Source organism: Thermus neutrinimicus (assembly GCF_022760955.1).
Taxonomy (GTDB): Bacteria; Deinococcota; Deinococci; order Deinococcales; family Thermaceae; genus Thermus; species Thermus neutrinimicus.
On record NZ_JAKTNU010000006.1, the window covers coordinates 1 to 55184 of the forward strand.

At 66.1% G+C, this 55184-nt stretch carries 51 protein-coding genes, 1 tRNA gene and 3 pseudogenes (1 of these 55 running past the window's edge); 23 read left to right on the top strand and 32 right to left on the bottom strand.

Annotation, left to right across the window (positions count from 1 at the left end; all coding sequences use genetic code 11):
* Positions 1-55: 55 nt before the first annotated feature.
* Together L0C59_RS05230 and L0C59_RS05235 are read left to right on the top strand one after the other, a co-directional pair.
* Positions 56-706 (top strand): annotated as a pseudogene (locus tag L0C59_RS05230) (extracellular solute-binding protein); the annotation flags it as partial.
* Positions 707-757: 51 nt separating this feature from the next.
* Entirely contained in the window at positions 758-2620 is a 1863-nt protein-coding gene (locus tag L0C59_RS05235; protein WP_243090149.1) for an aldehyde ferredoxin oxidoreductase family protein, read from the top strand.
* On the opposite strand, the gene L0C59_RS05240 is transcribed toward L0C59_RS05235, so the two are convergent.
* From L0C59_RS05240 to hisF, 5 genes are read right to left on the bottom strand one after another with little or no spacing between them, the layout of a single operon-like run.
* Entirely contained in the window at positions 2617-3291 is a 675-nt protein-coding gene (locus L0C59_RS05240; RefSeq protein WP_243090150.1) for a DUF58 domain-containing protein, read from the bottom strand. The two genes, L0C59_RS05235 and L0C59_RS05240, sit on opposite strands and share 4 nt — an antisense overlap.
* A complete protein-coding gene (locus L0C59_RS05245; protein WP_243090151.1) occupies positions 3288-5048 on the bottom strand; it encodes an adenosylcobalamin-dependent ribonucleoside-diphosphate reductase in 1761 nt (586 codons plus the stop codon). The genes L0C59_RS05240 and L0C59_RS05245 overlap by 4 nt, the downstream gene beginning before the upstream one ends.
* A gap of 9 nt (positions 5049-5057) precedes the next feature.
* The gene (gene glpX, locus L0C59_RS05250; RefSeq protein ID WP_279232538.1) at positions 5058-6026 is read right to left on the bottom strand and encodes a class II fructose-bisphosphatase; all 969 of its coding nucleotides are present in this window, start codon (positions 6024-6026) and stop codon (positions 5058-5060) included.
* A 17-nt stretch (positions 6027-6043) separates the two neighbouring features.
* Positions 6044-6679, bottom strand: a complete 636-nt coding sequence (hisIE, locus tag L0C59_RS05255) for a bifunctional phosphoribosyl-AMP cyclohydrolase/phosphoribosyl-ATP diphosphatase HisIE (RefSeq protein ID WP_243090152.1) — start codon at positions 6677-6679, stop codon at positions 6044-6046.
* Entirely contained in the window at positions 6654-7433 is a 780-nt protein-coding gene (gene hisF / locus L0C59_RS05260; RefSeq protein ID WP_243090153.1) for an imidazole glycerol phosphate synthase subunit HisF, read from the bottom strand. Before hisF ends, hisIE begins: the two co-directional genes overlap by 26 nt.
* A gap of 90 nt (positions 7434-7523) precedes the next feature.
* Between hisF and trmFO the strand changes: the two genes are divergently transcribed.
* On the top strand, positions 7524-8837 hold the full coding sequence (gene trmFO / locus L0C59_RS05265) for a methylenetetrahydrofolate--tRNA-(uracil(54)-C(5))-methyltransferase (FADH(2)-oxidizing) TrmFO (RefSeq protein WP_243090154.1): 1314 nt from the start codon (positions 7524-7526) through the stop codon (positions 8835-8837).
* Here trmFO and L0C59_RS05270 read toward each other — a convergent pair.
* Genes L0C59_RS05270 through L0C59_RS05290 form a run of 5 tightly spaced genes read right to left on the bottom strand, consistent with a single transcriptional unit; the run spans position 8814 to position 14352 of the window.
* Positions 8814-10274, bottom strand: a complete 1461-nt coding sequence (locus L0C59_RS05270) for a Mur ligase family protein (RefSeq protein WP_243090155.1) — start codon at positions 10272-10274, stop codon at positions 8814-8816. The two genes, trmFO and L0C59_RS05270, sit on opposite strands and share 24 nt — an antisense overlap.
* Complete coding sequence (locus L0C59_RS05275; RefSeq protein WP_243090156.1) at positions 10271-10879, bottom strand: deoxynucleoside kinase; 609 nt, start codon at positions 10877-10879, stop codon at positions 10271-10273. Before L0C59_RS05275 ends, L0C59_RS05270 begins: the two co-directional genes overlap by 4 nt.
* An 11-nt stretch (positions 10880-10890) precedes the next feature.
* Complete coding sequence (locus tag L0C59_RS05280; RefSeq protein WP_243090157.1) at positions 10891-11499, bottom strand: deoxynucleoside kinase; 609 nt, start codon at positions 11497-11499, stop codon at positions 10891-10893.
* A gap of 20 nt (positions 11500-11519) precedes the next feature.
* Positions 11520-12569 (bottom strand): S1C family serine protease, encoded by a 1050-nt coding sequence (locus L0C59_RS05285; protein ID WP_243090158.1) that lies wholly within the window; start codon positions 12567-12569, stop codon positions 11520-11522.
* A 4-nt stretch (positions 12570-12573) separates the two neighbouring features.
* Entirely contained in the window at positions 12574-14352 is a 1779-nt protein-coding gene (locus L0C59_RS05290) for an arginine--tRNA ligase (protein WP_243090159.1), read from the bottom strand.
* A gap of 125 nt (positions 14353-14477) precedes the next feature.
* Between L0C59_RS05290 and L0C59_RS05295 the strand changes: the two genes are divergently transcribed.
* Positions 14478-15488 (top strand): RCC1 domain-containing protein, encoded by a 1011-nt coding sequence (locus L0C59_RS05295; protein WP_279232542.1) that lies wholly within the window; start codon positions 14478-14480, stop codon positions 15486-15488.
* Here the strand turns inward: L0C59_RS05295 and uvrC are convergent.
* A complete protein-coding gene (gene uvrC, locus L0C59_RS05300; RefSeq protein ID WP_243090161.1) occupies positions 15460-17259 on the bottom strand; it encodes an excinuclease ABC subunit UvrC in 1800 nt (599 codons plus the stop codon). The genes L0C59_RS05295 and uvrC overlap by 29 nt on opposite strands.
* Before the next feature lie 14 nt (positions 17260-17273).
* Here uvrC and L0C59_RS05305 point away from each other — a divergent pair, with 14 nt between their 5' ends.
* Positions 17274-18236, top strand: coding sequence for a dipeptidase (locus tag L0C59_RS05305; protein ID WP_243090162.1), 963 nt, complete (start codon positions 17274-17276; stop codon positions 18234-18236).
* Here L0C59_RS05305 and L0C59_RS05310 read toward each other — a convergent pair.
* Positions 18219-18623, bottom strand: coding sequence for a PaaI family thioesterase (locus L0C59_RS05310; RefSeq protein WP_243090163.1), 405 nt, complete (start codon positions 18621-18623; stop codon positions 18219-18221). The two genes, L0C59_RS05305 and L0C59_RS05310, sit on opposite strands and share 18 nt — an antisense overlap.
* Positions 18624-18644: 21 nt before the next feature.
* Between L0C59_RS05310 and L0C59_RS05315 the strand changes: the two genes are divergently transcribed.
* From L0C59_RS05315 to L0C59_RS05325, 3 genes are read left to right on the top strand one after another with little or no spacing between them, the layout of a single operon-like run.
* The gene (locus L0C59_RS05315; protein WP_243090164.1) at positions 18645-19277 is read left to right on the top strand and encodes an alpha/beta hydrolase; all 633 of its coding nucleotides are present in this window, start codon (positions 18645-18647) and stop codon (positions 19275-19277) included.
* Positions 19274-19639 (top strand): alpha/beta fold hydrolase, encoded by a 366-nt coding sequence (locus tag L0C59_RS05320; protein WP_243090165.1) that lies wholly within the window; start codon positions 19274-19276, stop codon positions 19637-19639. The genes L0C59_RS05315 and L0C59_RS05320 overlap by 4 nt, the downstream gene beginning before the upstream one ends.
* A gap of 22 nt (positions 19640-19661) precedes the next feature.
* Positions 19662-20102 carry a hypothetical protein gene (locus L0C59_RS05325; protein WP_243090166.1) on the top strand — a complete coding sequence of 147 codons (441 nt, stop codon included), beginning with the start codon at positions 19662-19664 and terminating at the stop codon, positions 20100-20102.
* A 25-nt stretch (positions 20103-20127) separates the two neighbouring features.
* On the opposite strand, the gene truD is transcribed toward L0C59_RS05325, so the two are convergent.
* Entirely contained in the window at positions 20128-21183 is a 1056-nt protein-coding gene (gene truD / locus L0C59_RS05330; RefSeq protein ID WP_243090167.1) for a tRNA pseudouridine(13) synthase TruD, read from the bottom strand.
* A gap of 14 nt (positions 21184-21197) precedes the next feature.
* On the bottom strand, positions 21198-22913 hold the full coding sequence (locus L0C59_RS05335) for a M3 family oligoendopeptidase (RefSeq protein WP_243090168.1): 1716 nt from the start codon (positions 22911-22913) through the stop codon (positions 21198-21200).
* 282 nt (positions 22914-23195) lie between these two features.
* Here L0C59_RS05335 and L0C59_RS05340 point away from each other — a divergent pair, with 282 nt between their 5' ends.
* From L0C59_RS05340 to L0C59_RS05370, 7 genes are all read left to right on the top strand, one after another.
* Positions 23196-24377, top strand: coding sequence for a hypothetical protein (locus tag L0C59_RS05340; RefSeq protein WP_243090169.1), 1182 nt, complete (start codon positions 23196-23198; stop codon positions 24375-24377).
* A 21-nt stretch (positions 24378-24398) separates the two neighbouring features.
* Positions 24399-25259: a hypothetical protein gene (locus tag L0C59_RS05345; protein ID WP_243090170.1), complete on the top strand. Its 861-nt coding sequence runs from the start codon at positions 24399-24401 to the stop codon at positions 25257-25259.
* A gap of 4 nt (positions 25260-25263) precedes the next feature.
* Positions 25264-26055: a hypothetical protein gene (locus L0C59_RS05350; RefSeq protein ID WP_243090171.1), complete on the top strand. Its 792-nt coding sequence runs from the start codon at positions 25264-25266 to the stop codon at positions 26053-26055.
* Positions 26056-26057: 2 nt separating this feature from the next.
* Positions 26058-26669, top strand: a complete 612-nt coding sequence (locus L0C59_RS05355; protein WP_243090172.1) for a hypothetical protein — start codon at positions 26058-26060, stop codon at positions 26667-26669.
* 147 nt (positions 26670-26816) lie between these two features.
* The gene (locus tag L0C59_RS05360; protein ID WP_243090173.1) at positions 26817-27026 is read left to right on the top strand and encodes a hypothetical protein; all 210 of its coding nucleotides are present in this window, start codon (positions 26817-26819) and stop codon (positions 27024-27026) included.
* A gap of 15 nt (positions 27027-27041) precedes the next feature.
* A complete protein-coding gene (locus L0C59_RS05365; protein ID WP_243090174.1) occupies positions 27042-27485 on the top strand; it encodes a YbjN domain-containing protein in 444 nt (147 codons plus the stop codon).
* 15 nt (positions 27486-27500) lie between these two features.
* Positions 27501-29288 carry a ribonuclease catalytic domain-containing protein gene (locus tag L0C59_RS05370; RefSeq protein ID WP_243090175.1) on the top strand — a complete coding sequence of 596 codons (1788 nt, stop codon included), beginning with the start codon at positions 27501-27503 and terminating at the stop codon, positions 29286-29288.
* 144 nt (positions 29289-29432) lie between these two features.
* Here the strand turns inward: L0C59_RS05370 and icd are convergent, their stop codons facing one another.
* Positions 29433-30710 carry an NADP-dependent isocitrate dehydrogenase gene (icd, locus tag L0C59_RS05375; protein ID WP_243090266.1) on the bottom strand — a complete coding sequence of 426 codons (1278 nt, stop codon included), beginning with the start codon at positions 30708-30710 and terminating at the stop codon, positions 29433-29435.
* A gap of 61 nt (positions 30711-30771) precedes the next feature.
* Between icd and L0C59_RS05380 the strand changes: the two genes are divergently transcribed.
* From L0C59_RS05380 to L0C59_RS05405, 6 genes are all read left to right on the top strand, one after another.
* Positions 30772-31884, top strand: coding sequence for an NAD(P)/FAD-dependent oxidoreductase (locus L0C59_RS05380; protein WP_243090176.1), 1113 nt, complete (start codon positions 30772-30774; stop codon positions 31882-31884).
* A 133-nt stretch (positions 31885-32017) separates the two neighbouring features.
* Positions 32018-32094 (top strand) — tRNA-Met (locus L0C59_RS05385).
* 160 nt (positions 32095-32254) lie between these two features.
* The gene (gene miaB, locus L0C59_RS05390; protein WP_243090177.1) at positions 32255-33577 is read left to right on the top strand and encodes a tRNA (N6-isopentenyl adenosine(37)-C2)-methylthiotransferase MiaB; all 1323 of its coding nucleotides are present in this window, start codon (positions 32255-32257) and stop codon (positions 33575-33577) included.
* A 10-nt stretch (positions 33578-33587) separates the two neighbouring features.
* Positions 33588-33923, top strand: a complete 336-nt coding sequence (locus tag L0C59_RS05395) for a hypothetical protein (RefSeq protein WP_243090178.1) — start codon at positions 33588-33590, stop codon at positions 33921-33923.
* A gap of 12 nt (positions 33924-33935) precedes the next feature.
* Positions 33936-34847, top strand: a complete 912-nt coding sequence (locus L0C59_RS05400) for an NAD(P)/FAD-dependent oxidoreductase (protein ID WP_243090179.1) — start codon at positions 33936-33938, stop codon at positions 34845-34847.
* A gap of 2 nt (positions 34848-34849) precedes the next feature.
* Positions 34850-35407, top strand: coding sequence for a molybdenum cofactor guanylyltransferase (locus L0C59_RS05405; RefSeq protein WP_243090267.1), 558 nt, complete (start codon positions 34850-34852; stop codon positions 35405-35407).
* Here the strand turns inward: L0C59_RS05405 and L0C59_RS05410 are convergent.
* The 6 genes from L0C59_RS05410 to L0C59_RS05435 are packed head-to-tail and all read right to left on the bottom strand — an operon-like array spanning position 35404 to position 41857.
* On the bottom strand, positions 35404-38262 hold the full coding sequence (locus L0C59_RS05410) for a hypothetical protein (RefSeq protein ID WP_243090180.1): 2859 nt from the start codon (positions 38260-38262) through the stop codon (positions 35404-35406). The genes L0C59_RS05405 and L0C59_RS05410 overlap by 4 nt on opposite strands.
* A 3-nt stretch (positions 38263-38265) precedes the next feature.
* On the bottom strand, positions 38266-38736 hold the full coding sequence (locus L0C59_RS05415) for a hypothetical protein (protein ID WP_243090181.1): 471 nt from the start codon (positions 38734-38736) through the stop codon (positions 38266-38268).
* Positions 38736-39518, bottom strand: a complete 783-nt coding sequence (locus tag L0C59_RS05420) for a fimbrial biogenesis chaperone (protein ID WP_243090182.1) — start codon at positions 39516-39518, stop codon at positions 38736-38738. Before L0C59_RS05420 ends, L0C59_RS05415 begins: the two co-directional genes overlap by 1 nt.
* A gap of 58 nt (positions 39519-39576) precedes the next feature.
* Entirely contained in the window at positions 39577-40254 is a 678-nt protein-coding gene (locus L0C59_RS05425; RefSeq protein WP_243090183.1) for a hypothetical protein, read from the bottom strand.
* Positions 40255-40266: 12 nt separating this feature from the next.
* On the bottom strand, positions 40267-41004 hold the full coding sequence (locus L0C59_RS05430) for a hypothetical protein (RefSeq protein WP_243090184.1): 738 nt from the start codon (positions 41002-41004) through the stop codon (positions 40267-40269).
* 52 nt (positions 41005-41056) lie between these two features.
* A complete protein-coding gene (locus L0C59_RS05435; RefSeq protein ID WP_243090185.1) occupies positions 41057-41857 on the bottom strand; it encodes an NUDIX hydrolase in 801 nt (266 codons plus the stop codon).
* A gap of 167 nt (positions 41858-42024) precedes the next feature.
* On the opposite strand from L0C59_RS05435, the gene L0C59_RS05440 reads away from it, so the two are divergent.
* Complete coding sequence (locus L0C59_RS05440; RefSeq protein ID WP_243090186.1) at positions 42025-43710, top strand: hypothetical protein; 1686 nt, start codon at positions 42025-42027, stop codon at positions 43708-43710.
* On the opposite strand, the gene lon is transcribed toward L0C59_RS05440, so the two are convergent.
* Both lon and L0C59_RS05450 read right to left on the bottom strand, forming a co-directional pair.
* Positions 43707-46094, bottom strand: coding sequence for an endopeptidase La (gene lon / locus L0C59_RS05445; RefSeq protein ID WP_243090187.1), 2388 nt, complete (start codon positions 46092-46094; stop codon positions 43707-43709). The two genes, L0C59_RS05440 and lon, sit on opposite strands and share 4 nt — an antisense overlap.
* Positions 46095-46174: 80 nt before the next feature.
* Positions 46175-46591, bottom strand: a complete 417-nt coding sequence (locus L0C59_RS05450; RefSeq protein ID WP_243090188.1) for a hypothetical protein — start codon at positions 46589-46591, stop codon at positions 46175-46177.
* 52 nt (positions 46592-46643) lie between these two features.
* Between L0C59_RS05450 and L0C59_RS05455 the strand changes: the two genes are divergently transcribed.
* Positions 46644-47687 (top strand): quinone-dependent dihydroorotate dehydrogenase, encoded by a 1044-nt coding sequence (locus tag L0C59_RS05455; protein WP_243090189.1) that lies wholly within the window; start codon positions 46644-46646, stop codon positions 47685-47687.
* Here L0C59_RS05455 and L0C59_RS11200 read toward each other — a convergent pair.
* The 9 genes and pseudogenes from L0C59_RS11200 to L0C59_RS05500 all read right to left on the bottom strand — a co-directional run.
* Positions 47677-48157, bottom strand: a pseudogene (locus L0C59_RS11200) (Uma2 family endonuclease). The gene L0C59_RS05455 and the pseudogene L0C59_RS11200 overlap by 11 nt on opposite strands.
* 4 nt (positions 48158-48161) lie before the next feature.
* Entirely contained in the window at positions 48162-49442 is a 1281-nt protein-coding gene (locus L0C59_RS05465) for a dihydroorotase (RefSeq protein WP_243090190.1), read from the bottom strand.
* Positions 49443-49470: 28 nt separating this feature from the next.
* A complete protein-coding gene (locus L0C59_RS05470; RefSeq protein ID WP_243090191.1) occupies positions 49471-50376 on the bottom strand; it encodes an aspartate carbamoyltransferase catalytic subunit in 906 nt (301 codons plus the stop codon).
* On the bottom strand, positions 50373-50918 hold the full coding sequence (gene pyrR, locus L0C59_RS05475) for a bifunctional pyr operon transcriptional regulator/uracil phosphoribosyltransferase PyrR (protein ID WP_243090192.1): 546 nt from the start codon (positions 50916-50918) through the stop codon (positions 50373-50375). The genes L0C59_RS05470 and pyrR overlap by 4 nt, the downstream gene beginning before the upstream one ends.
* Before the next feature lie 199 nt (positions 50919-51117).
* Positions 51118-51251, bottom strand: a pseudogene (locus tag L0C59_RS05480) (SPW repeat protein); the annotation flags it as partial.
* Between the two features lie 71 nt (positions 51252-51322).
* Positions 51323-52069 (bottom strand): sulfite exporter TauE/SafE family protein, encoded by a 747-nt coding sequence (locus tag L0C59_RS05485; RefSeq protein WP_243090269.1) that lies wholly within the window; start codon positions 52067-52069, stop codon positions 51323-51325.
* Between the two features lie 5 nt (positions 52070-52074).
* Entirely contained in the window at positions 52075-53022 is a 948-nt protein-coding gene (locus L0C59_RS05490) for a 2-hydroxyacid dehydrogenase (RefSeq protein WP_423247923.1), read from the bottom strand.
* Positions 53015-54325, bottom strand: a complete 1311-nt coding sequence (locus L0C59_RS05495; protein WP_243090195.1) for a TldD/PmbA family protein — start codon at positions 54323-54325, stop codon at positions 53015-53017. Before L0C59_RS05495 ends, L0C59_RS05490 begins: the two co-directional genes overlap by 8 nt.
* Positions 54322-55184 carry the 3' portion of a TldD/PmbA family protein gene (locus L0C59_RS05500; protein WP_243090196.1) on the bottom strand. The gene runs 532 nt beyond the window's last position, so the window shows 863 of its 1395 coding nt (coding positions 533-1395); the start codon falls outside the window, past its right edge — the gene reads right to left on this strand; the stop codon is at positions 54322-54324. Before L0C59_RS05500 ends, L0C59_RS05495 begins: the two co-directional genes overlap by 4 nt.

Sequence of the window (55184 nt, forward strand, 5' to 3'; positions counted from 1 at the left end):
GGAAGGCGCGGAAGTCCCTTGGGGTTATGCCCTATGGAGGTTTTGACGTGTACATAGCCTGGGGGGAAGCTACCTGAAAAACGGCAAGCTGGTCCTGAACTCCAAGGAGGCGGTGGAGGCCCTCACCCTTCTGCAAAACGGGGTGAAGGAGGGGTGGGCCAAGGCCATCACCTCCGGATACATCAACCAGAACCTGGGCTCCGGCCCTTACGCCTTCAGCGTGGATACCTCCGCCGGCTACACCTACTACCGCCAGGGGGCCAAGTTTGACCTGGGGGTGGCCACCCTGCCGGGCCGCACCCCCGGGCAGCCGGGTTTCGGCCTGGTCCAGGGCACCAACCTGGTGGTCTTCCGCCAGGCCAGCAAGGAGGAGCAGGCGGTGGCCAAGGACTTCCTGCAGTTTGTCCTTTCCCCCAGGGCCCAGGCGGTCTTTGCCACCGCCACCGGGTACGTGCCGGTCACCGAGGGAGCCCTTAAGGACGCGGTCTACCAGACCTACGCCGCCGAGAACCCCGACTTCGCCACCATCGTGCGCCAAGGCCGTTACGCCAGGTTTGAGCCGGCCTTGGCGGAGTGGGAACAGATCCGTTTTGATATCCTGGGCCAGGCCATCAAGGAGGCCATCTTGAACAAGGCGGATCCCAAGTCCGTCCTGGACAAGGCCCAGAAGCTGGCCGAGGATCTTTTGGCGGGGAAGACCCGCTAGCGGAGGCGGCTTAACCCCTGGGGTCAAGGCCCCAGGGGTTAAACTTTGCTTATGCCCAAGGGCTATCACGACCGCGTGGCCTTCGTGGATCTCTCCACGGGACGGACCTGGTATGAGAGCTACGGCGAGGCGTTTTGGAGGAAGTTCCTGGGGGGCAGGGCCCTTTCCGCTTACCTCCTCCTGAAGCACGTGCCCCAGGGAAGAGACCCCCTGGGCCCGGAAAACGCCCTTATCTTTGCCCCCGGCATCCTCACGGGTACGCCCATCTCTGGCTCGGGCCGCAACACCGTGGCCGCCAAAAGCCCCCTCACCGGAGGGTACGGGGATGCGGAGGCCGGGGGGTTCTTCGGGGCCGAGATGAAGAACGCCGGCCTGGACGCCCTGGTGGTCCTGGGGCAGGCGGAGGAGCCCGTATACCTTCACCTCGAGGGGGGCCAGGTGGCCCTTTACCCGGCTTCCCACCTCTGGGGTAAGGACCCCTTGGAGGTGGAGACCCTCCTCAAGGCGGCGCACGGGCCCAGCACCCGCGTGGCCCAGATCGGCATCGCCGGGGAAAACCGGGTTCTCACCGCCAACGTGATCCACGACCTGGCCCACTTCGCCGGGCGGGGGGGGCTGGGGGCGGTGATGGGGGCCAAGCGCCTGAAGGCGGTCTCCGCCCGGGCCAGGAAGGACACGCGTCCCGCTTACCACGATCCCGCCCTCCTTTCCACCCTGGCCCGGCGCATGGCAGGGGAGCGCATGGAAAGGGCTGCAGGCCTGGTCACCATGGGCACCGTGGGCACGGTGAAGCCCTTCAACCTCCGGGGGGTTCTTCCCAGCCACAATTTTCTGGATGGTTTCCTGGAAGGGGCCGAGGCCTTGGACGGCACCAGCCTGGATGCCCTGGGCATCCGCATTGGCCGGGATACCTGTTACGCCTGCGCCATCCGCTGCAAGCAGGTGGTGCGGATTGAGGGCACCGGCAGGTACGACGTGCGCCCCGAGTACGGGGGGCCGGAGTACGAGGGGCTTGGGGCCTTGGGTTCCACCTGCGGGGTAACGGATCCCTATGCGGTCACCAAGGCCAACACCCTTTGCAACCAGTACGGCCTGGACGTGATCGGGGTGGGGGTGACCATAGCCTCGGCCATGGAGGCGGTGGAGAAGGGCTATCTGGACGACGAGGGCCTGGGGCTTCGCTTCGGCAACGGGGATGCCTTGATCGCCGCCATAGAGAAGCTGGCCCGCAAGGAGGGGCGGCTTGGGGAGCTCTTGGCCTTGGGGTCCAGGCGGTTTTCCGAGGCCATTGGGCATCCGGAGCTGGCCATGCAGGTAAAGGGCCAGGAGGTGCCCATGCACGACCCCCGGTACAAGCGGGCCCTGGGGGTGGGGTATGCGGTGAGCCCCACGGGGGCCGACCACAACCACAACCTGCACGACACCGCCTTCGCCAAGGAGGGGAAGGCCCTAAAGGAGCTTCGCTTCTACGGGGAAGACTTCGCACCCCTCCCCCCGGAGGACCTTTCCGAGGCCAAGATCCGCATGCTCTGGACCAAGACCCGGGAGCGGGGCTTCGTGAATAGCCTGGTGCTGTGCGACTTCGTGCCCTGGACCCCGGAGGAGTGGCAGGAGGCGGTCTACGCCACCACGGGGTGGCGGCTTTCCTCCCAGGAGATGCTGGAGGTGGGGGAGAGGACCTTGCAGCTCACCCGGCTTTTCAACCTGCGACACGGGATCGGCCCGGAGGAGGACCGCCTGCCTGAGCGGTTCTTCCAGCCCTTCCGGAAGGGCAACCCCGAGGCCCATCTGGACCCCCATGCCTTCCGGGAGGGGGTGCGCACCTACTGGCGGCTTGCGGGGTGGGAGGAAGGGGGCGTGGATCCTGAAAGGCTAAGGGCCCTAGGGCTCGAGGAGTTTGCCGGGGCGGACTAGAGGGGCTCCACCACCCCCTGCCGGAGGAGGGCGGGAAGGGGAGGCTCGCCCACCTTCAGGAGGGCGTAGTGTCCCCGGAGAAGGGCCAGGAGGCGCAGGGCTTTTAGGTGCTCCTCGAGGGCCTTTTGGTAGTCCTTCACCTCCTCCGGCCCCACGGGGAGGGATTCCCCGGTTTCCACATCCCTGAGGAGGGCCGCCTCGAGGGGTGGGGACAGCTCCACGGGCGCCAGGACCTGGACCAGGACCACCCGCCTCGGAAGGACCCTGGGCCAAGGCAAAGGGTCTAGCCCGTCGGTGATGAGGACCAGGGTGCCCCGGCCCGGACGAAGGGCCTCCGGCCTGCCCCGTTCCAGCCGGGCCAGGGCGTCCTCCTGGCGGGCGATTCCTAAGAGGAGCCTCGCCACCTCCTCCCCATAGGCCAGCTTGCCGAAGAGGCGCATGCTTTCGCTTTCGTCCAGGTGGATGCGAAAGCGGCTTCGCTCGGGTGCGGTTTCCAGGCGGGTGTAGAGCCTTCCCGTCTTGGCGTAAGCCCGCCAGTGGACCCGCCTTACCTCGTCCCCAGGGGCATAGGGGCGGAGCTCATAAAACTCCCCCCCCAGGCCCTTCCTGCGGGCCAGCCGCTCCCCGGGGTAGGGAAAGTAGGGCTTGGTGGCGATGCGGTAGCGGGTCATGCCGTTTGGCAGAAGGTGCAGACCCCCACCGGGGGTAGGGGTTCGATGACCTCCTCCCGGCTTCCCTCCCGGAAGACGGTGAGGCCCTTGCACCCCTCCTTCCAGGCGGTGAGGAAGAGGTTTTCCACCACCTCCTTGGGGGTTTCCCGGGGGAGGTTCACCGTGGAGGAGATGCTTTGGTCCACATGGCGTTGCAAGATGGCCTGGAGGCGCACCCTCCCGAAAGGATCCACGGTGTGGGCCGTGGGCCAGTCCGGCACCTTGCCTCCCCGCTCCCTGCGGTACCGCTTCAAGAGGGGATGTTCAGCTAAGAACACCTGCCCCCCGGCGTGGCGCAGGTAGGTGAGGGCGAAGATGGGCTCTATCCCGCTTGTCACCCCAGCCAGGATGGAGATGGAACCGGTGGGGGCGATGGAAAGGAGGGCGGCGTTCCTCAGGCCCCTTTCCACCGCCTGGATGAGGGCTTCGGGTAGGGCCTGGATGAAGGGGCTTTTGAGGTGCTCCTTGGGGTCAAAGGCGGGGAAGGATCCTTTGTGCCTTGCCAGGCGGGTGCTCTCCCAGTAGGCGGCTTCCTTGATGCGGCGCATGGCCTCTTGCGCGAAGGCTAGGCTTTCCTCCGCCCCATAGGGCAGGCCCAGCATGGCCAGGGTGTCCGCCAGGCCCATGATCCCAAGGCCGATGCGCCGGCTTCTTAAGGAAGCCTCCCGCTGGGCCCTTAGGGGGTGGCGGTTTTTCCCCAGGTCCACCACCGCATCCAAAAACCGCACGGCTAGACGGGTGGCCTCCTCGAGGCCAGCCCAGTCCAGCCGGGCCCTTTCCCTGAAGGGTTCCTGCACGAAAGCGGCAAGGTTCAGGCTTCCCAGGTTGCAGGCCCCATAGGGTTCCATGGGCACCTCCCCGCAGACGTTGACCCCCTCCACCTCCATCCCCCCGTACTGGGCCGTGGCCCAGGTGCGCACCCGATCCCAAAAGAGGAGGCCGGGTTCGGCGCTTTGCCAGGCAGCCTCCACCAAAAGATCCCAAGCTTCCTTGGCCCGGATGGTGCGGGTTAGGCGCTCCCGGGGTGTGGTAAAGGAAAGCGTCCAGGGTTCGTCGGCCAAGGCGGCCTGTAAAAAGGCGTCCGTGGCCCTTAGGGAGATGTTGGCGTGGCGCACCCGGCTGCGCTCGGGGTCGGTTTTGGCCTGGAGGAACTCCAGGAGATCGGGATGCCGGTCGGAGAAGGTGAGCATCAAGGCTCCCCGCCGGCCTCCGCTGGCACCCATGACCCCCGCCAGGGTGGAGAAGAGCTCCATGAAGCTCACCGCCCCCGAGCTCTCCACGCCCGCGTTGCCCACCTTGGCCCCCTTGGGCCTTAGGACATCGGCGTTGGTGCCCACCCCGCCCCCGTAGGCGAAGGTGCGGGCGGCCTCGTCCAGGAAGCGGGTGATGCCCTTTACCGAGTCCTCCCGGATGGGGATGTAGTAGCAGTTAAAGAGGGTGGACCGGCGCCAGTTCCCCAGGCCAAAGAGGATCCGTCCCCCGGGGACGAAGCGAAAGTCGGAGAAGAGCCAGGAGAACTCCCTTGTGGCGCCCTTTTCCGCTCGGGCGGCCTCCCGGACCAGCCGCCGCCACATCTCCTCTGGGGTGGCTTCCAGGAGCCGGCCTTCCGTGTCCTTGAGGGCGTAGCGGTGGAGGAATACGGAGGCCCTGAGCTCATCGCCCTGGAAGAAATCCAGGGCAAGCCTTAGGGCTTCTTCCTCGGCGTACCTGCGGGGCACGCCCTTAGTCTAAACCCGAATGGTGACCCGGGCCCCGGTTTCATAGAGGTGGATGGAATCTATGAACCGCACGGTGCGGGTGGCGTGGCCCAGGACGATGGAATGGGTCCTGGCCCCGCCCCCGAAGAAACGCACCCCCTGGAGGATATCCCCGTCGGTGATGCCGGTGGCGGCGAAGACGATCTCCCTCCCCGGGGCCAGGTCCTCGGTGCGGTAGATGCGGTTCTCATCCCCGCCCATGGCCTTGAGCCGGGCCCGCTCCTCCTCGTTTTGTGGGGTGAAGCGGGCCTGGATCTCCCCGCCCAGGCACTTTAAGGCGGCGGCGGCCAGCACGCCCTCGGGGGCCCCGCCGATCCCCATCACCGCGTGCACCCCCGTGCCCCGGATGGCGGCGGCCAAGGCGGCGATCACGTCCCCATCGGAGATCAGCTTCACCCTTGCCCCCGCCTCCCGGATCTCCCGGATGAGGCGTTCGTGGCGGGGTCGGTCTAGGACCACCACCACCAGGTCCTCCACGGAGCGCTGCAGGGCCAGGGCCAAGGCCTTCAAGTTGGCGGAAACCGGCCAGGAAAGGTCCACAAGCCCTGCGGCCGGGGGAGGGACGATGAGCTTTTCCATGTACATGTCGGGGGCGTGGAAGAGGCCCCCCTTCTCGCTGATGGCGATCACGGTCACGGCATTGGGCAGGCCCTTGGCGGCGGTGGTGGTGCCCTCCACGGGGTCCACGGCGATGTCCACCTCCACACCGCCCTGCCCCAAAACCTCCCCGATGTAGAGCATGGGGGCCTCGTCCATCTCCCCTTCGCCAATCACCACCGTGCCCTTAATGGGAAGCTCGTTCAGGACCCGGCGCATGGCTTGGGTGCCCGCCTCGTCCACGGCCTCCTTATCCCCCTTGCCCGCCAGGCGGCTTGCCGCCAGGGCAGCCTGTTCGGTTACCCGCACCACCTCGAGGACCAGCCGGCGTTCGATTTCCATGTTTCCATCATAAGGGCTTAGTTGGCAGCATGGCCGCCTTGGGGCCGGTGCCGCTCCCAGAGGGTCCTGGCCAGGTCCTCGAGGCTGACCCCCGTTTCCGCCAGCACCAGGAGGAGGTGGAAGAGGAGATCCGCAGCCTCCCAGCGCACCTCCTCAGGGTTTTGGTTCTTGGCGGCGATGATGAGCTCCCCGGCCTCCTCCCCGATCTTCTTCAGGATGCGGTCCAGGCCCGCCTGGTGGAGCCTGGCCACGTAGCTTCCCTCGGGGAGGGTTCTAAGGCGCTCCTGGATGGTGGCGTAGACCTGGGAAAGGACCAAGCCCAGGCTGGGTTCGCCGGAAAGGAGGGGGCGGTGGAAACAGCTTCGCTCCCCCGTGTGGCAGGCGGGGCCATGGGGGAGGACCCGGTAGACCACGGCATCCCCGTCGCAGTCCAGGAGGACCTCCACCACCTCCTGGATGTTCCCCGAGGTCTCCCCCTTGCGCCACAAGGCCTTTCGGCTGCGGCTAAAGAAGGTGCTCCGCCTCGTCCTTAGGGTTTCCTCCAGGGCTTCCCGGTTGGCATAGGCCAGGGTCAGGACCTCACCCGTTTGGGCATCCTGCACCACCACGGGCACCAGGCCCTCTGGGTCAAACTTCACTTGGGATAGATCCATCTAGGCGCACCTCCAAGCCCCTTTCGGCCAGGAACCGCTTGAGTTCGGGTATGGGGATCTCGCCGAAGTGGAAGACGCTGGCGGCCAAGGCGGCGTCGGCTCCGGCCAGGAAGGCCTCGAGGAAATGCTCCTCTCTCCCCGCCCCCCCGCTTGCGATCACCGGCACGCTCACCGCCTCGGCCACCATGCGGGTAAGCCTCAGGTCATAGCCTTCCTTGGTGCCGTCCTTATCCATGCTGGTGAGGAGGATTTCCCCGGCGCCGAGTTCCGTTCCCCTCACGGCCCATTCCACCGCGTGAAGCCCCGTGGGGATGCGTCCCCCGGCGATATAGACCTCGGGGAAGTCCCCGTTCCAGCGGGCGTCTATGGCCAGGACCACCGCCTGGGAGCCAAAGTGGTGGGAAAGCTCCTGGATCAGCTCCGGGCGCTTCACCGCGGCCGAGTTCACGCTCACCTTGTCGGCCCCGGCCAAAAGGAGCCTGCGGGCGTCCTCCAAGGAGCGGACCCCTCCCCCCACGGTCAAGGGGATGAAGACCCTTTCCGCCACCTGGGCCACCACCTCCAGGAGGATGGCCCGCTCCTCATGGGTGGCGGAGATGTCCAGGAAGACCAGCTCATCGGCGCCGGCCTCGTCGTAGGCCTGGGCGGCCTCCACGGGGTCGCCCGCGTCCCGGAGGTTGACGAAGTTCACCCCTTTCACCACGCGGCCCCCGTGGACGTCCAGGCAGGGAATGATGCGCTTGGCCAGGCTCATAGGGGATACACCTTCAGCCGGTGCCGCACCGCCATAGGGTCATTTTACCCGCCCTTTTTCCGGATCCGGCCCGGGTGGTAGCATAGGGGGATGGAACGGGTAACGGTGGTGGGCGGAGGCCTGGCGGGAAGCGAGGCCGCCTGGACCCTGGCGCGGCTTGGGGTTCCCGTGCGCCTTTACGAGATGCGCCCCAAGCGCATGACCCCAGCCCACGCCACGGGACACCTGGCGGAGATCGTCTGCTCCAACTCCTTGGGGGGCGAGGGGCCCACCAACGCCAAGGGGCTGTTGCAGGCGGAGATGCGCCGGGCAGGAAGCCTGGTCATGGAGGCAGCCTTTAGGGCCAGGGTGCCTGCGGGAGGGGCCTTGGCCGTGGACCGGGAGGAGTTTAGCCAGTACGTCACGGAGAGGCTTTCGCGGCATCCCCTTGTGGAGGTGGTGCGGGAGGAGGTGGCGGAGATCCCCGAGGGCCTGGCCATCCTGGCCACGGGTCCCCTCACCTCCGATGCCCTTTCCGAGGCCATACGGCGCCGGTTTGGCGACCCCTTCCTGAGCTACTTTGATGCGGCGAGCCCCATCGTCCTCTACGAGAGCATTGACCTGGAAAAGTGCTTCCGGGCCGGGCGCTACGGGCAGGAGGCGGACTACCTCAACTGCCCCTTGACCGAGGAGGAGTACCGGCGGTTCTACCAGGCCCTCCTCGAGGCGGAGGCCCACACCCCCCATGAATGGGAGAAGCGCGAGTTCTTTGAGGCCTGCGTGCCCGTGGAGGAGCTGGCCCGAAGGGGCTTCCAAACCCTCCTCTTTGGCCCCATGAAGCCCGTGGGGCTTAAGGACCCAAGGACGGGTAAGGAGCCCTTTGCCGTGGTACAGCTTCGCCAGGAGGACAAGGGGGGGCGGATGTGGAGCCTGGTGGGGTTCCAGACGGGTCTTAAGTGGCCCGAGCAGAAGCGGCTCATCCAGATGATCCCGGGCTTGGAAAACGCCGAGATCGTGCGCTACGGGGTCATGCACCGGAACACCTACCTAAACGCCCCTCTTCTTTTGCGGGAGACCCTGGAGTTCAAGGAGGAGGAAGGCCTCTTCGCCGCCGGGGTGCTGGCGGGGGTGGAGGGCTACCTGGAAAGCGCCGCCACAGGGTTCCTGGCAGGCCTCAACGCTGCCCGGCGCTACCAGGGGCTAAAACCCGTGGCCCCGCCGGAGGAGAGCATGCTGGGGGGGTTGGTGCGCTTCCTGGCCAGCGCCAATCCCCAGGGCTTCCAGCCCATGTACGCCAACTGGGGGTTGGTGCCCCCGGTGGAGGGAAGGATGGCCAAGAGGGAGAAGCGGGAAGCCATGTACCAGAGAGGCCTTAGGGCCTTTGAGGACTGGTTGGCTTCCCTAGGGATGCTCGCCCCCACCTAGACCCAAGGCCTTGAGCCCCTCGAGGGCCACCGCCCTTTCGTCCCAGGGCAGGGCCAGGGTGCCCCTTTCCAGGGTGCGTTCGTGCCCCTTGCCGGCCAGGAGCACGGTATCCCCTTCCCGGGCCTCGGCGAGGGCGCGAAGGATGGCCTCCTGGCGGTCGGGGATCAGTTCAAAAAGCCCCCCCTCCTCCATGGCGGCCCGGGCCAGGGCCTTCAGGATGGCCCAAAGGTCCTCCGAGCGGTGGTCCTCCTCGGTGAAAAAGGTCTTGTCGGCCAGCCTCGCCGCCACCCGTCCGATATCCTCCCGCCTCCTGGGGTCCCGTTCCCCGGCAGCCCCCACCACCAGGAGAAGCCTACCCCGGGTGGTGGCCCGCAAGGTCCTTAGGGCTTCCTCCAGGCTTTTCCCCGTGTGGGCGAAGTCGATCACCACCCGGAAGGGCTTTGCCTGCACCACCTCCATCCGCCCCGGCACCCCCCTAAAGGTGGCGAGGCCCTCAAGAACCCTGTCCAGGGAAAGCCCATGGGCCAAGGCGGCGGCGCTTGCGGCCAGGGCGTTATCCAGGTTGTACCTCCCCAGCATGGGCAAAAGGGCTTCTCCCGAGCCCCAGGGGGTGTGCAGGGTAAAGCGGAGGCCTTCCTCCCCTTCCCGCAGCCCCTCCCCCCAGACCTCCCCACCCGGCCCGAAGAGGAGGTGGGGCCTGGAAAGGAGGCGCTTCAGGTGGGGCAGGCGGGTGTTTAAGACGGCGAGGTGGGAGCGCTCCAGCAAAAGGGCCTTGGCGGCAAAGTAGGCCTCTGCGGTGCCGTGCAGGTCCAGGTGGTCGTCGGGGTAGAAGCTCACGAAGACCCCGATGCGGTAGGTGAGCCCTTCCACCCGCTTCAGGGCCAGGGCGTGGCTGGAGACCTCCAGCACCGCGGCCTCTAGCCCCCTGTCCACGGCTTCCCGCAAAAACCCGTACACCTCGGGGGCCTCGGGGGTGGTGAAGTGGCCCATGTTGGGACGGGCCTCCTCCCCCAGGCGTAGCCCCACGGTGGAGAGGAGGGCAGCCGGTTTCCCACCCCATTGCAGGAGGTGGTGAAGGAGGTTTGCCGTGGTGCTCTTCCCCTTGGAACCGGTGACGCCCAAAAGGGCCAGCTTCCGATCGGGCTCGCGGAAGAAGCGGCGGGCCAGGTGGGCCAGGGCCTCCCGGGCATCCCCCACCCGCAGGTAGGGCACGGGAAGGCTCAGCTCCCTTTCCCCCACCACGGCGATGGCCCCCTTGGCCAAGGCCTCGGGGATGAAGTCGTGCCCGTCCAAGGGCTTGCGGTGGGGAAGGGGCACCCCGGGCACGGCCACGAAGACGTACCCGGGTTCCACCCGCCTCGAGTCCAGGGTGAGGCCCAAAACCCGAAGGGGCGGGGCCTGGAGGCCAAAGGGAGCGAGGAGTTCCTGGAGGGTCATAGCCCAATCCGGGAGCGCAGGGCGGCGAGGAGGGCATCGCGGTCCTCCGCCTTTTCCACGAAGTCTACCCGGTCCGCCTCCACCACGTACACGGGGGAGAGGTCCCAGGAGGCGATGAGCTCCTCGTAGAGGGCGTTGAGGCCGAGGAGGTAGCGGTCGGGGAGGTTCTGCTCAAAGGGCCTTCCCCGCTTTCGTATCCGCTCCCTTAAGGTGGGGAGGCTTGCCCGCAGGTAGATGAGTAGGTCGGGCCTCCTGAGGGCTGGGGATACGCTGTGGAATAGATCCATATAGGTCCGCCAGTCCCGCTCCTTCAGGTGGCCTTCCCGGTAAAGGTTCTGGGCGAAGACCAGGGCGTCCTCGTAGACCGTGCGGTCCTGCACCACGGCCCCTGCCCCGTTCACCTCCAGGAGATGCTGGCGCACCCTTCTCGCCAGGAAGAAGACCTGGGAGTGGAAGGCATAGGCCCCCATATCCCGGTAGAAATCCTCCAGGTAGGGGTTTTCGCTCACCGCCTCGTACACCGGCTTTAGCCCCAGGGCCTGGGAGAGCAAGGCGGTGAGGGAGCTCTTGCCGCTACCGATGTTGCCGGCGATGGCCAGGTACATGTTGGGCCCTTTCAGGCGGTCCTGCCGTCCAGGGAAAGGTGGGCCTTCACCAGGGCCACCACCTCCTCCTGGTCGGGACCGGGTTGGCTGTAATCCAGCTGGTCCGCCTCGAGGACCAAAAGGGGGTGGACGTAGCGGGCAAAGTGGCGCTCGTAGGCTTGGGAGAGGGCCTCGAGGTAGGCGGGGTCCATCCCCTCCTCAAAGGGCCGGCCCCGTTTCCCTATGCGTTCCAATAGCACGGGCACCGGGGCCCTCAGGTAGACCGTGAGGTCGGGCGGGGGAAGCCTGGGGGAAAGCTCCCGGTAAAGGTCCAGATAAAGGTCCCACTCGGGGCCTTCCAGGTTGAGGCTGGCGAAGATGGCGTCCTTGTCGAACAGGTAGTCGGCCACCACCCCGCCAAAAAGGGGCCTTTCCCTGAGGCGGGAAAGCTGCCGGTAGCGGGAAAGGAGGAAGAAGACCTGGGTCTTGAAGGCGTAGCGCCTGGGGTCCTGGTAGAAAAGGGGCAGGAAGGGGTTCTCCTCCACCACCTCCAGAAGGGGTTCGGCCCCAAGCCTTTGGGCAAGAAGCCGGGCCAGGGTGGTCTTGCCTGCGCCGATGGGGCCTTCTATGGCGATGTACACGCTTACCTCCGCAAGGTAGCCTAAGGGCTCCTGGGCCTCGCCACCATGGTGAGGGTGACCTCGAGCCTCCGCCCTTCCCGCCATAGGGTAAGCTTTACCCGGTCCCCAGGGCGGTAGCGGGCGATGAGGCGCACCACCTCCGCCTTGCCCTTCACCGCCTTACCGTTCACCGCCAGGATCACGTCCCCCAGGGCGAGAAGCCTCCCCTGGGCGTCCCGCTGGGCCCCCCTTAGGCCGGCGCGGGCTGCGGGACTTCCCGGTTCCACCCGGTCCACCATGGCCCCTTGGGTGGTGGTGAGGCCCACCGCCTTTAGGAGCACCGGCGGGAGCTCCTCCAGGCTGACCAGGCTGGCCCCCAGCCAGCCCCGCTGGGGGATGCCGAACCGCTCCAGGTCCTGGACGCTTTGGGCCACCAGGTCTGCCGGGATGGCCACCCCGATCCCCCCCACCCCCGAGGGCCCTCCCACCACGTCCGCCACCACCCCCACCACCTCCCCTTGCAGGTTCAGGAGGGGGCTTCCCGAGTTGCCCACGGTGAGGGGGGCATCGGTGAAGAGGTATTCCCCCACCTCGGCACCCACGCTGGGGTCGGGGGAGGGAACCTCGAGGGGACCTACGCCGGAGAGGATCCCGTAGGAGGCCAAAGGACCTTGACCGAAGGGAAACCCCACCAACACCACCCCCATGCCCAAAGGAAGGCTCTTGGCGGGGGTTTTGCTAAAGCTTAACGTGCCTAGGGCTTGGAGTCCCCGCACCGTAAGCAGGGCGATGTCAATCCCGGGGTCCACGGCGAAGCGCTCTGCTGGGAAGGCGCGCCCGTCCGCAAGGCGTACGGTGAGGTCGGCTAGGTCCTGGACCACGTGGTAGTTGGTGACCACCCGGAAGGGGCTCACGAAGAACCCCGTGCCCACCACCTGGTTCTCCCCGGGAACGGTGGGGGAGCCCTGTACCCGGACCACCGCGGGCAGGGCCTTTTGGATCACCTGGCTTCGGGCCACCTCCTCGGGGGAGACCAGGCGCTGGCCCAGGGCCAAGAGGGAAAGGAGAAGGGCGAGGAGGACGAGGCGCATGCCCTTACATTACCTCAGGGGCGGGGATGCCCAGGAGGGAAAGCCCCGTCTTCAGGGTTTCCTGCAGGCTCTTCACCAGGCCAAGGCGGAGTTCCCTTAGGCCCGAAGGTGCCGTGAGCACCGGGGTGGCGGGCCTTCCGTTCTCCTTGGCGTTGTAGTAGGCGTTCCAGCTGGCGGAGAGGTCCAGCAGGTACTGGGCGAGAACATGGGGGGTCTTCTCCTCGGCGGCTTCCAGCACCGCCTCCTCAAAGTCCAAAAGGGCCAGGGCCAGTTCCCGCTCGTACGGGGTGGCCTGGGCAGGGTCTGCTTCTGCCCACTCCCCGGCCTTGCGCAGGATGCTGTGGGCCCGGGCGTGGGCATACTGGACGTAGGGCCCCGTATCCCCTTCAAAGGAAAGGGCTTCCGCGTAGCGGAAATCGATCTGCTTCCTGGGCTCCGTCTTCACCATGGCAAACCGGATGGCCCCCAAGGCCACCATCCGGGCCGCTTCCCCCTTGGCGGGGTGGTCGGGGTTTTTCTCCTCTATGACGGCATGAGCCCGCCTTTCCGCCTCCTCCAGGACCTCGTCCACGCTCACCGCCAGGCCCTTGCGCCCGGACATCTGCTTGCCCTCCAGCAGTACGGTTTCATAGGCCAGGTGGAAGGCGCCCTCCGAGAGCTCCGGATGCCCCGCCAGGGCCAAGGCCGCCCGCACCAGGGCCTGGGGGTGGCTTTGGCGCACGTCGATGACGTTGACCGTTTCCCGGGCCCTGGGGGTGTAGGGTTCCCCCTCGGGGGCGCTGGTCCTCAGGGCCGGGTAGTAGGGGTTCTCGTAGGGTTGGAAGTACAACCCCTCCAAAAGGCCCATCTTCCAGAACTGGAAGGCGATGTCCTTGGCGTAGTAGGTGGCGGCCCCCCCGGAGCGCACCAGGACGAAGTAGGGGTCTTCCAGTCCGGGGATGAAGGGGCTTGCGTCCATGACCAGGGCCCCCGCATACTTGCCCTCCGTGGGGCGGAAGACGTGGGGACTCCCTTCCAGGATCCTCAGGGCCTTATGCAAAAGCCCCGCCCGGACGATGTCGGATTCCCACACCAGAAGGTCGTAGTGGGCGTTTAGGGCCTTCATGGTGGCCATTTGGGCCAGGAGGATGCGGTTCACCTCCTCCCTGAGCTCTCCCCGCTCCAGGGCGTGGAGGATTTCCTCTATGTCCCCTTGAAGGCTCGGGTACTCGGGGTCCTGGTGAAGGCGCACGTAGGCCCTGCCGGCGAAGTGGTCGTACTTCTCCTTTCCGTCCCAGAGGAGGCCGTAGTGCCGTAGGGCGAAGAGGGTTTCCGCTGCTTGGCGGCCCGTGTCGTCAATGTAGTTCAGGACCAATACCCTTCGCCCGGCATAGTCCAGGATGCGGGCCAGGCTGTCCCCCAGGGCGATGTTCCGCAAGTGGCCCACGTGGAGCTCCTTGTTGGGGTTAACCGAGGTGTGCTCGATGAGCACCAGGCCTTCCCTCTTAGGGAAAGGCCCCTTGGGCCTCAGGGCCTCCTCTAGGAGATCCTCCGTGCGGATGCGGAAGTTCAAATATCCCCCCACGGGGATGACTTCCTCCACGAATGGGGGAAGGTCCAGGCGGGCCCTGAGCTCCTCGGCGATGGCCTGAGGAGGCTTCCTTAGCTCCTTGGCCAAGGCGAAGAGGGGAACCCCGTAGTCCCCTGGCTTGTCCTTGGGGGCCTTGGCCACCTTCAGGCGGAGGTCCAGGCCCATCTCCTTTAGGGCGTGGCGAATGGCCTCTTCCAGGGCGCGGCGCACCATCAGGGGGTTATCTTACCCCAGGGTTTAAGCCTGTTTTAGACGGCTGGGGTTAACCTGAGGCTATGGGATGGCGACGGTGGGGTGGGTTAACCCTTTGGCTCTTGGGGATGGCTCTTTCCCAAGGGATGCTGTGGGCGGGTTCTGGGCATAGCCTTTTCCTCAAACAAGGCGTGGTTAAACTGGGCGCCCTATGGGGCTGGGGCTGGAACTACCACGGCCAGCTGGGGGACGGCACCTTCTTAAACCGCAGCCGGCCGGTCCTCTTGTTGCAGGGGGTGGTGAGCGTGGCCGCGGGCAGCGCCCACACCCTGGCCTTGGACCCCATGGGACAGGTGCTGGCCTTTGGCCGCAACGAGGAGGGCCAGCTGGGCCTGGGTTCCTGGGCCAGCCAGGGCCGGCCGGTGCGCGTGGAAGGATTGCCCAGGATCGTGGGGGTGGCGGGAGGGTATCAGCACAGCCTTTTCCTGGCGGAGGGCGGGGCCGTGTATGCCTCCGGGGCTAACGAGGAAGGCCAACTGGGGGATGGCACCCACGAGCGCCGGAAGTCCCCTGTGCGGGTTCAGGGGCTTCCCCCGGTGGTGGCGGTGGCGGCAGGATACTTCCACTCCTTGGCCATAACCCGCGAGGGGCGGCTTTACACCTGGGGAGCTAACCTTTCGGGGCAGCTGGGGGATGGCACGGTGGAGTCCCGCTCCAAGCCCTTGCCGGTGGAGGGTCTATCCCGCGTGGTCCAGGCTGTGGGAGGGGGTAGCTTTAGCGCGGCCCTTACGGAGGATGGTTCGGTGTACGTCTTCGGCTTGGATTCGGCCACCCCGAGGCGGCTCGAGGGCGTGCCGCCAACAGTGGCCTTGGCGGCGGGCCGGGAGCATCTTCTCTGCCTGACCCGGGAGGGGGAGGTGTGGGCCTTGGGCGCCAATGAGGCTGGCCAGCTGGGGGACGGCACCGAGGAATCCCGCCTCGAGGCCCGTCGGATCGAGGGTTTAAGGGGGGTTGTGGCCTTGGCCGCAGGGGACGCCCATAGCCTGGCCCTGACCGGGGAGGGGATCCTTTACGCCTGGGGCAGGAACGAGTACGGGCAACTGGGGGACGGGACCCGGGAAAATCGCTTCAGACCCGTGGTGGTGAGGTTTCCCTAGGGAGGTTTTCCAGAGCAGCTTTTAAAGCCTCAGCGGCTTTGCGGTTCATGCCAGGCAGGCGGGCAAGCTCCTCCAAAGGGGCTTCCCTCAGGGCCCTAAGCCCCCCATAGTGCTTCAGGAGAAGGCGCCTTCTTGCCTCCCCAATCCCGGGGATGCCCTTTAGCACCTGGAATAGCTCCTGGCTCCTTCGCTTCTGGTGGTAACGGAGCCCGTTTTGGTGGGCCTCGTCCCGGAGGTGGATGAGGAGCTGGAGGGCGGGGTGGGTCAGGGGCAGGCGGATTTCCCGGCCCTCTTGGGTGAGGAGGACCTCCTCCCTCTTGGCCAGGCCCACCAAGGGTAGGTTTAGCCCAGCCCTTTCCAAAGCCTTGGCCGCAGCCCGCACCTGGCCGAGCCCGCCATCGATCAGGAGGAGGTCGGGAAGGGGCAGGTCCTTAAGGCTTCCCGTGAAGCGCCGGTATACTCCCTCCTCCATGGCAGCGTAGTCGTCGTTTCCCGCCTTAAGCCGCATCCTGCGGTACTCCGCCCGCTTAGGCCTTCCCCCTTCCAGGACCGCCATGGAAAAGACCCGGGCCTGGCCCTGGAGGTGGCTTACGTCGTACCCCTCGAGGCGGTAAGGCCTTTGGGATAGCCCCAGGATCTCCTGGAGGGCCTTTAGGGCAGGGTGGTCCCCCCGCCTTTCCCGCAGCTTAAGCTCGGTTTCCAGGGCCAATAGGGCGTTCCTCTTCGCCAGCTCCAAAAGCCTTACCTTTTCCCCCTTTTTGGGCACCCTAAGCTCCACCTTCCGCCCGGCTCGGCGGTGAAGGAGGGCCGCCAGGCTTTCCAGGTCCTCCATAGGGAAGGGGAGCAGGACCAAGGGGGGCAGGGGAGAGGCCTCCAGGTAGTGGGCCCTGAGGAAGGCCCAGAGGATTTCCTCAGGGCTGGTCTCCTCCTTTTCCACCACCCGGCTGATCCGGCCCAGGATGCGGCCCGAGCGCACCTGGTAAAGTTGCACCACCGCCAAGGGCCCCGCCTGGGCTAGGCCCAGGAAGTCCAGGTCCCCCATCTCTGGGTCAACGGCCTGCTGGGCGGTGGAGAAGAAGGCCCTGAGGGCCTCCATTTGATCCCGGATCTCCGCTGCCCGCTCAAACTCCATCCTCTGGGCAGCCTGGCGCATCTTGGCTTCCAGCTCCTTTAGGAGACCATCCACCTTCCCTTCCAGCACCGCCTCCACCTGGCGCACCACCTCCTGGTAGGCCCTGGGGTCGGCCAGGCCCGCACAAGGGGCCAGGCAGCGGCCCATGCTGTGGTTCAGGCAGGGGTAACGCCTCCTTTTCATGGGGTAGCCCGAGTTCTTGCGCAAGGGGAAGAGGCGGTCGATGAGGGTCTTGATGCGCCTGAGGGCGCTGGCCTCGGGGAAGGGGCCGTAGTACTTGGCGCCATCCTCCTCCACCCGCCGCACCACCAAGAGGGTGGGGAAGTCCTCGCGGGTCAGCTTCAGGAAGGGGTAGTGCTTGTCGTCCTTGAGGAGGACGTTGTAGGGGGGGCGGTGGGCCTTGATGAGGTTGGCCTCGAGGAGGAGGGCTTCCACCTCGTCCCGGGTGGCGATGAAGTCCAAGGCGGTGGCCTCCTGGGCGATGCGGGCCGCCTTGCCCTCCGCGTGGAAGTAGCTCCGCACCCGGGCCCTGAGGTTCTTGGCCTTGCCCACGTAGAGGACCTCTTCCCCTTGCTTCCACAGGTAGACCCCGGGGGCCTCGGGAAGGGGGGGAAGCTCGGAAGGCCGCACGATCCCCATTGTAGAGTTTGCCCATGGACCCCGTCATGGTGGATGCCCACCTGGATCTGGCCTACAACGCCCGAATCCTGGGGCGGGACCTCTCCCTTCCCCTAGAGCGGCTTAAGGAGGTGGACCCCCATCCCGAAACCCCCTTGGTAACCCTGGAAAGCCTCCGGGAGGCCAGGGTGGGGGTGGCCTTCGCCACCTTGTTCGTGGACCCCAGGGAAGGGGGGCCAGAGGACTGGCAGGAGGAGGTGTACGCCCAGCTGGCCCTGTACGAGGCCTGGGAGGCGAAGGGATGGGTGCGGATCCTCCGCCAGGGCAGGGATCTGGAGCTTCACCTGGCCCGCTACCCGGAGGACCGCATCCTGGGCCTGGTGCTTCTCCTGGAAGGCGCCCATGCCCTCCCCGCCCCTGAGGCGTTGGCTCCCTTGCGGCAAAGGGGCCTCAGGCTTCTTTCCCTTACCTGGGCCACCCGGAATGCCTATGCCGGGGGCAACGCCGAGGAGGCCCCCTTGACCGGGTGGGGAAGGGCCCTCTTGCGGGAAATGGAGGACCTGGGAATGGCCCTGGACCTCTCCCACCTGGCGGAGGAGGCGGCCTTCCAGGCCCTGGAGGTCTTCTCGGGGCCGGTGTGTGCCACCCACGCCAACGCCAGGGCCCTGGTGCCTTCCCCTCGCCACCTTTCCGACCGGCTCCTCGAGGCCCTGGCGAAACGGGATGGGGTTTTGGGCCTGGTACCCTATAACGCCTTTCTGGACCCCAGCTGGAAGCGGGGCGATCCCAGGCTTCCCCTTGAGGCCTTTTTCCGCCACAAGGCCCATGCGGAGGCCATCCTGGGCCCCAGGGGGGTGGGCCTGGGCACGGACTGGGATGGGGGGTTTGGCCTCGAGGCGGTTCCGTTGGGTCTGGAGCGCCACCGGGACCTCTGGGTTCTGGGGGATGCCGCCTTCCTGGGGGAGAACTGGCTTCGCTGGCTACGCTCCTGGTTCTAGGGGCACCACCGCCAGGGTACAGCGGCTGGCCGCCACCAGCCTTTCCTCCTCGTCGTACACCTTGACTTCCCACACCTGGGTGGTGCGGCCCACGTGTAGGGGCCTGCCCACGGCCCGGACGGTCCCTTGGCGTTTCCTGCGGATGTGGTTGCAGTTGATCTCCAAGCCGAAGGCGGCATGCCCTGGCGGGCAGTTGAGGAAGCCTCCCACGCTGGCCACGCTTTCCGCCAGGGCCACCGTGGCTCCCCCGTGCAGGAAGCCGAAGGGTTGGTGCACCCTGGGGGTCACCTCCAGCTCGGCTATCACCTCGTCCTTTTCCAGCTTCAGGTAGCGCACCCCTAGGGTGGCGTCCAGGGTCTCCCCTCCGGGAATGCCCTTTCCTTCCATGCCCTGGAGTATAAAGGGGAGGTGGGTGAGATCCGCCTTTTTCCCGGGCTCCTTTCCCCTCCGGCGGGGTTGGAGTTTTTTTCCCACCTTCCCTCCGAGGAGGGGCTTCACCTGGTGGCCTTTGCCGAAGGGGCCCTTTCCGCCCTAAAGGTGGCCTTTGGGGAAGAGGTGAGGAGCCTTGTGCTCCTTTCCCCCATCCTGCGCAAGGATCCCCTTCTCTCCGCCAAGGTGGCGGCCTTGCGCTTTGGCCTGGAAAAGGGGGGGCTTGAGGGGTTCGCCCGGGTGGGCCGGGCCTTTTTCTTCGGCCCCCAGAGCGTGGGCAGCGAGGAGATATTCACCCTCTGGAGGGAAGGGCTGTCCGAGGAGGGGGTAAGGGCTTGGCTGGCCTTGCTGGAGGGACTTTCCGACGAGCGCCGCTGGCTTCGGGGCACGGAGGCCCGGACCCTGGTGATCCAGGGCGCCTGGGACGTCTTTACCCCGCCCCAGTATGGCAAGGAGGTGGTGGATTTCGCCAAGGGGGAGGCCTTGCGCTTCGCCCTGGAAGGGGCTGGCCACCTGGTCCCCTGGGAGGCGAGGGAGGAGGTGGTGGACCTGGTGGCGGACTTCCTTACGGGGGAGGCCTTCCGCCCCCTGCCCGGAGGCCTCGCCCTATGAGGCGGACCGGGTACCTTCACCTCTATGGGCTACCCCTGGTCTTTGACCGGGTGGGAAGGGGGCCTGTGGTGATCCTCTTGGCCGAGGAGGCCCGGGCTTGGCCCGAGATGCTTCCCGCAGGGTTTACCTTTTACCTCTTGGACCTTCCGGGCCACGGCCGCACGGGTGGGCCCAGGATGGCCCCGGAGGAGCTGGCCGAGTACGTGGTGGGCTTTCTCGTCATGCTCAACCTGGGTTCCCCTCCCATCCTGGTCCGGGGGCTGGGAAAGGCGGTGGGGGAGGTGCTTAGGGAGAGGGGGTATCGGGTATTCCCTGGAGATCCCCTGGCGGAAAGCTTGCAAAGCGCCATGGATATGGGGTAGCATGCACCTGGGAGGTGTGCTTATGCGGAGGATTTTGGGAGTTTTGGCGGTGGTGTTCGGCTTCAGCTTGGCGCAGTTTTCCTTGGAGAACCTGAAGCCCTCCCTGGCGGTGGTGGGGGGTACCCAGGGCTTTGGCCTCGAGGCCTCCTGGCACTGCCTCCTCTTCCAGCCCCCGGTGGGGGAGGTGCGGCCGGCCTTGGACATCGCCTATGACGTGAACGGCAACTGGAATGGGGCCTTCCTCTTCCGCTACCTCTACCCCCTGGCCGAGGGCCTGAAGGCAGGGGTGGGTCTGGGCGTGGTCATCCCCGGGTTCCAGTTTGCGAGCACCAGCCTCTACTTCCGGGCCGATGCGGAGTACGATCTGAAGGCTGCCTTGGGGGCGCCGCTTTTCCTGGGTGGGGATCTAGGTGTCGCTACCGGTAAGCTGGCGGCCCAGCTCAAGGTGGGCTACCGCTTCTAAGGGCTATCCGGGCCTGGGGGAGGGTTTAGCCCTCCCCCAGGCTTTCCTCCTCCTCCGGGGCATCCACCTCCACCTTCATCACCTCCCTTAGGAGGCTGGTGGCGTAGCTGCCCTTGGGCAGAAAGAAGCTGAGCCATAGGCCTTCGGGGGTTTCCTCCAGGGTCCAGCCCGTGAGGGGGATGCGGATGGGCCTCCTTGCCCCCCGGCGGGCGCGAAACTCCTCCCGCCCAAGCTGGTAGCGGGCCAGGATCTCGTCCTCCAGGGCCCTGGCCTCCCCTTGGGCCTCGGGGTATTTCTTGCCGAAGAGGGGTCCCGTGGCGCTGATTTCCAGCCTCAAGGCCCTTTCCGCCTCCTCTTCCCGTTCCACCAAAAACTCTCCCCCGGTGGCGTGCTTCTTGGCCCAGTCCCCGGGGATGACCCGGTCGTAGAGCCCCCTTTCCATCCTTAGGGCCACCCAGTCGTTGAAGAGAAGGCTCTGCAGGCTGCCGATCAGGAAGCGCTTAAGCCAGGGATTTCCCCTTCCCTTACCCTTCTTCACCAGCTCGTAGCCCTTCACCGGGTTCTTCCCCTCGAGGCCGAAGCGCTGGGGGCCGTAGTAGTTGGGAATGCCCTTGGCCTCGAGGGTCTTAAGTATGGCCCGGGCCTTCTCCCCATCGTGAGCCCCGCGGATGAGGATGCGGAAGCGGTTTCCCTTCAGGTGGCCTGTGCGCAGCTTGTGGGTGTGGAAGCTGGCCTCCAAAAGCCGGGTTCCCCTTAGGTTTTCCAGCAGGCAAAGGGCGTCCTCGTGCCTACGGGGGATGGAGAACCACTGCCGGGTTTTGGCGTGCTTGTCCTTTAGCCCCGCCACCCCGATCTCCTTTTCCGTAACCCCCACCTCGTCCCGAAGAAACTCCACCACCTGGCGGGTGGTGAGGCCCTCCTTCTCCAGGAGGAAGTAGAGGTGTTCCCCTTCCCCGCTGGGCAGGTAGGCGGGCACCTCCTCCACCTGGAAGTCCTGGGGGAGGAGGCGGATCCTGCCCCCCACGCCGGGAAGGTCCTGGGTGAGGTAGGGGTAGCGCCTTGGGCGAAAGACGAGGTCCATCCCTCCATTTTGCCTTACGGAAGGGCCTTAAGCCAAGATTCCAGGACCCCGAACCCGTACCGGAAGAAGGCCTCGGAGGCCAGGTCCACCCCGGCCTGGGCCAGGATCTCCTTGGGGCTTTGGCTTTCCCCCGCCTCCAGGATCCCCAGGTACTTGGGCACGAAGGCCTCCCCCTCCTCCTGGTACTTGCCGTAGAGGGCCAGCACCACCAGGTACCCCAGGGCGTAGCTATAGGTGTAGAAGCGGTAGTGGACGAAGTGGGGGATGCCCGCCCAGGCCGCCTGGTCCAGCTCCGTCCACTCCACGGCCTCCCCGTAAAGCTTCCCTTGCTCCTCCTGCCAGATCCCGTGGAAGGCCTCGGGGGAGAGGGCGGCTTCCCGGCGGGCCTCGAGGCTCCTTCGCTCAAAGAAGGTGTACATGACCTGGCGGAAGAGGGTGTTGATGGCATCCTCCACCCTCTCGGCCAAGAGCAGGGTGCGCTCCTCCCCGGAAAGCTTTTCCAAGAGGAGGTCGTCCAGGAGGATCTCGGCAAAGACGCTGGCGGTTTCCGCCAGGGGGGTGGAGGCCCCGAAGTTCAGGAGGCGTTGCTTCCTGGCCAGGTGGAAGTGCACTCCATGCCCAAGCTCATGGGCCAGGGTGTGGGCGGCGTCCAGGTCGTCGGTGTGGTTGAGGAGGATGTAGGGGTGGGTGGAGGGAAGCCCGCCGGAGCAGAAGGCCCCTCCCCGCTTGCCGGGCCTGGGGTACACGTCGATCCAGCGTTTCTCAAAGAACTCCCGGGCGATCCCTTCCAGCTTCGGGGAAAAGCGGCGGAAGGCGGTGAGGACCAGGTCCTTGGCCTCCTCAAAGGGCACCCGGGGCTTCTCCTTGGCCAAAGGGGCCAGGAGGTCGGGGCTTGGGGTTTTCTCCAGGCCCAACCTTCTGGCCTTCCAGCGGTAGTAGGCCTCCACCAGGGGGTAGTGGGCCTGGGTGGCCTCGAGGAGGGCCTCTATGTCCTTCACCTCCACCTCGTCCCTGAGGGCCACGGGCTCTAGGGGATGCTGGAAGTTCTTGAGGCGGAGGTCCTGGAGATAGTCCAGGTAGACCGCGTTGAACACCGCGCTTAGGGTGGGCGCCTCGGCCATGAGCTTCCCGTAAAGCTCCCGGTGGGCTTCCCGCCGTACCCCGGGGTCGGGGTCCCGTCTAAGGGCCCGGACCTCCATCTCGGTGAGCTCCCTTTCCCCCAGCCGGAAGCGGAAGCGCCCGGTGTATTCCGTGTAGAACTGGCTCCAGGCGCTTCGTCCCACCAGGCCCTTGAGGTTTAAAAGCTCCTCTTCCCGCTCGGAAAGGGTGTGGGGGGCGTAGGCCCTTTGCCTTTGCAGGAAGTGGCGCAGATCAGCAAGGCCAGGGTGCTCCAGGAGGGCCTGGAAGGCTCCCTCGGGAATCTTGCGCAGGGCCACCTCGAGGGGCACCAGGCGGTTTCGCACCTCGGTGTAGCGGTTCCTTACCCGGTCCAGAAGGGCCTTGGCCACGGGGTCCTGGGTGCGGGTGGCAAAGTACAAGGAGGCGTAGTTCAAAGGCTTATAGGCCTTCTCCAAGGCCTCCTCGTAGCGCCGGAAAAGGTCTTCTGCCCGGATGGGGTCCAGGAGGTCCTTGGGGTCCAGGCTGTGGGCAAGGTGTAGGGCCTCGGCCAGGTCTCGTTCAAGGCCTGGGTCCTCAGGGCCCCGGTACAGGTCGCTAAGGTCCCACTCCATGCCGCCCACTATACCGCCCTGGCCGTTTAAGGAGCGTGTAAGGCCCCCGGCCTAAGGTGGGAAGTGGATAGGAGGTGGGAGCTTGCGGAAGCCACGGCGTTTGCCCTGGGGTTTTTGGGCAGAGAGGGTCCAGTGGAAAAGGGCCTTGAGCGACCTTGATTCCTCTTACCAAGGCCCTCAGGATGGGCAGCAGGCAGGGATGGCGGTTACCCGGGAAGGGGAAGAGTCCCTCGCGCTGGAGGCAAGGGGGTGGCCCGTCCCCTGTCCGAAGAAGGAGGGGGCATGAAGAAGGGGATTTTCCTTGGGTGGTTTCTTTGGGGTGCCTTCACCTGGGCCCAGGTGGGTCTTCCCGGTCTGCCGCAGGCCCCGGGTGCGGGCGGGCAGGTTTACCAGAATCCGGCTTTGGGGATGGCTTTCCCCATCCCTCAGGGTTTCCAGCTGGCGCAGGAGGTTCCCCTTGAAGGGGGTTTAACGGCGGTCTTCTACCACCCCATGGGTGCCGAGCTCTATGCCACATCCATGGCCCTTGCCCAGCCCATGGACTTGCAAGGCTTTCACCAGGCCAACCTGCAACGCCTGGCCCAGGGGGACCAGGCCCTACGCCAGCAGGGAGTCCAGGTGCAGCGCCAACCCCTTTCGGGCCTGACCTTAGGGGGCAGGCCGGCTATGGGGGTGTTAAGCCAGGTGGTTTTCCAAGGGCAAAACTACATAGACCTCTCGGTCTACACCGTGGAGGGCGGGCGGGCCTACGGCCTGCAGCTCACCGCTTTTGCCCAGGTGTTTTCCCAGGTGCAACCCCTTTTCCAGCAACTGCTGGCCCAGGTGCAGCTGACGGGGGTGGGTGGGGGCTTTTCCCCAGTCCCTGGGGGGATGCCGGGGTATCCGCCCTCCAGTCCCAGCGTGCCCGGACTTCCCGGCTCCCCTGGTGACCTGCCGGGGCCTGTCCCCCCGTACCCGGGTCTACCTTCCCAGCCCCCGCCTCCTAGCGGGGCGGCCCAGGCTCCCTCCCCTACCCAGGGGCAACCCGCCTTTACCCCCCCCAGCAACCGGGCAGTGGAACTCCGCTACGGCAAGGAGGTGGGGGACGGCAAGCAGTTCGCCGTGGTCCTGGGCGGTCTCTACTACCGCATAGAGCCCGCGGGGGCTGGCCGCTGGCGGGTGACGGAGGTGGTGGAGGATGCGGAGGGTAGGACCGAGGACACCTTCCTCCTGGATGGGTTGGGGTTGCAGAACGGGAAGGAGGTACTCCTGCCTCCCGTCTGGCACACGGGTAGAACGGAGATAGGCGGCACCAGGTTCACCCGGAGCTCGCAGGGCAACCTAATCCTTTACCAGTTCCAGGATAGCCGGTCGCGGATAGAGGTGGCTTACCGCAGGGATGGTTGGCTGGCCCATTTCCTGTACTGCGACCTCAGTAAAGAACGCAATCCCTGTAGCCGCTATACCCTGAAGGAGGTCCGCTGAGGGGTGAAGGGGGGTGAACGCATGGGAGGCCTTTTACGGGTAGGTCTCAGGTGGGGGTTGGGCATCCTCCTGATGGGGGCCCTGGCCCAGCAGGTGCTCTATCCCCCTAGCTTCGGTCCCTACGAGGACCTCCGCCTCCAGGCCCATGCCCAGTGCCAGGGGCATTTGGCCCAGGGGGCCCAGGCCTACATCTCGTGCTTGCAATATCTCGCCGTGAGCATGTGCATGGGGCCTTATGCGCCGCATACGGATCCCATGTCAGGCATGGCCTGCACCGCTGCGGTTTCCGCCGGCTACCCTGCCCCCGGGAAGCCCGTCCTCACCCGGCCTCACTACCGGGTGGAAGTAGCGGGGGGAGTGGAACGGGAGCGGGATGTGCGCACGGGCCAGGTAATCCGGCAGAAGTCCATCCCCCCTCACCTTATCGACACCCTGGAACGCACCCCACAAGGGACCTACCGGGGCACCCGTTACGATCCCCAAGGCCAGCCCCTGTTTGTCTACCCGGTAAGCCCGGCCTGCGAACTCTTAGACCAAGGTGGGCGGCCTGCGATGGACGGCTTGGGGTGCCCGGTGTACCCGGGTAAGCCTTATCTCCATCATCTCATCCCCTCCCCCCTAGCCGGTATGCCCCCCAACGCCCAGTTTTACACCCCAGGTCGCCTCGCCGACGACTTTGACGGGGACGGGGTGGTGGAGATGGGATACATGGCCACGGGAGGCACGGGGGGGCGCACCTACACTTCGGGCTGGGCTCGCGCGGTGGGTTACGATCCCAAAACCCATCTGCTGAAGTTCCAGTACGAGATGGCCGCCCGAGAGTCGGAAAGCGCCTACACCAGTTATGCCATTGAGCGGTTGGTCCTTTTCCGGGTGAGGTGAGGCCATGGAGGTTCTTGCCTATGCACCTTGGCAGAAGCGGGCTGCTTTGGGCCGTCTTGTCCTGGGGCTTTTGTTCATGGGGTTCCTCCTGTGGCTGGGCTGGGCCGTGGCGGCGGAGGGGGACTGGGCATGGGGCTTGGGCCTTGGGTTGGTCGCCCTCTTGCTGGGGCTTTTCCTCTACCCCTCCGCCGTGGGGCCCCTTATGCGCTGGGGGTTCCAGGTGGTTTTGGAGCCCGAGGGGATCCGGGTGGGCGGAAGGCTATACCCGAGGGAGGGCTTTTCGGGGTTGGAGGGGCCCTTTCGTGGGGAGGGCACCGAGGCCCAGTGGCAGAGGTTGATGGAGGTGGGTCGCCTGTCCGCAGGGCCCCTTTTCCACCTGGCCTTTCATGGGGAGCGGGTGCCCCTTTGGCTAGACCTGCCGGGTTGGGACCGGATGCTGGCCCATCTGGGTGTGGATTGGAAGGAGCATCCGGCGCTGGCGCGCTACCTCCACTCGGTGCGCGGTCTAGCCTGGCTGAACGGGCTCTTATACCCGCCTAAGGAGGTGGAGGAGGAGTGGGAAAGGGCTAGGAGACGCTACCAAAGGCTTTTTGCCTGGCTGTGGATGGGGGTGGGCCTGGCGGTGGGAGGCTACACGCTTGGCGATGCTTCTGAGGTGGTGGGCCAGATCCTCTTCCTCGGGGGCTTGGCGCTCGCCGCCTATGCCTCCTTTGCCCTTTTTGGCGGCAAGTCCCTACGGGACGGCTGGGCCGAGAGGTACAACCCCTTCAGGGAGGAGCAGGAAATCAGGGGGTAGGTATGGAAGCGGAAGGACAGGACAGGCAGGAAAGGCCGAGGATAAAGCTTCTTTGGCCGCGCACGGGGCGGGATTGGTTCCTCCTTTTGATGGCCGGGATCGTGGTTCTTGGCATTGTAGGGAACCTCCTTCCCCAGGGGCCTAAGGAGGTGCAGGTGGGGCAGGTGCGCCTGGGGGTGCCTCCAGGATGGGAGGCCAAGGAGGTACAGGGGGGTTGGGCCCTCCTAAGCCCCTTGGAGGGCCCCAAGGACACCTTCCGGGAAAACCTCACCCTCCTGGTGGAACCCCTTCCCCAACCCATGAACTCCCTTCAGTACGCTCAGGTTGTGGCCTGGCGGAACGCCCAAGGGGTGGAGGGGTTCGTGCCGGGGCCGGTCCAGGTGGTTCCCTTGGCGGGCGTGGAGGCCGTGGCCTTTGCCGGGCAAGGGCGGCATGGGGGGCGGGCCCTGGAGTTTTGGGTGTATGCCTTCGTGGTGGGCCGGGAAGGGTACCAGCTCACCCTCACGGGGGAGGTGGGCAGGCTGGTGCGGGTACGGCCCCAGGTGGAAACGGTTCTGGCCTCCATGCGGGTGGAGGGGAGTGGTCCCGTGGCCCAGCCGGGGCCGGGCGGATAGGGTGGGGCCCCTGCGCCCCTTTCCCCGTCCATGCCCTGGGGGCCGCCCATGGGTGGGGAGCCCTATTCCCCGGGATTCCCGGGTGGCGGGGATTGGGGGTCCCCTTATGGCCACGAGCCCGGGGACATTCCTGGAGGAGGGTCGCCCATGGACCTCCCGGGTTTGGGCTGGGATTCCTCGAGGTTGGACGAGAGCCTACAGGAGCACCGGGACTTCAACACCTGGATGGCGGAGGAGTGGAGCCAGCTCCTTTCCGGGGAGACCCCCGAGCCCACCCACCAGGACGAGGAGGGGAATCTCTACTGGGAAGGTCCCTCGGGCCTGCTCCACGAGTGGGGGGATTACAGCGGTGAGTGAGGAGGGGTGGGGGGTATGCGGTCCTTCTTGCTGTTGGTGGCGTTGGTTTGGGGTTTGGCCCTGGGGCAGGGGCTGGTCCGGGGCGTGACCCCGGAGGAGGTGGAAGGCCTCTTGAGGGAGATGGGCGTGGTCTACGAGAAAAGGGACCACCACCTCTTTCTCCTGGAGCTGGCAAGCCCCAAGGTATGGCTGGAGCTGGATTGGTGCGAGGAGGGGCGCTGCGGGTTGGTGGCCCTTTCCGCGGGGTTTAGGAAAAAGGTGGACCTCGAGCACCTTAACGCCTGGAACCGGGATTACCGCTTTAGCCGGGCCTATCTGGATCGGGAGGGGGACCCTTGGGTGGAGTGGGAGCTGGACCTCACGGGTGGGGTGAGCTGGGAGGCTTTGCGGGAGTTTTTGCGCTTGTTCGCTGAGGCGGTTCTTCCCAAATTCATGGAGCACATCGGATTCGAGCCCTAGGGTATCCTTAGGGGCGTGGCCGCGTTGGTGGTCTACAAGGGTAGGCCCGCCTTGGCGGTGGAGAAGGGGGACCGGCTAGAGCTCACCCTGCCTGGTGGTTCCCAGGTAAGGGTGCGTCCCAAGGACGTCCTCTGGCTTCACCCTGGGCCCGCTTCTTTGGAGTTAAGCCCGCCCGAGGGCGAGGAGGAGGCTGCCTGGGAACTCCTCCAGGGCCAGGTGGTGGAGCTTAAGGACCTGGCGGAGCTGGTCTACGGGGCGTACACGCCCGATACCGCTTTCGGTGCCTATCTTTTGGCGCAAAGGGGGGAGCGCTTCCTCCTGGAAGGGGAGAGGGTCCGGGCCCGCACGCGGGAGGAGGTGGAGGCCCGCCTCGAGGCCCAAAGGCAACGGGAGGAGCGGGAAAGGCTTTTCCAGGAGGGGATAAGGCGGCTTAGGGAAGGGGTGCTGGCCCTGGAGGACCGCCCCTTGGTCCAGGAGGTGGAGGCCGTGGCCTTGGGGGAAAGAAGGGAAAGCCGGGTGCTCAAGGCCCTGGGCCTTCCCGAGACCCCGGAGGCGGCCCACGCCCTTCTCCTTCGCCTCGGGGTGTGGCGGCGGGAAAACCCCCATCCCCGGCGTCTTGGCTTAGCCCTTTCCCCCCCTGGGCTTTCCGTGCCCCCTTTGCCCGAGGAAGGGCGGGTAGACCTCACCCACCTCCCCGCCTACGCCATTGACGACGAGGAAAGCCAGGACCCGGATGACGCCGTCTTTGCCGAGAGGGTAGAGGAGGGGTTTCGGCTTTGGGTGCACGTGGCGGATGTGGCGGCCTTGGTGGAGCCCTATAGCCCCTTGGACCAGGAGGCCATGCGCCGGGGGGCTAACCTGTACCTGCCCGAGGGTACGGTACCCATGCTTCCTCCTGGGATCACCGAGGCCTTGGGGCTTGGGCTTAGGGAGGTTTCCCCGGCCCTCACCTTTGCCCTTTGGGTTTCCGAGGAGGGGGAGGTCCTCTCCGAGGAGGTCTTCCCCAGCTGGGTGCGGGTGGAAAGGCTTAGCTACCGGGAAGCCCTAGGGGTGGCGGAGCTTGAGGCCCTAAGGGAGCTGGCCCTAATCTTTCGCCGCAGGCGGCTGGCCCAGGGGGGCCTCGAGCTCCGCCTGCCCGAGGCCAAGGTGCGCCTGGAAGGGGACGAGGTGCGGATCCGGCCCCTGGAGGCCTACGAGAGCCGCATCTGGGTGCAGGAAGCCATGCACCTGGCGGGCTACGCCGCTGCCCACCTGGCTTATAGGGAAGGCCTTCCCTTTCCCTTCGCCACCCAGGAGGCTCCCTCTAAGCGGGTGGAAGGGGAGGGCCTAAGCGCCATGTGGGAGCAGCGGAAGGCCCTGAAACGGGCCCAGCTTAAGGCGGTGCCCGCCCCCCATAAGGGCCTTGGCCTTCCCCTTTACGCCCAGGTGACGAGCCCCTTGAGGCGGTACCTGGACCTGGTGGCCCACCAGCAGCTAAGGGCCTGGCTCAAGGGGGAAAAACCCCTTTCCCAGGAGGAGGTCCTGCAACGGGTGGGGGCGGCGGAGGCCATGGCCGATCTGGTGCGGGAGGGGGAAAGGAGAAGCAAGCTCCACTGGACCCTGGTGTACCTGATGGAAAAGGGGTACGAGGGGAGGGGGGTCTTGGTGGAGAAGAGGGGAGGGCAGGGGGTTTTCCTCCTGCCGGAACTTGGCCTTAGCGCCCAGGTGGCCCTGCCTAGGCCCTTAGCCCTGGACACCGAGGCCACCCTCCGTTTCCTGGAGGCGGATCTTCCTCGCCTCGAGGCCCGCTTTGCCCTTCTCTAGCCGGGGGAGGGGGCAACCGGGTGGCCCACGGGGGCGGGCTTATATCCTTTCCTCCTGTTTCGTTCTCTAAGCCCCAACGAGATGACGCCTACCGAAGGCCCTTTCCGGGGCCCCCACCCTGGCGCAAGCCAGGGTGGGGTGGTATCACATGTGCTCCATCAAGGCCCGGCCGAACTCGCTGGTCTTGAGGAGGGTGGCGGGTTTGCCCTCCGCCAGGAGAAGCCGGTGGAAGTCGTAGGTGACCAGCCCCTTGGCGACGGTGCGCTCCATGGCCTGGAGGATAAGGTCCGCCGCCTCGTTCCAGCCCAGGTAGCGGAGCATCATCTCCCCCGAGAGGATGACGCTACTGGGGTTCACCTTGTCCTGGCCCGCGTACTTGGGGGCGGTGCCGTGGGTGGCCTCAAAGACCGCATGCCCTGTCAGGTAGTTGATGTTGGCCCCTGGGGCGATGCCGATCCCGCCCACCTGGGCGGCCAGGGCGTCGGAGATGTAGTCCCCGTTTAGGTTCAAGGTGGCGATCACCGAGTACTCGTCGGGGCGGAGGAGGATCTGCTGCAGGAAGTTGTCGGCGATCATGTCCTTGATGATGATCTCCCTGCCGGTCCTGGGGTTTTTCAGCACGTGCCAGGGGCCGCCTTCTAAGGGCGTGGCCCCGTACTTTTCCCGGGCCAGGGCGTAGCCCCACTCCCGGAAGGCCCCTTCCGTGAACTTCATGATGTTGCCCTTGTGCACCAGGGTGACGCTGGGGAGGTCCTCCTTGATGGCATAGGCGATGGCGGCGTCCACCAGGCGCTCCGTGCCCTCCTTGGAAACCGGCTTGATCCCGATCCCCGAGGTCTCGGGGAAGCGGATCTTGGCGTAGGCCTTGGGGAACTCCCGCTTGAGGAAGTCCAGGACCTTCTTCACCTCCTCGCTTCCCGCAGGCCACTCAATCCCCGCGTAGATGTCCTCGGTGTTCTCCCGGAAGATGACCATGTTCACCAGCTCGGGGTGCTTCACCGGGCTTGGCACCCCTTTAAACCAGCGCACGGGGCGCACGCAGGCATAGAGGTCCAGCTCCTGCCTTAGGGCCACGTTGATGGAGCGGATGCCTCCGCCCACCGGGGTGGTCAGGGGTCCTTTGATGGCCACCAGGTACTCCCGGATGAAGTCCAAGGTTTCCTCCGGGAGCCAGATGGGCTCCCCGTATACGGCATTGGCCTTTTCTCCGGCGTAGATCTCCACCCAGGCGATTCTGCGCTTCCCCCCGTAGGCCTTTTCCACCGCAGCGTCCAATACGGGCTTGGCGGCTCTCCAGATGTCGGGGCCGGTCCCATCCCCCTCAATGAAGCCGATGAGGGGCCGGTCGGGAACCTGGAGGACTCCGTCCTTGATGGTGATCCTTTCGCCTTCCTCGGGGATGCGGATGTGCTTGTAGGCCATGGCTAACCTCCGGGGCATAGCATACCCCTTTCCCGAGGGAAGGGTGTCCTAGACTGGGGGCATGCCCGATGCCCTTGTGGTGGGGGCGGGGATCGTGGGGGCGGCCTGTGCCTACCGCCTGGCCCAGGTGGGGTTTAAGGTGGTGGTCCTGGAGAAGGAGGCCACCTTTGCCCAAGGCTCCACCGGGAGAAGCGCCGCCGGGGTGCGGGTGCAGTTCTCCGAGCCCTTGAACGTGCTCCTTTCCTACCATTCCATCCTGGAGTACCAAGGGATTCCTGAGGCCGGTTACCGGCCCATCGGGTACCTTTTCCTGGTGCCCGAGGCCCTAAAGGAGGTCCAGGAGGAGGCCCTGGCCACCCAGAAGGCCTTGGGGGTACCGGTGGCCAAGCTTTCCCTAAGGGAAGCCCAGGCCCATGTGCCCTTCCGGGAAGAGGGCCTGGCCTACGCCACCTTTGGCCCTATGGACGGGATCATAGACCCCCATGGGGTGACCGCCCATTACCTTAGGGAGGCCAGGCGGCTTGGGGCCCAGGTGCGCTTTTCCGAGCCCTTGCTCTCGGCCCGCAGGGCAAAGGGCGTGTGGCGGGTGGAAACGCCCAAAGGGGAGCTGGAGGCCCCCTTTCTCCTCCTCTGCACCGGGGCCTGGACGGGGGAGGTGGGGGAAAGGCTTGGCCTGGAGATCCCCATCCAGCCCGTGCGCCGCATGGTCTTCGCCACGGGGCCAGTGCCCTTTTCCCACGCCTTTCCCCTCACCATAGACCTGGCCACGGGCTTTTACCTGCGCTCGGAGGGTCCTAGGGTGCTCCTGGGCCGGTCCAACCCGGATGAGCCCCCGGGTTTTAGGGGAGGCATGGACTGGGGGTGGCTTGCGCCCACCCTCGAGGCGGGTCTCTTCCGCTTTCCCTTCCTGGAGGGGCTTGCCCTGGACCGGAAGGCCAGCTGGTGGGGCTACTACGAGATGACTCCCGACGCCAATCCCATCCTGGGCTTTGTGGAGGAGGGGCTTTTGGTGGCGGCGGGCTTTTCCGGCCACGGGGTGCAGCAGGCGGCCATGGTGGGGAGGCTCATGGCGGAGGAGGTGGCCCACGGGAAGGCCAGGAGCCTGGATATAAGCCCTTTCCGCCTGGACCGCTTCCGGAAGGGGCATTTGCTGAAGGAGAGGGGTATCGTCTGAGGGCAAGCTCTCCTAAGGTGGCCTGGGGGCCGGGACGGAAAAAGGGGTTTTATGGGGATGGTTTTGGCGGGATTGCTGAGCCTTGACCGCTTGGGGGCCCTCCCCTAAGATGGGGATTGCCTGGTGCGCCCGTGGCGGCGTAGCTCAGGTGGTCAGAGCACACGACTCATAATCGTGGTGTCGTGGGTTCGAGTCCCACCGCCGCCACCAGCCCCTAAGCCCAAAGCCTAACCCCCCGGTGGCCTGGCCGGGGGGTGTGGCCTTTCTCGAGGGCAGGGAGTCCGGGAAGGTGGTTTGGCCTTAAGGGCCTAGAGGTTGCTACACTAAAAACCACGGGGCCCGGGATCCCCCCGGACGCCCTAGGAGGAGTATGCGCGCCCACATCATTACCTTCGGATGCCAGATGAACGAGTACGACTCCCACCTGGTGGCCAGTGAGCTGGTGAGCCTGGGGTGGGAGTTGGTGGACTCGGTGGAGGAGGCGGACTTCGTCCTGGTGAACACCTGCGCCGTCCGCGGCAAGCCCGTGGAGAAGGTGCGCTCCCTTTTAGGCCAGCTCCGTAGGGAAAAGGAGAGGAGGGGCCTTCTCATCGGGCTCATGGGCTGCCTGGCCCAGCTGGACGAGGGGCAGCAGATGGCCCGCAAGTTTGGGGTGGATGTTCTCCTGGGCCCCGGGGCCCTCACCTCCCTGCCCGAGGCCTTGAAGGGGAACCAGCGCTTTTGGGACCTTACCTTCAAGGAAGACCTTTTGGACTACATTCCCCCACCCCCCAAGGGAGCCCTTTCCGCCCACGTGACCATCATCCGCGGGTGCAACCACCACTGCACCTACTGCATCGTCCCCACCACCCGGGGTCCTGAGGTCTCCCGCCACCCGGACCTGATCCTGAGGGAGATAGAAGCCCTGAGGGAGGCCGGGGTGGTGGAGGTTACCCTACTGGGGCAGAACGTGAACTCCTACGGCAAGGACCAGCCGGGCTTTCCCAGCTTCGCTGAGCTCCTAAGAATGGTGGGGCAGATGGGCATCCCCCGGGTGCGCTTCCTCACCAGCCACCCGGTGAACTTCACCGACGACATCATTGAAGCCATTGCCGAAACCCCCGCCATCACCCGTTACATCCACCTTCCGGTCCAGTCTGGCTCGGACCGGGTGCTTAGGCGCATGGCCCGGGAGTACCGGCGGGCACAGTATCTGGAGCGGATCCGGAGGATCCGGGAAGTCCTGCCGGATGCCGTGCTTTCCACGGACATCATCGTGGGCTTCCCCGGGGAGACGGAGGAGGACTTCCAGGAGACCCTTTCCCTCTACGACGAGGTGGGTTACGACCAAGCCTACATGTTCATCTACTCTCCTAGGCCCGGTACTCCCGCCTACAAGCACTTCCAGGACCTGCCCCGCGAGGTGAAGGTGGAAAGGCTCCAACGCCTCATTGAAAAGCAGAAGGAGTGGAGCTACCGCCGCAACCTGGAGTGGGTGGGGAAGACCGTGGAGGTCCTGGTGCGGGGGGTGGCCAAGGAGGAGGGGTATGCCCAGGGGCACGACCGGGGTAACCATCCGGTGCTGGTCCCCGCCCACCAGGCCCCCACCCCGGGGCTCTACCCGGTGGAGATCAAGCAGGCCACCCCGCACCTGCTCCTCGGGGAGGTGGTGGGGGCCAGGGAGCCCGCTCCCATCCCCTTGCCCGTGGCCTAAAGGGGGCGGCATGCGCCAGCGTATCCTGCCCTTTAGCGGTGCCTTGGCCCTTTTTCTTCTCGTATATGCGGCTTCCCGCTTTGCCCTTTGGGGTTTTGCCCTGGCGGCCTCCCTTGCCTTTTTGCTGTACCTGGGCCTATTCCGCTGGCAGGGAAGGCTTTTGGCCAAGGGGCCTTCGCGGGCGGCCTTGGAGCGCTTGGCCATGAGGGAGGCCTGGCGGAAAGGGGGGGTCTTGCGCCCGGAGGACCTGGAGCCTTTCCTGTCCGAGCCTGAGGCCCGGGCGCTTTTGGAGGGCCTGGCGGCCAGGGGTTTGTGCCGTAGGGAAGGGGAGGGTTTTCGCTTCTGACCCCAAGGTGGGATGAGGCGGGTGGGGGAGGCCGAGGTGGTGGTCCTGGGGGCCGGGGTGGCGGGGCTTACCGCCGCCCGGCTCCTCCGGGAAAGGGGGCACCGGGTGTTGGTGGTGGCCCAGGACCTGGGGGAGGCAAGCCGGGTGCCTGTGGCCCTGGTGAACCCCTTGCGGGGGAAGCGGTTTACCCTGGCGAGGAGGGGAGAGGAGGCCCTCGAGGCGGCCCTTCGCTTCTACAGCCGCTTCGTGCCCTTGCACCTTGGGGTCTTCCGTCCGGTGCCGGAAGGGGAAAGGGAAAAGGTGGCGGCGCGGCTCGGAGGGCTCCAGCATTCCTGGGAAGAAGGGGGGGTCCTTTTGGAGGAGGCCTTTTGGCTGGAGCCCAGGGCCCTTTTGGGGAGGCTTGCGGAAGGGCTTTCCCTTCTTAAGGCCCGGGTGCTGGCCTGGGAGCCCCCCTATTTGGTCCTGGAGGGCGGGGGAAGGGTCCGGGGGGAGGTGTTGGTCTACGCTGGGGGTGGGCAGGGGGCCCATCTTCTGCGCTTGGAGGGGCGGCACATCCCGGGGCTGGTCCTCCTCCTGCTGGACTACTTCCCCCGGGCCATCAGCTACCGGGTCTACCTGGCGGGAAGCGCCCTAGGGGGAAGCTACCTTCCCCATCGTTCCCACCCCGAGGCGCCTCCTCCCACGGAGGGGGAGGTGGAATGGCTCCTAAAGGGCGCGGAAGGGCTTCTGGGCTACCGTCCCTCGGTGGCCTCCCTATGGCGGGGTGTGCGCTTCCGTTTGGACCAGCCCCTTCCGCCTGGGGGTTTGGACCTTCCCTACCTTTTTCCCGTGGAAGGGGGCTTTGCCCTCACGGGTTTTGGCTCCACGGGGTTCCTCTACGCACCCTGGCTAGGGGAAAGGCTTCTTGAGGCCCTAGGATGGTAGGCATGTACTCGGGGGCGGTGATCGCTGGGGGGCTTTCCCGCAGGTTTGGGGAGGACAAGGCCCTTTACCCTTACCGGGGAAAGCCCCTCCTTAGATGGGTCTTGGATAGCCTCGAGGAGGCGGGGGAACGCTTCATCGTGGCCAACCGGCCCTACCCTGGCTTCGGCGTGCCCGTGTACCCTGATCTGCTCCCAGGGGCGGATAGCCTTTCGGGTCTCCACTCCGCCCTCTTCCACGCCCGCCATTCCTGGGTGGCGGTGGCGGCCACGGACCTGCCCTTCCTGACCCCAGGGTACTGGGCCTTTCTCTTTGAAAAGGCCTTGGCCTCCCCTTACCCGGTGGTGGTGGCCTATAACCCGGAAGGCCACCTCGAGCCCCTCATGGCCCTCTACCATAAGGACTGCCTTCCCCAGGTGGAACGGCAGATCCGGGAAGGGGATTTCCTCCTGAGGCGGGTGATGGAGGCCTTGGGCGCCACCTATATCCCCGCGGAGGAGGTGGTGGCCCGCTTCGGTGCCCAGGTCTTCCTCAACGCCAACCGCAAGGAAGAGCTTCCCTAGTCCCGCACCCGGATGCGGGCGGAGTGGACCCGGTTCCCGTCCAGGTAGAGCTCCAGCTCGTAGGCGCCTGGGGTTTTGGGGGCCAGGAGGGTGCCCCGGTAGGTGAACTCGTCCACCCGCTCCAGGGGCAGGACCATGGGGCCAAGCCGCACCTCTACCCGGCTTGCCCTGCGGTGGAGGCGGGCCTCGAGGTGCACCTCCTCCCCGGGGTCCAGGAGGGCTGGGGTGGCCTGCAGGGTGGCCAAGGGGCCGGGCCGCACGGTGAGGAGAGCGGAGGCCTCGCTCCGTTCCCCTCGGCCCTCGGCCACCACCTTGACTTCTAAGGTACCCTGTCCCTCCACGGGGAGGTAACCCCCAAAGATCCCCTCTCCCTTGGGCTCCAGGGGCAGGCTACGGCCTCCCAGCTCGGCCCAGACCCGCTCCGGGCTCCCTTGGACCTGGGCCTCGAGGGCGAGTTCAGCCCCTGGGGGCAGGACCGAGGGCAGGGGTTTCAAGACCACCGCCAGGGTCTCCTCGGTAAGGGTGCGCACAATCTCCCGCACCACGGGCCGGGCAAAAAGGAGGACCTGGGGCAGGGGGCCGGGAGAGAGGGTGAGGGACACGGGTTCGCCGGGCTCCTGGAGCCTGTCCAGGCTGGTTGGCTCCAGGCTCAGGCTGTAGTTTCCCGGAAGGAGCCCTCCCACCACAAAGACCCCGCGCCCATCGGTGAGGGCGGTGCGGGCCTCCAGGCCTTGGATGCGGACGCGGACATAGGGCAGGGGAGGCTCCCCCTCATCCCTTATCCCGTTACGGTTTTCGTCCAAGAAAACCTGGCCCATCAGGCCCACCACGGTTTCCACCGGGAGGTCCAGGGGCAGGGACACGCCCCGCTCCACCCGGGCTTCCAGCCGGCGGCGCAGGGCCAGGTTGGCCTCGAGGCCCCCCACCTCTAGGCGGTAGGTTCCCGGGTAGAGCTCCAGGCGGTAGCGGCCTTCGGCATCCGCCACCACCTCCAAGGCCCCCACCCGCACCTTGGCTCCGGGAAGGGGGGGGTCGTCCGGACCTTTTACCCCATCCCGGTTCCGGTCGTGGAAGACCACCCCTTCCACATACCCCGTGGCCCGGCCGCCGAAGGCCTGGACCACCTCCTCAGGGGTATCGAAACCCCCTTTGACCTCCAAGGTTCCCAAGGCGGCGAGCTGGAGGACCCCGGAGGCGTACCGACCCTCGAGGCCCAGGCCCCAGACCCCTTCCCGGTAGGCGAGGCCAAAACGGGCCTCCAGCCGGTTCTGTCCCCAGTCGTAGCCCAAGGCCGCGCTCCCTTCCAGGGGAGGGAAGGACCCTTGGGCGGCCAACTGAAGGCGCCGGGTGTCGGTGGCCGTGTAGCCCACCTGCAGGCCAAAGTCTCGCTCCCGGTAGCCGGCGTAAAGGGCCAGGTAAGGACCCTGAGGGTTGCGGCCGAGGCTTCCGCCAACCTCCAGTCCACCTTCCCGGAACCGGGCGGCCAGGCCCAGGACCAGCCCCCCCTGGGCCCCCACCGAGCCGCTTAGGGAGAGGGGTCCTCCCAGGGGGCGGTAGGCCAGGGTGTAAAGGAGGCCGTAGGTATTGGCCAGCCGGAAGGTGAGGCTTTGGGTGAAGGCTTCGTCAACGCGGTGGCTCAGGCTGGCGCTTCCCTGGAGGCTACCGGTCTCGTAGGCCACCTCGCCCTTAAACCCCAGGGGATCCTGGCTACGGGTGGCCCCTCCTAGGCGGAACCTGAGGCCTTCCAGGTACTCGAGCCTTCCCGTGAGGCTGAGCTCGCGGTTTTCCAGTTTCCCCTCGAGGCCCACCCCTGCCTGCACCGCCTCGGGGTCGGCCCGCCGGCGCACCACCCCGTAGGGAACCAGGGTGAGCCCGCCTTCCTGGAAGGCATAGCCCACGCTAAAGCGCTGGCCCAGCCCGCTCAGATGGGTGGCCAGGCGCCAGGGTCCCTCCTGGTATAGACCCCCAAGGCTAAGCCCTCCTCCTGCCCAAGCGGCGTAGCCCTGTAGGGGGCCCCAGGAGGCTTCCAGGCGGTAGACCCCTGGATAGGCCCGTAGGCCCAAGGCGAAATCCTCCCCGTAGAAGACGGCCTCGCCGGCAAGGCCCTCCGCCCTCAGGTTCAGGCCGGTGGACAGGCGCACATAGTCGGAGAGGGCACCTCCTAGGGAGAGGCCCAGAGCGTATCCCCAGCCTCCTGACCCGTACCTGGCGGTTAGGCCGAACCGGTAAAGGAGGGCCTGCCGGGAGAGGGACTCGGCCCCGGCAAAGGGCCGGATGACGGTTTCCACCACCCCGTAGGCCCGCACCTTGGGGTCCAGGCCGGAGTAGGCGAAGACCGTGGCCGTGTCGCGATTGCGTCCGGTGAGGCGCAGTTCCAAGGCAACCTCCTTAGCTTCCCCGGGGTCCAGCTCCAGGACCTCTTGGGAAAGCCGGTAGGGAAGGAGGCTTCGCACCTCGAGGCGCACCTTATCCCTGGCGTTTCCTGCATTGCGCACGCTGAGGGCATACCGAAGGCTTTCCCCTTCCACCCCTTCCATCCCTGGGGGAACCTTCAGCTCCACGCTGGCCCGCACGGGGATGCGCACCCGCACCGTGCGGGTTTCCCGGGCATCCCTAAGGACCAGGAGGTGTTCCCCGGCCAAGGCCTCGGGCCCCACCAAGAAGTTCAGGACCCCTTCCCCCTCGACCTCCTGGGAAAGGGGGACGAGCCCCTTGGGCACCTCCACCGCCGCCACGGTTCCTTCCCCCCGTATGGGCACGCTGAGGAAGCCTCCCGGCTGGGCCTCCAAGGTCTCGGGGGCCTCGAGGGCCAGCCCTAAGGCCAGGAAAAAGGGGAGAAGGACCAGGCCCCGCATGGCCTAAAGCCGGCTTAGGGTGAAGAGGAGGCTTCCCCGGTAGACCCCGGGTACCTCCTGCCCCGTGAGCACCAGTCGGAACTCCAGAACGTAGCTTTGGTACCCGGCCGTGGGCCCGCTTCCCGTGAGCAGGATGATCTTGGGACCCAAGGGGATCCAAGGACCCCCGTTCAGGCGGTACTCCACCTGGCTAGAGGGGATCTGGACTCCGCCTTCAGCGAGAAGAGGGGTTGCCTCCACCTCCACGGCAAAACCCCCCTCGAGGTTGGTGAAGAGCCTAAGGGTTAAGGGTCCTGGGGGGGCGGTGGGGGCGTAGGCGTAGGGGAAGCTGGGCGGGGGAAAAGGGCTTTGCGTGAGGTCAAAGACCACTTCCTCGGCGCTCAGGGAGAGGCTGGTGCCCTCCGGCAGGTTGACCCCGATGGGCACCTGGGCCAGGGCCAAGGCCAGAAGGGGGAACAGGGCCAGGAATCGCATCACCTCACCTCGATCCGTCCTTCCCCGGCGATGAGGTTGGGGCTTCCGTAGTCCAGGACCGCCAACACCAGGTAGCGCCCCGCCGGGAGGGGTTTGTCCAAGGGAGCGGGGAGCTCGTGGGTGGCCCCAGGAAGGCTGGCGGTTTCCGGAACCTCCCCCTGGGCTAAGGGCCGACCCTGGGGGTCCCGCACCTCCACCCGGCCCTTTAGGCGAAGGAGGCCGGTGCCCGTGTTCTGGAAGACCAGGCGCACCTGGGCGGGGGCCTCGCGGCTTGGCGGCAGGTAGCGGAAGCCCTGGATGCGCCCCGAACGGCTCACCTGCCCCACCTCCACGTAAACCACGTGTCCCACCCGGGTCTTGACCCGGATGCCCAGCCCCTCCCCACCCTGGCGGCTTCCCGCCGGGGCCGACTCGAAGAAGATGATGCCCCAGTAGGTGCCTGCCTGGATTCCCTGGGGCACCTGCACCGTGTAGCGCACCTCCTGGCTGGCCTGGGGCTGGAGGAGGAAGGCCAAGGGACTTACGGAAAGCCAGCGGCTCAAGGAGCGGGGGTGGGCTCCTGGGTCCAGGTAAAGGGGTCTGCCATCCGCCTGGAGGAGAACATCCTGCAACACCACCTCCACCTGCAGGGTGCCGCTCCGCCCCGGATGGTCCACCAGGATGCTCCCCGTGAGGCTGGTTCCTGGGGTGGCGGGGTAGAGGGCCCTAGGGGGGCTTACCCCTACTCCGGTTTGGGCTTGGGCCGCACCCAAGAGGATCAGAAGGGGAAGGAGTTTTCTCATGTCACCATTCTAGGGAAAAAGGGGCTACCCCCAGGAAGCCTGGGGGCAGCCCTGGGGCCTAGAGGGCCGCAAGCTGGAAGAGGAAGTTGAACTGGTAGGTGCCCGCCTCCTCGGAGCCATCAAACCAGAAGGCCTCGATGATCTCGTCGTCCAGCCAGCCGGGAAGGCGCTGGCCCAAGACCTTGAGGAGTTCCAGGGGGGTGCCGTCGTCCACCCCGTTGAACTGGACGAACTTGGTGTGGTTAATGTCAGGAGCGTTATCCACCACCCCGCCCTGGCCGTAGTCGGGCCCGCCCTGGGTCCGGGTCACCTTGAGGTCCAGCTCGCACCCATCCCCGTTGTTGCAGAACTTCTGGAGCACCTTCTGGTTAAGGCAGATGATGGTGCCCTTCTCGCCCTCGTCGATCTGGCCATTGCCGTTCAGGTCCTTGATGGCGGGGTAGGTGTCGATGGGCTGGAAGTTGCCGGCCAAGGCATCGTTGATGGCGTCTTCCAGGCTGCCTTGGTAGCCCTTGGGCACCAGGTAGCACCCTTCGCCGTTTTGCCCGGGAACGGGGTTATTGAGGTCCACGACCCATTCGTCCTCCGTGAGGTGCAGGGCCACCCGCTGGGGGATGGTGAGGTTGATGCGCTCGGTGACGGTGGCCTCCTGGTCGCCCACGTTCCACTCCTCGCCACCGTTGGCCAAGGCCAGGGCCAAGAGCCCGCTAAGCGCTAAAAGGACAAGCTTCCGCATGGCCTACCTCCTTTAGAGACCCGCCAGGGTGAAGGTCACGTCGATGGTGTAGGTGCCGTCCAGCTCCGAGCCGTCAAACCAGAAGCCCTCCACGATCAGGTCGTCCAGCCAGCCGCCCGTGGGGCCAGTGCCCTGGGCCACCATCACGGGTCCATAGGGCAGGCTGTTGGTGGCAAAGCCGCCCATGGGCACCTGGTTGATGAGATCCGCCAGGCCGAAGTAGCCAAAGCCGCTGGCGGGAGTCCCGGTCACGGAAACGCTCAGCTGCCAACCATCGGGGTCGTTGGAGAACTTCTGCAGGATTTTGTGGTTCACGCAGATGAGGGTCCCCTTTTCCTCGTCGGAAAGCTTCCCGTCCCCGTCATAGTCCTTGGCCGCCGGGTAGGCGCCGATGGGGCGGAAGATGCCACCCTGTAGGGCGTAGTTGATGAGGTCGTTCGGGGTCCTCACCGCCTTGGGGACCAGGTAGCATCCCTCCTCAGGGGGTTGGGGATTATTGGGATCGAAGACATAAGGGGAGGGAGCCTCAGGGGGGTTATTGAGATCCAGGTTCCACTCGTCCTCGGTGAGGTGCAGGGCGTAGCGCGGGGGGATGATGACCTTCACCTTCTCCTTCACCGCCGCCTGGTCGTGGTTATCGTCCCAAAGCTCTTCCACGTTCCCGTCCAGGTCGCCTTCCGAGGGGAAGTTCACTTGGGCGTAGCCCACCGCCAGGGCCAGGGCCAGTGCCGCGATCATCCACTTCTTCATGGTTACCTCCTTTACTGCCGAAAGAACCTAAAAGCCTTGTGCCGAAAGCCTCCTAGAGAAGCGTGAGGGTGTAGACCAACCAACCCTCGTACTCCCCTGGCGTTTCGGAACCGTCCAGCCGGAGCTTGATCCCCAGGGTGACCGACTGCCAGCCCCCGGGATGGTCGGTGACCTCCTCCAGGAGTACCCCCCCATCGGGCCCCGAGGGAGCCGGGCAGATGTGGGAGGGCGGGCGGTCCCAGTCCGGGTGGTAGGCCAGGCACTTCCAGTGAGGGGTGGGGGGAAGGCCGCCCCTCCCGGTGAGGATGGAGTGCATGGCGAAATGGCTGGCGTCCAGGACCCTACCATCCGGGCTGATGGGTTCGGTCTCAAAGGCCACGGAAAGGGCCCAGTGCCGCCTTTGGGTGAAGACGTGAAGCCGCATGGAGGGGTGGGTGAAGTACTGGGGAAAGCGCTTGGATCCGGGGATCACCCGACCGTCCCCGTCCAGGAGGAGGGGAGGGTATGGGCGTCCATCCTCGTCCAAAAAGCGTCCATCCCCGCCGTAAAGGTCTACGCAATGGGCAGGCACAGGGCCTAGGGTGGCGCACCGAAGGTCAAAGACCACCACCGGATCCCGCAGGCAGAGGGTGGGGTCGCTGGGGTCCCGGGGACAATATGGGGGTTGGCTGGGGTTTCCCCCACCTCCCCTGCTGGCCCACAGGGGACCCGCCACCTTGCCCCCCACCGCCGGGGGTTCCAACACCAGGGCCGCGCGTTCCGGAATCCTGACTTCCAGCCGCACGGAGGCTTGGGGACCTGCTGCCCCCAGGATTAAGGGCAGGATCAGCCACGACCAAAGCCCAAGCCTCACCGTCCCACCTCCTTTCGCCCCAGAGGGTAGATAAGGGGGCATTAAGGGAACGTTAAGGGAGGATGTGCTTTTCTGACGTGGGTATGGTTTTGAGGCGTTAAGCTGGAGGCAGAGGGTAGGGAGGCTCTTAACGGTTTCTTAACGATGGGGTTAACGGGGTGGGAGGGATGAAGGTGCGGTTGCCCCTATACGGTCCTGCCCGGGCGGAAGGGCCCTTGGGTCCCCTTTCCCTACGCCGGAAGGCCTTGGGAATCCTCTACTACCTGGCCCTCGAGGGCCCCACCCGAAGGGAAAAGCTGGCGGACCTCCTTTGGGGCCATGGGGCTGCCCTGCAGAACCTGCGGGTGGAGCTCACCCACCTCCGCCAGCTTTTCGGAAAGGAGGCCTTTCGAGGCTCGGTCCTGGAGCTGCCCCCAGGGGTAGCCCTGGACCGCACGCCCGCGGGGGAGGAGGTGCTGGAGGGCCTCGAGGACCTTTCCCCTGCCTTTACCGACTGGGTGCAGATGCAGCGGGCCCGCCTTGGGGTGCCCCAGGAAGGCCTGCCCCTTCCCGAGAGGCTTACGGAGATACGCCCCCCTGCCTTGGTGGGCCTCATCGGTCCCCCGGGTTCAGGGCAGGCTGCCTTGGCGCGGAAGCTGGCGGAAACCCTGGGCCTCCCCTTCCGAGAGGGGCTTGGCCAAGGCCCAGGGGTCTTTTACCTGGCCGACCCCCTGCCGTCCCTAGACGAGGCCCTCAGGCTCCGCCCTCAGCCGGGGCAGGTCTTGGTGGTGGCCAGGAGCCGTTTCGGGGAGGACCCGGCCTTTCTCCTGGCCCTGAGGGCCCGCTTTCCCGCGGAGATCACCCGGGTTCTCCCCGTGCCCCGTCTGGGGTTTGCCGAGGCCCGAAACCTTTTCCTGCGCCATCTCCCCTTTAGGGAGGCAGCCCGCTATTACCTGGAAAGCGGGGGCCGGCCCGGGGTACTCCGAGAGCTTCTGGCCATGGGGGATTCCCAGGCCTTGCCCCAAAGGGTGCGGGCCATGGTGGCCCTCGAGGCCCGCCATCTTCCCCAACCTGCAAGGCAGGCCCTGGAGGTGCTGGCCCTTCACCCAGGAACTTTCCCAAGCGCCCTGGCCGAGGCTTTGGGGTTTGGGGGGTATTTGGGGGAGCTGGAGCGCAGGGGTTGGCTTCACTTCCTTGAAGGCCGTTACGGGTTCACCGAGCCCCAGTTCCGCCGGTACCTTTGCGCTTCCATCTCCCAGGGGGAAAGGGTCCGCCTTCACCTCCAGCTGGCCCAAGCCTTTCGGGAGCTTGGGGATTTGGTGGCTGAGGCCTTTCACCTAAGCCGTGCTGGGGAGCCCGTGGAGCCGAGGGCCTTGCTACGGGGCTTGAGGGAGTGGCGACGGGTGAGCGCGGATCCCCAGTTCCCCTGGTCGGAATTCCCCCCGCCCAACGTGCTCCTGGGCTTGGGTCCCTCGGTGCCTTTGGAGGCTCCGGAGGTGTTCTCCCTGGTCTCCCTGGGCGGGGAGCCCGTGGAGGTGCCCCTGGTGCTACCTGAGCCTATGGTGGTCAGGTTGGAGGGACAGGTGTACCAGGAACTGCCTCTGGGCCTCGGCCCCGATGCCATGTCCTTTCCCTTGCGCCTTCTAGGGGAGGAACGGAGCCTTTACTTCCTCCCCACCCCCTCGGGGAGTAGCCTCTTTTGGGGGACGGTCCTTCCGGAAAACCCCTTGGACTACCTTCTTCTTATGCTCCCCGGTGTGTACCGCTTAGGGCTTGGGGTGCGGGGGCTGGCGGAGTTGAAGCTCAGGGCCTACCGGCCCGCACCGGGGACCTTGCGGGTGCTGGCCCCCTTGGGCCAGACCGTGGAGGTTTAGGCTCCGGCGCCCGGTTGGGGCCGGTCGGCGGGGGGCACGGGGGGTGGGGCGGGGGGCAGGAGGAGGAGCCTGAGCACCTCCCCCACCTCTTCCACGAAGGTGATCTCCAGATCCTTGAGGATCTCCTCGGGGACCTCTTTGAGCTCGGGCTGGTTCTCCTTGGGCAGGATTACCCGGTAGATGCCCGCCTGGTGGGCGGCCAGCAGTTTTTCCTTGACCCCGCCGATGGCCAGCACCTTGCCCCTAAGGGTGATCTCCCCGGTCATGGCGATGTCCAGGCGCACGGGGCGGCCCGTGAGGGCGCTGGCCAAGGCGGTGGCCATGGTGATGCCCGCGGAGGGGCCGTCTTTGGGGGTGGCTCCTTCGGGGACGTGGATGTGCAGGTCGTATTCCTTGTGGAAGCCCTCGGGCAAGCCCCACTCCTCCCGGTGGGCCCGCAGGTAGGTGAGGGCGGCGTGGGCGGATTCCTTCATCACCTCCCCCAGGTTGCCGGTGAGGTTCACCTTGCCCGTGCCCGGCACGGCCACGGCCTCGATGGTGAGGAGGGCACCGCCATAGGGGGTCCAGGCCAGGCCCTGGGCCACCCCCACCTGGGGGGCCTTCTCGGCCCGGTCCGGGCGGTACCTGGGTACCCCCAGGTAGGCCTCGAGGTCCTGGGCATCCACCACCCGCACCCCTTCCCAGGGGCTTTCCAGGTAGTCCTTGGCCGCCTTGCGGGCCACCTTGGAGAGCTCCCGGTCCAGGTTCCTTACCCCGGCCTCCCGGGTGTATTCCTGCACGATGCGGTCGATGGCCCGGTCGGTGATCTCCAGCTTGCCCTCGAGGCCCGCCTCCTTCACCTGGAAGGGCCAGCGGAAGTGGCGGGCGATGGCCCGCTTTTCCGGCAGGGTGTAGCCGGGGATCTCAATGACCTCCATGCGGTCCAGAAGGGGTTTGGGAATGGTGCTTAGGGTGTTGGCGGTGGTGATGAAGAACACCTTGGAGAGGTCGTAGGGAACGTCCAGGTAATGGTCGGTGAAGGTGTGGTTCTGCTCGGGGTCCAGGACCTCCAGAAGGGCCGAGGCTGGGTCCCCCCGCCAGTCGGAGGAAAGCTTGTCTATTTCGTCCAGGAGAAAGACGGGGTTCACCACCCCCACCTGCTTCATGCCCTGGATGATCTTTCCGGGAAGCGCTCCGATATAGGTGCGCCGGTGGCCCCGGATCTCCGCCTCGTCCCGCACCCCGCCCAGGGAGATGCGGTGGAACTTGCGGTTCATGCTCCGGGCGATGCTCTTGCCCAAGGACGTCTTGCCCACCCCTGGGGGTCCCACGAAGCAGAGGATGGGGGCGTGGCCCCTGACCTCCTTTTCCTTGGTCAGCTGCCGCACCGCCAGGTACTCCAGGATGCGCTCCTTCACGTCCTTGAGGCCGTAGTGGTCCTCGTCCAGGACCCGCTTGGTGACGGCGATGTCCAAGACCTCGGGGTCGGCCTCGGTCCAAGGGACATCCAAGAGCCAGTCCAGGTAGGTGCGGCTTACCGTGGCCTCGGGGGAGCCGGGTTGCATGCGCTCCAGGCGCTTGAGCTCCTTGAGGGCCTTTTCCTTGACGCCCTCGGGCATGCCCTTTTTCTCGATGCGCTCCCGGAGCTCCTCTATCTCGCTCAGGAAGTCCTCCCCGCCCCCCAGCTCCTTCTGGATGGCCTTCATCTGCTCCCGGAGGTAGTACTCCCTTTGGTTCTGGTCCATCTGCTCCTTGACCCGGGCGGCGATCTTCTTGTCCAGCTCAAAGCGCTCCAGATCGCGAAGAAGGAGGGCCAGGACCTTTTTAAGCCTCTCCTCCACCTCCGGGGTCTCCAGGATTTCCTGCTTTTCCTCGAGGCCCCAGGTGGCGTGGTGGGTGACCAGGTCCGCCAGGATGGCGGGGTCCAGGGTGCTCTTGACCGCTTCCTGTTGGTACCGGTCCAGGCGCAGGGTCTTGTGGTTTTGCAGGTAGCGTTCAAAGGCCTCCTGCACCTCGTTCACCAGGACCCGGGCCAGGCTTGGGTCCTGCAGGGGAGGCTCGGGGAGCACCTCCCCCACGGCCCTCAGGTAGGGAGCGGCCACATGGGAAACCAGGCGGGCCCGGTTCCTGGCCTCCACCATCACCTGCAGGGTGCCATCCGGCAGGCGCATGGCCTGCTTGACCACCGCCAAGGTGCCCACCCCGAAGAGGTCCTCCGGGGTGGGGTCGTCCACCTCGGGGTCCTTCTGGGTGACCAGGAAGATGTAGCGGTCGGCGTTCAGGGCTTCCTCCACCGCCCTTTTGCTCTTGGGGCGGCCCACATCCACCCCGGTGGTGGTGTGGGGGAGGATCACGGTGTTCCTCAGGGGAAGCACGGGGAGTTCCAGGCGCAAGACGTCCTTCATCTAGCCCCTATCATAGCCCCGAGGGTGGGGAAGAAAAAACCCGGGGGCACAAAGCCCCCAGGGGGGAAAGGTCCTTTAGCCTAGAGGCCCACGGTTACGAGGGCCTTGGGGTTCTTGAGGGTGAAGTTTACCGGGCCGGAGGGCAGGCCCTGGACCTCGAGGCCCAGCCAGAACCCGCCTTGGGCGATGCCTTGGGTGAGGTTTTCCCCTTGGAGGGTAAGGGGTGCGCTTGGGCTCCATTGAAACCGGGCTTCCCCGGCTCTTTCGTCGTCGGGTCCTATGCCGCACGCATAGGCTTGGATGCCGTAGGAGGATAAGTCCGTGCATCCAGGGTCGGTGGCGGGGTCCTTAATGGGGTACAGGATCTTCCCTTGGGTGTTGGGCAAAGCTGCGACGCTGAAGCTCCGCTCCGGAAGGTCCACGGTAACCGCAAAGGAGCAGGCGGTGAGAAAAAGGCCCAGCAACGCCCCATAGCCCAGGCGAAAGGGTCCTCGCATGGGCTAGGTATACCTTGGAGGGGCGGGCGGGGTCAAGGTACCATGGGCCCGTATGCACCGCCTGCTCTTCGCCCTGGACCCGGAGGAGGCCCATGAGCTTACCCTTGGGTGGCTTTCCTGGTGGTCCGAGAGGGGGCCTCTCCTGGAGGTCCCCGCCAGGCTCCTGCGGCTAGAAGACCCCAGGCTTCAGGTGGAGGCCTTTGGCCTGCGCTTTCCCAATCCCTTGGGCCTGGCGGCAGGGATGGATAAGGATGCCCGGGCCCTAGGGGCCTGGTGGGCCCTGGGCTTCGGCTTTGCCGAGGTGGGGACCCTAACCCCTAGGCCCCAGGAGGGAAACCCCAGGCCCAGGCTTTTCCGCTTGGTGGAGGATAGGGCCCTCATCAACCGCATGGGCTTCAACAACCGGGGGGCGGAGGAGGCGGCCAAGAGGCTTAAGCGGTTCCGGGAACGGGGGCTTTCCTTCCCCGTGGGGGTGAACCTGGGCAAGAACCGGGATACCCCCTTGGAAAGGGCGGCGGAGGACTACCTAAAGGCCTTAGAGGTCCTGGAGCCTTATGGGGATTACTTCGTCCTCAACGTGAGCTCTCCCAACACCCCAGGGCTACGCACCCTGCAGGAGGGTCCCTTTTTGGATGAGCTTCTTTCCCGGCTCCGCCCCGGCACGAAAAAGCCCCTTCTCCTCAAGGTGGCCCCGGACCTCACCCTTGAAGCCCTGGATCAGGTGGTGGCCCTGTGCCTCAAGCACGGCCTCGAGGGCCTGGTGGCGGTGAACACCACCTGGGAGCGGCCGAACCTCAGAAGCCCCCTGGCCGGGGAAGCGGGAGGGCTTTCCGGGAGGCCCTTGAAGGGACGGGCCTTGGAGATGCTAAGGCACCTTTCGGGGGTGGGGGGCCTGACCCTGGTGAGCGTGGGAGGCGTGGAGGGTCCTGAGGATGTTTGGGAACGCTTGAAGCTGGGGGCCAGATTGGTCCAGGTCTACACGGGTTTCGTCTATGGGGGCCCCCTTTTCCCCCGCCGGGTGCTGAAAGGCCTCCTGAGGCTTATGGAGGCGGAAGGGATAACGAGCCTAGGAGAGATGGTGCCCCCTAAACGGTGAGGGTGCAACCGCAAAGGAGCTGGAGTTCCCCAGGGGACACATGGCGCCAGGCGCCCTCCTTTCCCAGGTGAAGGACTAAGGGGGTATGGGGGTCGACGATCACCACGTCCTTCACCCCCTGGGACAGGTAGAACCGGGGGGCGATGTCCAGGTCCTTGGCCTCGTATCCCTGGTTCACCACCTCCACCACCGCCTCGGGCAGGAGGGTGATGGCCTCGTCCAGTTCCTCGGGCTCTTGGCAAAAGAGGGCGATATCGGGCCGCTTGTAGGAGCCTTAGGGAAAGCGGACGTACGCGTGGGCCACGTGGGTGCAGGGGCATGGGAAACCCTCTTTGGGGCGGATGCTTTGGCGAATGCGCTCCACGGCCTTCTGGTACCGGTAGGTGGGCTGGGCTTCCCCTTTGGGAAGCCCAGCCCACCCATTCCGGACGCAGGCCCAGTTGATCGGCCTCCAGGAGCCGCTTCAGCACGCTCCTATCCCAAGGCCTGGTGTACCACCCGCCCCTCCACCAGGGTGAGAACTGGCCACCCCCCTAAAACCCACCCCGCCCAGGGCGAAAACCGGGCCTTGGAGGCAAAGCCACGGGGGTCCACGGGGCGTTCCTTGGGGTCCAGGAGGACCAGGCTGGCCTCAGCGCCTTCCTCCAAGTGGAGGGGCCTTAGGCCCAGGATGTTCCTTGGGCCATCGGTGAAGAGCTCCACCAGGCGCTTTAGGGGGATTCCCCGCTTCCGGTGAAGCTCGGTGTATAGGAGGGGGAAGGCCACCTCGAGGCTGGGTATCCCAAAAGGTGCCCGCAAAAGGTCCATCTCCTTCTCCGCCTGGGTGTGGGGGGCGTGGTCGGTGGCGATGGCGTCCAGGGTACCATCCAGAAGGCCTTCTATAAGGGCTTCCAGGTCCTCTTGGGTGCGGAGGGGTGGGGCCACCTTGTAAAGGGGATCCAAGGACCTAAGGGCTTCCTCCGTGAGGGTGAGGTGGTGGGGGGTGGCCTCGGCGGTCACGGGAAGCCCAGCCCCCTTGGCCTCCCGCACCAGCTCCAGGCCCCGTTTGGTGGAAAGGTGCTGGATGTGGAGGTGGGGTTTCCCATGGCTCCGGCGCACCGCATAGCGCAGGACCTCGAGGTCCCGGGCGATGCGGGCGGCCTCCGCCTCCGGGGGATTGCCGGGAAGGCCCAAAAGGTCGGCCAGGGGACCATCGTTCATCACCCCACCCCGGCGCAAGGAGGCATCCTCGGCGTGCACCGCCACGGGCAGGCCGAAGGCGGAAGCCTGCAGAAGCCCTGCCGCCAGGATCCCCGCGTCCTCGTTGGTGCGGCCGTCGTCGGTGAGAAGGGAGGCTCCAGCCTCCTTTAGGAGGCCGGCTTCCGTGAGGGCCTTTCCCTCCTGGCCCTGGGTCAGGGCGGCGGCGGGGTGGAGCCGGGCAAGCCCCAGGGCCTGGGCCTTTTTCCTGAGGGCCTGCACGGCTTCTTTGGTGTCCACGGGCGGGTTGGTGTTGGGCATGGAGACCACATCCGTGTACCCTCCCCGCACGGCAGCCAAAAGCCCGCTGGCCAGATCCTCCTTCACCTCCTGGCCGGGTTCCCTGAGGTGGGCGTGGAGGTCCAGGAAGCCAGGGGCCAAGAGGAGGCCCTTTCCCTCCAGAACCCTTTCCGCTTTCCCCCCGCTTAGGCTAAGGATCCTCCCCTCTCCTATGAGCACGTCCGCAGGACCCCGTTCCCCTAGGGCGTCCACCAGCATGACATTCTTGATGAGCAGCATGCGTTCCTCTCCCTTCAAAGGGGGTGTCTTACCCCTCCCTCCCCACCAGGAGGTGGTACAGCACCGCCATGCGCACCGCAAGGCCGTTTCGCACCTGGCGGTTTACCAGGCTTCTTTCCGAGTCCGCCAGGGTGCCTTCCAGCTCGATGTCCCGGTTCATGGGACCAGGGTGGAGGAGGAAAGCGTGGGGTTTGGCCTTTCTCAGGCGCTTTTCCGTCACCTGGTAGTGGGCGATGTAGTCCTGGAGGTGGATGAGGCCTGCCTCCATGCGCTCCTTCTGGAGCCTCAGCACCATGACCGCATCCGCCTCCTCGAGGGCCTCCTCCAGGTGGGGGGTGAGCCTGGCTCCGGGAAGGCTTTGGGGCAGGAGGGTGGGGGGGCCTGCCGCCCAGACCTCGGCCCCGAGCAGAGGGAGAAGTTCCACGTTGGAGCGGGCCACCCGGGAGTGAAGGATATCCCCCACGATGGCGATCTTCTTGCCCTCCAGGGTGTTCAGGGCCTCCAGGAGGGTGTAGGCATCCAGGAGGGCCTGGGTGGGATGGGCCCGGCGCCCGTCCCCGCCGTTGATGACGGCACCCTTTACCCAGCGGGTGGCCTGGTGGGGGACCCCGGCGCTGTCGGCGCGGAGGATGTAGGCATCTATGCCCATGGCCTCGAGGGTAAGCAGGGTGTCCTTGTAGCTTTCCCCCTTTTGCAGGCTACTCGTCTGTGCGGTAAAGGAGACCACATCCGCGGACATGCGCCTGGCCGCCAGCTCAAAGGAGATGCGGGTACGGGTGGAGGGCTCAAAGAACACCGTGGCCACGGTGAAGCCCTGGAGGGCGGGTACCTTCTTCACCGGCCTTTCCAGCACCTCGGCCATCACCTTTGCGGTATCCAGGATGTTTTCCACCTGGCCGCGGGTCCAGCCTTGGAAATCCAGGAGGTGCCTCATGCCCCCTCCTTTTCCCAAAGCTCCACCCGGTCCTCCCCGTCCACTTCCTCCAGCTTCACCTTTACCACCTCGTTTTTGGCGGTGGGCACGTTCTTGCCCACGAAATCCGCCCGGATGGGCAGCTCCCTGTGCCCTCGGTCCACCAAAACCGCCAGGTAGATGCGCCTGGGACGGCCCAGGTCCATGAGGGCATCCAGGGCAGCCCTGGCGGTCCGGCCCGTGTAGAGCACATCGTCCACCAGGACCAGAGCCTTACCCGTGATGTCAAAGGGAATCCGGGTCTGACGCACCTGGGGCCGGATCCCGATCTCGGAAAGGTCATCCCGGTAGAGGGTAATATCCAGCATCCCTACCGGCACCTCCTTCCCCTCAAACTCCCGGATGTAGCGGGCAATGCGTTCGGCTAAGGGAATGCCCCGGGTGTGGATGCCCACGAGGGCCAGGCCCTCCACGCCCTTGTTGGCCTCCACGATCTCGTGGGCGATGCGGTGTAGAGCCCGCCGCATCTCCTCGGCGTTTAAAAGCTCGGCCTTAAAGCGCACAAAGCACCTCCAAAAAGAAGCGGAGGCCGAAGCCTCCGCCTGGCTTTTCCCAATAACCCCTGTGATCTCGTTTCATCCCTCCTCCTTTCCGGCCTCGCTGGACCGGTTTAAAGGCCCACCTCACCTTACCGCCTCTTCGGATAAGGCGCAAGAGGCCAATCCGCCTAGGCCAAGGCCGAGGCGGGGGCCACGAACATCTTTAGGCTGCTCGGGGTTTTTCCCGGGTGACGCTGAGGGCCAAAATCCCCACTAGGACGCCCACGATCAGGGCGTTCCACATGGCGTTTCCCAGGCCGCTAAAGCCCAAAGCCACGGAGAAAGGATGAGCCACATCCTGCCAGCGTTGCCTTCGCCCACTTCCTTTTACGGAAGTCCACCTCGGCCTCGAGGAATAGTGCAAAAGCTCACCGTTTCCGGCCGGAGGGACTGAGGTAGCGCCAGGAAGTCCATAGGAGCACCATGGCGAAGACCAGGCGCAGGGTGGTCTCGGGCAGAAAGTGGGCGGCCTCGCCTCCCAAAAAGGTACCCAAGAGCACCCCAGGTACCAGGCCAGGGGCCAGGAGGGTATCCACGTTGCCCAGGCGGTGGTGGGTGTAAGCCCCCACCAGGCTGGCGGGCACCATGGCGAGGAGGCTCGTGCCCTGGGCGGTGTGCTGGTCCATGCCCAAGGCCAGGACCATGGCCGGGACCATGATGGTCCCTCCTCCCACCCCCATCATGCCCGAGAGGAAGCCGGTGAGGCTTCCCGCCAGGAGGAGGGTGAGATCCTCCCAAACCTCGCCCCGGACCAGGCCTACGGGGGCTAGGTAGGGCTTCAGGAGAAGGAGAAGGGAGACGAAGAGGAGGAAAAGGCCGAAGGCCCGCTTGAGGTCCTTTTCCGCCAGGCCGTGGGCGTAGCGGGCCCCTAGGCGGGCGGTGAGGATGGCGGTGGTTGCCAGGAACAAGGCGGCCTTGAGGCTCAAGGACCCCTGGAGCCCGTAGGTGAGGGCGCCCATGAGCCCGGTGAAAAATACGGCCACCAGGCTGGTGCCATGGGCCTTGTGCTGGGAAAGCTTGAGGATCCCCACCATCAGGGGGATCATCACCGTGCCTCCCCCAAGACCCACAAGCCCTCCAAAGCCCCCACCGAGAAGGCCGATGACGAAGCCCATGGGGCTCATACTACTGGGTTTGGGGGCTCCCTGCCCTCCAAAACGGCGAGCAGATTCTCCACCGCCATCTCCGCCATGCGTTCCCGGGTTCGCCTTCCTGCCGAGCCGATATGGGGGGTGATCACGGCGTTGGGCAAGGCGTATAGGGGATGGCCTCTGGGCAAGGGCTCGGGATCGGTGACGTCCAAGCCCGCCCCAAAAAGATGCCCCCTTAGGGCTTCCACCAGGGCTTCCGTGTCCACCAGGCCTCCCCGGGCGGTGTTGATCAGGATGCTTCCTGGCTTCATGGCAAAAAGCCTTTCCCGGTTTATGAGGCGGTGGGTCTCGAGGGTCAAGGGGGTGTGGAGGCTCACGATGTCGGATGTGGCCAAAAGGGCCTCCAGGGAAAGGTAGGGGTAGGGGAGGGGCTTTGGCGTGCGGCCTGTGTAGACCACCCGCATCCCGAAGGCCTCGGCCCTTTTGGCCACCGCCTGGCCGATGCGGCCCATGCCCACGATGCCCAGGGTGGCGCCCTCGAGGTCCATCCCCAGAAGGAGTTCGGGATGCCAGGCCTGCCAAAGGCCCTTTCGGGCGTAGTCCACCCCCTCCGCCACCCGCCTGGCCACCGCCAAGAGAAGGGCCAGGGTGAGGTCAGCGGTAGCCTCGGTTAACACCCCAGGAGTCTGGGTCACGCGGATGCCCCGGGCTTTGGCCGCCTCGAGGTCCACGTGGTCCACCCCCACGCTGTAGCAGGCGATGACCTTAAGCCCGGGGGCACGGTCCATGACCTCGGCGTCAACGCGGTCCTTCACCGTGGGGATAAGGCCTATGGCTCCCTCCACCTTCTTGAGAAGGTCTTCCCGAGAGAGGAATAGCCCCTCGTGAGCCTCTACCCGGTAACCCCTTTCCCGCAGGTGCTCCAGGGCGCTTCCCGGAAGGCTCCGGGTGACCAGGATTTTCCCCACGCTAAACACCCGCAAAGGAAAGCTCCGCCACTGCCACCATAGGGCTTCCGAAGGCGGCCCCCATCACTTCCCAGTCCAGCTCGCCCCCCACGGCCTCAATGGCCTGGAGGAGATCCAAAAGGTTCCCAGCCACGGCGAAGTTCTCCACCGCATACCGCACCTCCCCCTCCTCCACCCAAAGCCCCAGGGCTTGCAGGGAGAAGTCCAGGCTCACGGGGTTGGCCCCGGCATGGAGGCCCATGAACTCGGTCACCAGCACGCCCTTTTCCAGGCTTAGGTTGCCCACGGGCTCCAGGTAGAGGTTCGTGGGGGCCACGTCCATAACCCCCCGGTAGGTGCGGAAGGCGTGGCCGGTGTTCTCCTGGCCCAGGGCTTTGGCGGTTTCGCTGTTGTGGAGAAAGGTCTTGAAGACCCCCTTCTCCACCACCACCGTGCGCCGGGCCGGGGTGCCCTCGGCGTCGAAGGGGCGGGAGAGGAGCCCCTTTTCCAGGGTGGGGTCGTCCACCAGGGTGACCCACTCCGAGGCGATCCGTTCCCCAAGCCGGTTTAGGAGGCGGCTTTTGCCCTCCAAGGCGCTTTTCCCGGAAAGGGAGCGGGAAAGCACCAAGAGGAGGCCCGCCATGGCCTTGGGCTCCAGGTAGGCCCGGTAGCGGCCCGTGGGGAGGGGTCTGGCGTTTAGGAGCCGGGCGGTTTTCTCGCGGATCTCCAAGGCGGTGCGGCCGGGGTCCAGGAGGTGGAATTCCTTGGCCAGCTTGAAGTCCCAGCCTTGCTTAAGGCTGGGGCCGTCCGCCATCACCAGGCTGCCCCCCATCCCGGCAAGCCCGGTGCGGTAGGCCCCTTCGGCGCCCCGGGTGCTGGCCAGGGCCACCCGGACCTCCTTTTCCATGTAGCCCCCCATAAGGACGCTTTTGCTCCTGGGGTCTTCCCACAAGGCCCGTTCCAGCTCCAGGGCGCTCTGCTTCTTGGTATCCAGGGGGGCGGATAGCCCTTCCCCCAAAAGGTCGTGGCTTCCCAGGGCCTGGCCCGTGGATATGTGGCCTTCCTTGCCCGCAAGGAGGGCGTTATCCCGGGCCTCCGAGAGGGCCCACTCCAGGGCTTCCAGGGAGAGCTCCTCCGTGTAGGCGTAGCCCATGCGGCCTTGGACCACCACCCGGAGGCCAACCCCCCCCTGGCGGGCTTCCTTGATCTCCTCCAAGGTGCCTTGCCGGGCCCTGAGGGAAAGCTCCCGCTCCTCCTGGAAGAGAACCTCCGCCTCGAGGCCCAGTTCCTTCGCCCGTCTCAACAGGTAGCGTTTGGCTTCCTCCAGCGTCATGCCCTACCTCCCACCACGATCTCCGAGACCAGCACGTGGGGCTGGCCCACCTCCACGGGCACCATTCCCGACAGGCTCCCGCACATCCCAGGGGCGTTTTCCCAGTCCTTGGCCACGGCCACCACCCTCCTGATGGTCTCGGGCCCCTTGCCCACCAGCATGGCCCCGCGCACGGGCTCCTCTATGCGGCCATGGCGGATGATGTACCCCTCCTGCACGGCGAAGTTGTACTCCCCGGAGCCCGGCTTCACCTGCCCACCCCCCAACTCCTTGGCGTAGAGGCCGAATTCCACGCTGGCGATGAGGTCCTCCACCTCTTTATCCCCGGGGGCGATGAAGGTGTTGCGCATCCTCGAGGTGGGGGCGAAGGTGTAATCCTGTCTGCGCCCCGAGCCGGTCATGGGGTAGCCGGTGAGGAGGTGGCCTAGGCGGTCCACCATGTAGGCCTTGAGCACCCCCTTTTCGATGAGCACCGTGCGCTCCGTGGGACGGCCCTCGTCGTCCACCTCCGTGGAGCCCCAGGCGTGGGGCAGGGTGCCGTCGTCCACGTAGGTCACCACGGGGCTTGCCACCTCCTCCCCCAGCTTGTCGGCCAGGACGCTGGCCTTCTTGGCCACGCTGGTGGTTTCCAAGAGATGGCCCAGGGCCTCGTGGAAGATAACCCCGCCGAAGGCGTTTCCCACCACCACGGGCATGGTTCCCGCGGGGGCGGGCTTGGCCCTCAGGTTGGTGAGGGCCTGGCGGGCAGCCCTGGCCCCCACCTCCTGGGGTGGGTAGAGGTCAAAGAGCTCCAGGCCCACGCTTTTGCCGGGGGCCGCGTAACCGGTTTGCACCTCCGTGCCCTCTTGGGCCACCGCCA

Bases quoted from the DNA above. Each gene is read 5' to 3' on its own strand.
- L0C59_RS05235 (WP_243090149.1), top strand. From the start codon at position 758: ATGCCCAAGGGCTATCACGACCGCGTGGCCTTCGTGGATCTCTCCACG.
- L0C59_RS05240 (WP_243090150.1), bottom strand. From the start codon at position 3,291: ATGACCCGCTACCGCATCGCCACCAAGCCCTACTTTCCCTACCCCGGG.
- glpX (WP_279232538.1), bottom strand. From the start codon at position 6,026: ATGGAAATCGAACGCCGGCTGGTCCTCGAGGTGGTGCGGGTAACCGAA.
- hisIE (WP_243090152.1), bottom strand. From the start codon at position 6,679: ATGGATCTATCCCAAGTGAAGTTTGACCCAGAGGGCCTGGTGCCCGTG.
- hisF (WP_243090153.1), bottom strand. From the start codon at position 7,433: ATGAGCCTGGCCAAGCGCATCATTCCCTGCCTGGACGTCCACGGGGGC.
- trmFO (WP_243090154.1), top strand. From the start codon at position 7,524: ATGGAACGGGTAACGGTGGTGGGCGGAGGCCTGGCGGGAAGCGAGGCC.
- L0C59_RS05270 (WP_243090155.1), bottom strand. From the start codon at position 10,274: ATGACCCTCCAGGAACTCCTCGCTCCCTTTGGCCTCCAGGCCCCGCCC.
- L0C59_RS05275 (WP_243090156.1), bottom strand. From the start codon at position 10,879: ATGTACCTGGCCATCGCCGGCAACATCGGTAGCGGCAAGAGCTCCCTC.
- L0C59_RS05285 (WP_243090158.1), bottom strand. From the start codon at position 12,569: ATGCGCCTCGTCCTCCTCGCCCTTCTCCTTTCCCTCTTGGCCCTGGGC.
- L0C59_RS05290 (WP_243090159.1), bottom strand. From the start codon at position 14,352: ATGGTGCGCCGCGCCCTGGAAGAGGCCATTCGCCACGCCCTAAAGGAG.
- L0C59_RS05295 (WP_279232542.1), top strand. From the start codon at position 14,478: ATGCTGTGGGCGGGTTCTGGGCATAGCCTTTTCCTCAAACAAGGCGTG.
- uvrC (WP_243090161.1), bottom strand. From the start codon at position 17,259: ATGGGGATCGTGCGGCCTTCCGAGCTTCCCCCCCTTCCCGAGGCCCCC.
- L0C59_RS05305 (WP_243090162.1), top strand. From the start codon at position 17,274: ATGGACCCCGTCATGGTGGATGCCCACCTGGATCTGGCCTACAACGCC.
- L0C59_RS05310 (WP_243090163.1), bottom strand. From the start codon at position 18,623: ATGGAAGGAAAGGGCATTCCCGGAGGGGAGACCCTGGACGCCACCCTA.
- L0C59_RS05320 (WP_243090165.1), top strand. From the start codon at position 19,274: ATGAGGCGGACCGGGTACCTTCACCTCTATGGGCTACCCCTGGTCTTT.
- L0C59_RS05325 (WP_243090166.1), top strand. From the start codon at position 19,662: ATGCGGAGGATTTTGGGAGTTTTGGCGGTGGTGTTCGGCTTCAGCTTG.
- truD (WP_243090167.1), bottom strand. From the start codon at position 21,183: ATGGACCTCGTCTTTCGCCCAAGGCGCTACCCCTACCTCACCCAGGAC.
- L0C59_RS05335 (WP_243090168.1), bottom strand. From the start codon at position 22,913: ATGGAGTGGGACCTTAGCGACCTGTACCGGGGCCCTGAGGACCCAGGC.
- L0C59_RS05340 (WP_243090169.1), top strand. From the start codon at position 23,196: ATGAAGAAGGGGATTTTCCTTGGGTGGTTTCTTTGGGGTGCCTTCACC.
- L0C59_RS05345 (WP_243090170.1), top strand. From the start codon at position 24,399: ATGGGAGGCCTTTTACGGGTAGGTCTCAGGTGGGGGTTGGGCATCCTC.
- L0C59_RS05350 (WP_243090171.1), top strand. From the start codon at position 25,264: ATGGAGGTTCTTGCCTATGCACCTTGGCAGAAGCGGGCTGCTTTGGGC.
- L0C59_RS05355 (WP_243090172.1), top strand. From the start codon at position 26,058: ATGGAAGCGGAAGGACAGGACAGGCAGGAAAGGCCGAGGATAAAGCTT.
- L0C59_RS05360 (WP_243090173.1), top strand. From the start codon at position 26,817: ATGGACCTCCCGGGTTTGGGCTGGGATTCCTCGAGGTTGGACGAGAGC.
- L0C59_RS05365 (WP_243090174.1), top strand. From the start codon at position 27,042: ATGCGGTCCTTCTTGCTGTTGGTGGCGTTGGTTTGGGGTTTGGCCCTG.
- icd (WP_243090266.1), bottom strand. From the start codon at position 30,710: ATGGCCTACAAGCACATCCGCATCCCCGAGGAAGGCGAAAGGATCACC.
- L0C59_RS05380 (WP_243090176.1), top strand. From the start codon at position 30,772: ATGCCCGATGCCCTTGTGGTGGGGGCGGGGATCGTGGGGGCGGCCTGT.
- miaB (WP_243090177.1), top strand. From the start codon at position 32,255: ATGCGCGCCCACATCATTACCTTCGGATGCCAGATGAACGAGTACGAC.
- L0C59_RS05395 (WP_243090178.1), top strand. From the start codon at position 33,588: ATGCGCCAGCGTATCCTGCCCTTTAGCGGTGCCTTGGCCCTTTTTCTT.
- L0C59_RS05400 (WP_243090179.1), top strand. From the start codon at position 33,936: ATGAGGCGGGTGGGGGAGGCCGAGGTGGTGGTCCTGGGGGCCGGGGTG.
- L0C59_RS05405 (WP_243090267.1), top strand. From the start codon at position 34,850: ATGTACTCGGGGGCGGTGATCGCTGGGGGGCTTTCCCGCAGGTTTGGG.
- L0C59_RS05410 (WP_243090180.1), bottom strand. From the start codon at position 38,262: ATGCGGGGCCTGGTCCTTCTCCCCTTTTTCCTGGCCTTAGGGCTGGCC.
- L0C59_RS05415 (WP_243090181.1), bottom strand. From the start codon at position 38,736: ATGCGATTCCTGGCCCTGTTCCCCCTTCTGGCCTTGGCCCTGGCCCAG.
- L0C59_RS05420 (WP_243090182.1), bottom strand. From the start codon at position 39,518: ATGAGAAAACTCCTTCCCCTTCTGATCCTCTTGGGTGCGGCCCAAGCC.
- L0C59_RS05425 (WP_243090183.1), bottom strand. From the start codon at position 40,254: ATGCGGAAGCTTGTCCTTTTAGCGCTTAGCGGGCTCTTGGCCCTGGCC.
- L0C59_RS05430 (WP_243090184.1), bottom strand. From the start codon at position 41,004: ATGAAGAAGTGGATGATCGCGGCACTGGCCCTGGCCCTGGCGGTGGGC.
- L0C59_RS05440 (WP_243090186.1), top strand. From the start codon at position 42,025: ATGAAGGTGCGGTTGCCCCTATACGGTCCTGCCCGGGCGGAAGGGCCC.
- lon (WP_243090187.1), bottom strand. From the start codon at position 46,094: ATGAAGGACGTCTTGCGCCTGGAACTCCCCGTGCTTCCCCTGAGGAAC.
- L0C59_RS05450 (WP_243090188.1), bottom strand. From the start codon at position 46,591: ATGCGAGGACCCTTTCGCCTGGGCTATGGGGCGTTGCTGGGCCTTTTT.
- L0C59_RS05455 (WP_243090189.1), top strand. From the start codon at position 46,644: ATGCACCGCCTGCTCTTCGCCCTGGACCCGGAGGAGGCCCATGAGCTT.
- L0C59_RS05465 (WP_243090190.1), bottom strand. From the start codon at position 49,442: ATGCTGCTCATCAAGAATGTCATGCTGGTGGACGCCCTAGGGGAACGG.
- L0C59_RS05470 (WP_243090191.1), bottom strand. From the start codon at position 50,376: ATGAGGCACCTCCTGGATTTCCAAGGCTGGACCCGCGGCCAGGTGGAA.
- L0C59_RS05485 (WP_243090269.1), bottom strand. From the start codon at position 52,069: ATGGGCTTCGTCATCGGCCTTCTCGGTGGGGGCTTTGGAGGGCTTGTG.
- L0C59_RS05495 (WP_243090195.1), bottom strand. From the start codon at position 54,325: ATGACGCTGGAGGAAGCCAAACGCTACCTGTTGAGACGGGCGAAGGAA.